The organism is Enterococcus moraviensis ATCC BAA-383 (genome assembly GCF_000407445.1).
GTDB lineage: Bacteria > Bacillota > Bacilli > Lactobacillales > Enterococcaceae > Enterococcus_L > Enterococcus_L moraviensis.
The window spans coordinates 57672-115342 of the sequence record NZ_ASWB01000001.1; the positions used below are offsets into that span (position 1 = coordinate 57672).

At 35.4% G+C, this 57671-nt stretch carries 64 protein-coding genes and 1 other annotated feature (2 of these 65 cut by a window edge); of the genes, 56 read left to right on the forward strand and 8 right to left on the reverse strand.

The window, feature by feature from the left end; genetic code table 11:
• The 14 genes from I586_RS00255 to I586_RS17335 form a co-directional block, all read left to right on the forward strand.
• Positions 1 to 243 carry the 3' portion of a hypothetical protein gene (locus I586_RS00255; protein ID WP_010765193.1) on the forward strand. It extends 186 nt beyond the left edge of the window, so only the last 243 of its 429 coding nucleotides appear in the window; its start codon lies beyond the left edge, outside the window; its stop codon occupies positions 241 to 243.
• Positions 236 to 427, forward strand: a complete 192-nt coding sequence (locus I586_RS00260) for a hypothetical protein (RefSeq protein WP_010765192.1) — start codon at positions 236 to 238, stop codon at positions 425 to 427. The genes I586_RS00255 and I586_RS00260 overlap by 8 nt, the downstream gene beginning before the upstream one ends.
• Positions 428 to 429: 2 nt before the next feature.
• Positions 430 to 1212: a helix-turn-helix domain-containing protein gene (locus I586_RS00265; RefSeq protein ID WP_010765191.1), complete on the forward strand. Its 783-nt coding sequence runs from the start codon at positions 430 to 432 to the stop codon at positions 1210 to 1212.
• Positions 1213 to 1572, forward strand: coding sequence for a hypothetical protein (locus tag I586_RS00270; RefSeq protein ID WP_010765190.1), 360 nt, complete (start codon positions 1213 to 1215; stop codon positions 1570 to 1572).
• 43 nt (positions 1573 to 1615) lie between these two features.
• Positions 1616 to 1912: a VRR-NUC domain-containing protein gene (locus tag I586_RS00275; RefSeq protein ID WP_010765189.1), complete on the forward strand. Its 297-nt coding sequence runs from the start codon at positions 1616 to 1618 to the stop codon at positions 1910 to 1912.
• On the forward strand, positions 1902 to 3089 hold the full coding sequence (locus I586_RS00280; protein WP_034701615.1) for an SNF2-related protein: 1188 nt from the start codon (positions 1902 to 1904) through the stop codon (positions 3087 to 3089). Before I586_RS00275 ends, I586_RS00280 begins: the two co-directional genes overlap by 11 nt.
• 270 nt (positions 3090 to 3359) lie before the next feature.
• Positions 3360 to 4265 (forward strand): lambda-exonuclease family protein, encoded by a 906-nt coding sequence (locus tag I586_RS00290; protein WP_010765186.1) that lies wholly within the window; start codon positions 3360 to 3362, stop codon positions 4263 to 4265.
• Position 4266: 1 nt separating this feature from the next.
• Positions 4267 to 4722 (forward strand): hypothetical protein, encoded by a 456-nt coding sequence (locus I586_RS00295; RefSeq protein WP_010765185.1) that lies wholly within the window; start codon positions 4267 to 4269, stop codon positions 4720 to 4722.
• Positions 4715 to 4927 carry a hypothetical protein gene (locus I586_RS00300; RefSeq protein WP_010765184.1) on the forward strand — a complete coding sequence of 71 codons (213 nt, stop codon included), beginning with the start codon at positions 4715 to 4717 and terminating at the stop codon, positions 4925 to 4927. Before I586_RS00295 ends, I586_RS00300 begins: the two co-directional genes overlap by 8 nt.
• A 4-nt stretch (positions 4928 to 4931) precedes the next feature.
• Positions 4932 to 5855, forward strand: coding sequence for an AAA family ATPase (locus I586_RS00305; protein WP_010765183.1), 924 nt, complete (start codon positions 4932 to 4934; stop codon positions 5853 to 5855).
• A 35-nt stretch (positions 5856 to 5890) separates the two neighbouring features.
• Positions 5891 to 6412, forward strand: a complete 522-nt coding sequence (locus I586_RS00310) for a DUF669 domain-containing protein (protein WP_010765182.1) — start codon at positions 5891 to 5893, stop codon at positions 6410 to 6412.
• Between the two features lie 207 nt (positions 6413 to 6619).
• Entirely contained in the window at positions 6620 to 8182 is a 1563-nt protein-coding gene (locus I586_RS00315) for a hypothetical protein (protein WP_010765180.1), read from the forward strand.
• A gap of 15 nt (positions 8183 to 8197) precedes the next feature.
• A complete protein-coding gene (locus I586_RS00320; RefSeq protein ID WP_010765179.1) occupies positions 8198 to 8746 on the forward strand; it encodes a DUF1642 domain-containing protein in 549 nt (182 codons plus the stop codon).
• On the forward strand, positions 8743 to 8907 hold the full coding sequence (locus I586_RS17335) for a hypothetical protein (protein WP_010765178.1): 165 nt from the start codon (positions 8743 to 8745) through the stop codon (positions 8905 to 8907). The genes I586_RS00320 and I586_RS17335 overlap by 4 nt, the downstream gene beginning before the upstream one ends.
• Here I586_RS17335 and I586_RS00325 read toward each other — a convergent pair.
• Positions 8901 to 9587, reverse strand: coding sequence for a DUF4145 domain-containing protein (locus I586_RS00325; protein ID WP_010765177.1), 687 nt, complete (start codon positions 9585 to 9587; stop codon positions 8901 to 8903). The genes I586_RS17335 and I586_RS00325 overlap by 7 nt on opposite strands.
• A 104-nt stretch (positions 9588 to 9691) precedes the next feature.
• Between I586_RS00325 and I586_RS00330 the strand changes: the two genes are divergently transcribed.
• Both I586_RS00330 and I586_RS00335 read left to right on the forward strand, forming a co-directional pair.
• Positions 9692 to 11548: a phage/plasmid primase, P4 family gene (locus tag I586_RS00330; protein ID WP_010765176.1), complete on the forward strand. Its 1857-nt coding sequence runs from the start codon at positions 9692 to 9694 to the stop codon at positions 11546 to 11548.
• 350 nt (positions 11549 to 11898) lie between these two features.
• Complete coding sequence (locus tag I586_RS00335) at positions 11899 to 12288, forward strand: sigma-70 RNA polymerase sigma factor region 4 domain-containing protein (protein WP_244147863.1); 390 nt, start codon at positions 11899 to 11901, stop codon at positions 12286 to 12288.
• Between the two features lie 26 nt (positions 12289 to 12314).
• Here the strand turns inward: I586_RS00335 and I586_RS00340 are convergent, their stop codons facing one another.
• Positions 12315 to 13169, reverse strand: a complete 855-nt coding sequence (locus I586_RS00340) for a hypothetical protein (RefSeq protein WP_010765174.1) — start codon at positions 13167 to 13169, stop codon at positions 12315 to 12317.
• Between the two features lie 286 nt (positions 13170 to 13455).
• Between I586_RS00340 and I586_RS00345 the strand changes: the two genes are divergently transcribed.
• The 27 genes from I586_RS00345 (at position 13456) to I586_RS00475 (ending at position 35925) form a co-directional block, all read left to right on the forward strand.
• Positions 13456 to 13653, forward strand: a complete 198-nt coding sequence (locus I586_RS00345) for a hypothetical protein (protein WP_010765173.1) — start codon at positions 13456 to 13458, stop codon at positions 13651 to 13653.
• A 327-nt stretch (positions 13654 to 13980) separates the two neighbouring features.
• Entirely contained in the window at positions 13981 to 15252 is a 1272-nt protein-coding gene (locus I586_RS00350; protein ID WP_010765172.1) for a site-specific DNA-methyltransferase, read from the forward strand.
• Between the two features lie 200 nt (positions 15253 to 15452).
• A complete protein-coding gene (locus I586_RS00355) occupies positions 15453 to 15662 on the forward strand; it encodes a hypothetical protein (RefSeq protein WP_010765171.1) in 210 nt (69 codons plus the stop codon).
• A gap of 47 nt (positions 15663 to 15709) precedes the next feature.
• Positions 15710 to 16585, forward strand: a complete 876-nt coding sequence (gene terS / locus I586_RS00360; protein ID WP_010765170.1) for a phage terminase small subunit — start codon at positions 15710 to 15712, stop codon at positions 16583 to 16585.
• Entirely contained in the window at positions 16578 to 18056 is a 1479-nt protein-coding gene (gene terL / locus I586_RS00365) for a phage terminase large subunit (RefSeq protein WP_010765169.1), read from the forward strand. The genes terS and terL overlap by 8 nt, the downstream gene beginning before the upstream one ends.
• A gap of 65 nt (positions 18057 to 18121) precedes the next feature.
• Positions 18122 to 19639, forward strand: a complete 1518-nt coding sequence (locus I586_RS00370; protein WP_034701632.1) for a phage portal protein — start codon at positions 18122 to 18124, stop codon at positions 19637 to 19639.
• Between the two features lie 5 nt (positions 19640 to 19644).
• A complete protein-coding gene (locus I586_RS00375; protein ID WP_010765167.1) occupies positions 19645 to 20586 on the forward strand; it encodes a minor capsid protein in 942 nt (313 codons plus the stop codon).
• A 1-nt stretch (position 20587) separates the two neighbouring features.
• Complete coding sequence (locus tag I586_RS00380) at positions 20588 to 20866, forward strand: hypothetical protein (protein ID WP_010765166.1); 279 nt, start codon at positions 20588 to 20590, stop codon at positions 20864 to 20866.
• A 1-nt stretch (position 20867) separates the two neighbouring features.
• Complete coding sequence (locus I586_RS00385; RefSeq protein WP_010765165.1) at positions 20868 to 21080, forward strand: Thoeris anti-defense Tad2 family protein; 213 nt, start codon at positions 20868 to 20870, stop codon at positions 21078 to 21080.
• Between the two features lie 139 nt (positions 21081 to 21219).
• The gene (locus I586_RS00390) at positions 21220 to 21834 is read left to right on the forward strand and encodes a DUF4355 domain-containing protein (protein ID WP_010765164.1); all 615 of its coding nucleotides are present in this window, start codon (positions 21220 to 21222) and stop codon (positions 21832 to 21834) included.
• Between the two features lie 12 nt (positions 21835 to 21846).
• Positions 21847 to 22782, forward strand: coding sequence for a phage major capsid protein (locus tag I586_RS00395; protein WP_010765163.1), 936 nt, complete (start codon positions 21847 to 21849; stop codon positions 22780 to 22782).
• 10 nt (positions 22783 to 22792) lie between these two features.
• On the forward strand, positions 22793 to 23047 hold the full coding sequence (locus I586_RS00400; protein ID WP_010765162.1) for a hypothetical protein: 255 nt from the start codon (positions 22793 to 22795) through the stop codon (positions 23045 to 23047).
• Between the two features lie 10 nt (positions 23048 to 23057).
• Entirely contained in the window at positions 23058 to 23405 is a 348-nt protein-coding gene (locus I586_RS00405) for a phage head-tail connector protein (protein WP_010765161.1), read from the forward strand.
• Positions 23402 to 23719: a hypothetical protein gene (locus tag I586_RS00410; protein WP_010765160.1), complete on the forward strand. Its 318-nt coding sequence runs from the start codon at positions 23402 to 23404 to the stop codon at positions 23717 to 23719. The genes I586_RS00405 and I586_RS00410 overlap by 4 nt, the downstream gene beginning before the upstream one ends.
• Complete coding sequence (locus I586_RS00415) at positions 23712 to 24092, forward strand: HK97-gp10 family putative phage morphogenesis protein (RefSeq protein ID WP_010765159.1); 381 nt, start codon at positions 23712 to 23714, stop codon at positions 24090 to 24092. The genes I586_RS00410 and I586_RS00415 overlap by 8 nt, the downstream gene beginning before the upstream one ends.
• Positions 24092 to 24481, forward strand: coding sequence for a hypothetical protein (locus I586_RS00420; RefSeq protein ID WP_010765158.1), 390 nt, complete (start codon positions 24092 to 24094; stop codon positions 24479 to 24481). Before I586_RS00415 ends, I586_RS00420 begins: the two co-directional genes overlap by 1 nt.
• Positions 24482 to 24498: 17 nt before the next feature.
• Positions 24499 to 25017 (forward strand): phage major tail protein, TP901-1 family, encoded by a 519-nt coding sequence (locus tag I586_RS00425; protein WP_010765157.1) that lies wholly within the window; start codon positions 24499 to 24501, stop codon positions 25015 to 25017.
• Between the two features lie 61 nt (positions 25018 to 25078).
• Complete coding sequence (locus I586_RS00430) at positions 25079 to 25438, forward strand: tail assembly chaperone (RefSeq protein ID WP_010765156.1); 360 nt, start codon at positions 25079 to 25081, stop codon at positions 25436 to 25438.
• Positions 25439 to 25518: 80 nt separating this feature from the next.
• Complete coding sequence (locus I586_RS00435) at positions 25519 to 25776, forward strand: hypothetical protein (RefSeq protein WP_071868114.1); 258 nt, start codon at positions 25519 to 25521, stop codon at positions 25774 to 25776.
• Positions 25777 to 25793: 17 nt separating this feature from the next.
• Complete coding sequence (locus I586_RS00440; protein WP_010765154.1) at positions 25794 to 29117, forward strand: tape measure protein; 3324 nt, start codon at positions 25794 to 25796, stop codon at positions 29115 to 29117.
• The gene (locus tag I586_RS00445) at positions 29118 to 30047 is read left to right on the forward strand and encodes a distal tail protein Dit (protein WP_010765153.1); all 930 of its coding nucleotides are present in this window, start codon (positions 29118 to 29120) and stop codon (positions 30045 to 30047) included.
• Between the two features lie 11 nt (positions 30048 to 30058).
• Positions 30059 to 32035, forward strand: a complete 1977-nt coding sequence (locus tag I586_RS00450) for a phage tail protein (protein ID WP_010765152.1) — start codon at positions 30059 to 30061, stop codon at positions 32033 to 32035.
• Positions 32035 to 32202 carry a hypothetical protein gene (locus I586_RS00455; protein ID WP_010765151.1) on the forward strand — a complete coding sequence of 56 codons (168 nt, stop codon included), beginning with the start codon at positions 32035 to 32037 and terminating at the stop codon, positions 32200 to 32202. The genes I586_RS00450 and I586_RS00455 overlap by 1 nt, the downstream gene beginning before the upstream one ends.
• A gap of 12 nt (positions 32203 to 32214) precedes the next feature.
• Positions 32215 to 34614, forward strand: a complete 2400-nt coding sequence (locus I586_RS00460; RefSeq protein ID WP_010765150.1) for a glycerophosphodiester phosphodiesterase family protein — start codon at positions 32215 to 32217, stop codon at positions 34612 to 34614.
• 46 nt (positions 34615 to 34660) lie between these two features.
• Positions 34661 to 34948, forward strand: a complete 288-nt coding sequence (locus I586_RS00465; protein WP_010765149.1) for a hypothetical protein — start codon at positions 34661 to 34663, stop codon at positions 34946 to 34948.
• 4 nt (positions 34949 to 34952) lie between these two features.
• Positions 34953 to 35177 (forward strand): phage holin, encoded by a 225-nt coding sequence (locus tag I586_RS00470; RefSeq protein WP_010765148.1) that lies wholly within the window; start codon positions 34953 to 34955, stop codon positions 35175 to 35177.
• Complete coding sequence (locus I586_RS00475; RefSeq protein WP_010765147.1) at positions 35164 to 35925, forward strand: peptidoglycan amidohydrolase family protein; 762 nt, start codon at positions 35164 to 35166, stop codon at positions 35923 to 35925. The genes I586_RS00470 and I586_RS00475 overlap by 14 nt, the downstream gene beginning before the upstream one ends.
• An 83-nt stretch (positions 35926 to 36008) precedes the next feature.
• Here I586_RS00475 and I586_RS00480 read toward each other — a convergent pair whose 3' ends face one another.
• Entirely contained in the window at positions 36009 to 37052 is a 1044-nt protein-coding gene (locus I586_RS00480) for a hypothetical protein (protein ID WP_010765146.1), read from the reverse strand.
• Positions 37053 to 37655: 603 nt separating this feature from the next.
• On the reverse strand, positions 37656 to 38534 hold the full coding sequence (locus tag I586_RS00485; RefSeq protein WP_010765145.1) for a LysR family transcriptional regulator: 879 nt from the start codon (positions 38532 to 38534) through the stop codon (positions 37656 to 37658).
• A 122-nt stretch (positions 38535 to 38656) separates the two neighbouring features.
• Between I586_RS00485 and I586_RS00490 the strand changes: the two genes are divergently transcribed.
• The gene (locus I586_RS00490; protein WP_010765144.1) at positions 38657 to 39235 is read left to right on the forward strand and encodes a sugar O-acetyltransferase; all 579 of its coding nucleotides are present in this window, start codon (positions 38657 to 38659) and stop codon (positions 39233 to 39235) included.
• A 119-nt stretch (positions 39236 to 39354) separates the two neighbouring features.
• Here I586_RS00490 and I586_RS00495 read toward each other — a convergent pair whose 3' ends face one another.
• Both I586_RS00495 and I586_RS00500 read right to left on the reverse strand, forming a co-directional pair.
• Positions 39355 to 41001 carry a glycosyltransferase family protein gene (locus tag I586_RS00495; protein WP_010765143.1) on the reverse strand — a complete coding sequence of 549 codons (1647 nt, stop codon included), beginning with the start codon at positions 40999 to 41001 and terminating at the stop codon, positions 39355 to 39357.
• Between the two features lie 344 nt (positions 41002 to 41345).
• Entirely contained in the window at positions 41346 to 42260 is a 915-nt protein-coding gene (locus I586_RS00500) for a helix-turn-helix domain-containing protein (RefSeq protein ID WP_010765142.1), read from the reverse strand.
• Positions 42261 to 42928: 668 nt separating this feature from the next.
• Between I586_RS00500 and I586_RS00505 the strand changes: the two genes are divergently transcribed.
• From I586_RS00505 to I586_RS00550, 10 genes are all read left to right on the forward strand, one after another.
• Positions 42929 to 43246, forward strand: coding sequence for a hypothetical protein (locus I586_RS00505; protein ID WP_010765141.1), 318 nt, complete (start codon positions 42929 to 42931; stop codon positions 43244 to 43246).
• A 75-nt stretch (positions 43247 to 43321) separates the two neighbouring features.
• Positions 43322 to 43369: a sequence feature (sodium ion sensor (DUF1646 type); this cis-regulatory element may regulate processes involved in with the transportation of sodium ions), on the forward strand.
• 171 nt (positions 43370 to 43540) lie between these two features.
• On the forward strand, positions 43541 to 43867 hold the full coding sequence (locus I586_RS00510) for a hypothetical protein (RefSeq protein WP_010765140.1): 327 nt from the start codon (positions 43541 to 43543) through the stop codon (positions 43865 to 43867).
• Entirely contained in the window at positions 43854 to 45857 is a 2004-nt protein-coding gene (locus I586_RS00515; RefSeq protein WP_010765139.1) for a V-type ATP synthase subunit I, read from the forward strand. The genes I586_RS00510 and I586_RS00515 overlap by 14 nt, the downstream gene beginning before the upstream one ends.
• Before the next feature lie 14 nt (positions 45858 to 45871).
• The gene (locus I586_RS00520; RefSeq protein ID WP_010765138.1) at positions 45872 to 46345 is read left to right on the forward strand and encodes a V-type ATP synthase subunit K; all 474 of its coding nucleotides are present in this window, start codon (positions 45872 to 45874) and stop codon (positions 46343 to 46345) included.
• A gap of 13 nt (positions 46346 to 46358) precedes the next feature.
• Positions 46359 to 46940, forward strand: coding sequence for a hypothetical protein (locus tag I586_RS00525; RefSeq protein ID WP_010765137.1), 582 nt, complete (start codon positions 46359 to 46361; stop codon positions 46938 to 46940).
• Between the two features lie 100 nt (positions 46941 to 47040).
• Entirely contained in the window at positions 47041 to 48042 is a 1002-nt protein-coding gene (locus I586_RS00530; protein WP_010765136.1) for a V-type ATPase subunit, read from the forward strand.
• Positions 48032 to 48343: a V-type ATP synthase subunit F gene (locus tag I586_RS00535; protein WP_010765135.1), complete on the forward strand. Its 312-nt coding sequence runs from the start codon at positions 48032 to 48034 to the stop codon at positions 48341 to 48343. The genes I586_RS00530 and I586_RS00535 overlap by 11 nt, the downstream gene beginning before the upstream one ends.
• Before the next feature lie 50 nt (positions 48344 to 48393).
• On the forward strand, positions 48394 to 50175 hold the full coding sequence (locus I586_RS00540) for a V-type ATP synthase subunit A (protein WP_010765134.1): 1782 nt from the start codon (positions 48394 to 48396) through the stop codon (positions 50173 to 50175).
• Positions 50168 to 51544 carry a V-type ATP synthase subunit B gene (locus I586_RS00545; protein WP_010765133.1) on the forward strand — a complete coding sequence of 459 codons (1377 nt, stop codon included), beginning with the start codon at positions 50168 to 50170 and terminating at the stop codon, positions 51542 to 51544. Before I586_RS00540 ends, I586_RS00545 begins: the two co-directional genes overlap by 8 nt.
• A gap of 6 nt (positions 51545 to 51550) precedes the next feature.
• Positions 51551 to 52186, forward strand: coding sequence for a V-type ATP synthase subunit D (locus tag I586_RS00550; protein WP_010765132.1), 636 nt, complete (start codon positions 51551 to 51553; stop codon positions 52184 to 52186).
• Between the two features lie 40 nt (positions 52187 to 52226).
• Here I586_RS00550 and I586_RS00555 read toward each other — a convergent pair whose 3' ends face one another.
• Positions 52227 to 53183 carry a serine hydrolase gene (locus tag I586_RS00555; protein WP_162139051.1) on the reverse strand — a complete coding sequence of 319 codons (957 nt, stop codon included), beginning with the start codon at positions 53181 to 53183 and terminating at the stop codon, positions 52227 to 52229.
• 272 nt (positions 53184 to 53455) lie between these two features.
• On the opposite strand from I586_RS00555, the gene I586_RS00560 reads away from it, so the two are divergent.
• Both I586_RS00560 and I586_RS00565 read left to right on the forward strand, forming a co-directional pair.
• Positions 53456 to 54991: an ABC transporter permease gene (locus tag I586_RS00560; RefSeq protein ID WP_010765130.1), complete on the forward strand. Its 1536-nt coding sequence runs from the start codon at positions 53456 to 53458 to the stop codon at positions 54989 to 54991.
• A 15-nt stretch (positions 54992 to 55006) separates the two neighbouring features.
• Positions 55007 to 55666: an ABC transporter ATP-binding protein gene (locus I586_RS00565; protein WP_010765129.1), complete on the forward strand. Its 660-nt coding sequence runs from the start codon at positions 55007 to 55009 to the stop codon at positions 55664 to 55666.
• A gap of 178 nt (positions 55667 to 55844) precedes the next feature.
• On the opposite strand, the gene I586_RS00570 is transcribed toward I586_RS00565, so the two are convergent.
• On the reverse strand, positions 55845 to 57671 hold the 3' portion of the coding sequence (locus I586_RS00570; protein ID WP_010765128.1) for a fructose-bisphosphatase class III. 87 nt of this gene lie beyond the right edge of the window; only the last 1827 of its 1914 coding nucleotides appear in the window; its start codon lies beyond the right edge, outside the window; its stop codon occupies positions 55845 to 55847.

Below are 57671 nucleotides of genomic sequence, written 5' to 3' on the forward strand. Positions count from 1 at the left end.
TTCTATAATTATGAATTACCTGCTCATTATGGATTAACTTTTTCAGGAGAAGTTGAAGGGATCCAATGGATTGGCTTTGATTGTGCTCACTCAGGAGATTTATGCCCTATGTATGCAGAAGGTTTTGAAAAATTTCGCAATGAAACTGATACGTATAAAGACATGGATTACGTTGAAAAGAATATTAAGGAAGTTGTTGATTTTATTTTTGCTCATTCTAAGGAAGGTGAAACCAATGCTTAACCAAATGCAAATTGATTTAGTGATCGGTGCAATCAAAGACAAAGTTGATAACTATGCTGAATTACTCAGACATGAAAATGCTAAACCATTAGTTGATCAAGATACTAAATTGATTAACCAACTTACTAAAATGTACCACGAATACGACGAAATTTTGAGCGAAGTTCAAAGAGTGGGTGTTTAGATGTGGCTGCTAAAAATTGGACAACCAAAGAAATCGAGTACATCAGGAAAAATGCTCTACTTGCTGAAACGAATGCCGTTCTTAATGTTGATCAATTGGCAAAGAAACTTTCACGTCCATCAAAATCAGTTGAAATGAAAATATACAAAATGCGAAAAGATGGCCAATTACCTAAAACGGATTATACGAAGTCGTTTGATGCTAAAGGCAGAAAATTTTCTGCTGAGGAAGATAAACGAATCATAGCAATGTATAAGCAAGAGGAAACTTATCGAGATATAGGTGAGAGTCTTGGAAGATCCGAACAATCAATCCACGGAAGAATTGTAAGGCTAAAAGAAAGTGGAAAAATCAAACCAAGTGTTACTCAGAAAAATTGGTCAGAGAAGGAAATCCAACTAATTATTGAAAATATTCAATTTGATGAAAATGGATTCGTTTTGAATTACCCAGAGTTAGCTCGATTAACAAATAAGAAATATAGCCAAGTTACCAACAGGGTTTGCCGCCTTAGAAAAAAAGGGTTAATCACAGTTCAGGCTGATAGAAGCAAGACCAGTATTAAGTCTAAAAAAGCAATGGATCGTTTCAATTGTGCCAGATTTGGAAAAAGAATGGAGGAACAACCTGTGAAAGATAATTCTGTTCAAACGAATGTAAATATTACAACGCAATCCAAAATGATTCAAATGATCATGACTATTGTAGAAATTGGAAATGAGCGAACGACAAATTTCTTTACCACTGAAGGTGAGCTACTAGCAGTCAAGAAAGAGGCGATATAGATGAAAGTAACATTTATGAACTACGAAAGTGAAGTTGTCTTTTCAAGTTATGCTGACAACGGGAATACAGCAATTCAATTGATTGGTGCTAAAGGTACAGATTATGAAGGCGAATTGATTGCTACGGCAAGTGTAAATACAGATGTTTCGTTGGCATCAAATGTAGTCGCAATTAAAGGTTGGTCAGAAAACGAAGGTATGGAAGCAGCACTAATCAAGTCCAATGTGATTGATTCTAAAGCTACTGGATTAATTACATGCGGTTTCGTAGAAGCAAAAATTTACCAATTAACATCTGAAGCTATTCAAGAACAAATAAAACAAGAGCCTGCATCGTCTGCAAACGATACAAGCCATTAAATAAATTATTCTTATAAAAATTATAACACAGAAAGGGGAAATAATGGCTGGGCCAGAAAAGAAAATAGAAGACAAAATAAAAAAATATCTTGATTCATTAGGTGCGTATTATTTAAAAGTACACGGTTCTATGTATCAGCCATCTGGTACTCCGGATATTTTGGCTTGTGTAAATGGTCGATTTATTGGGATCGAAGTAAAACGACCAGACGGCAAAGGACGTGAGTCAGCTTTGCAGAAAAGTAAAATAAAAAAAATTAGATCTGCAGGAGGTGTGGCATTCTTTGCAAAATCAGTGGAAGAAGTATCCGCAATGCTCAAACATGAAAATGTTATATAACTTTCAAAAACAAAGCATTGATACAGCTGACAGTAATTTTCTTTTCGCTTTAGATACTGGTACAGGTAAAACAATCACTTCTATTCATCAATATCTAAAGTGGTCAAATGGGGAACCGCTGCTAATAGTAATGCCAGCTCAAAAATTAAAAGAACAAGGTTGGCGAAGAGATATTCAAGCTGTTTGTAATTTTTATAAGATTGAAATCACGTTTGCAGAACTTAGCTATGGAAAATTAGCAGATAGTTACATGCTCTATAAAGGTTGGTTTGTGATTTTTGATGAAGCTCATTATATTAAGAATCCGACAAGTAAAAGAGGAAAAGCTGCAGTAAAACTAACTAGGCAGTCTACCCACTTTGAATTGTTGACAGCTACGCCAGCATCTAACGGCTGGGAAGATACCTACAATTATTTCATCATGTTTGGTTATTTCAAGAATAAAAAAGAGATGAATGATCGTCACGCAATATGGGGAACAATGTATTTAGGTACCAGACGTATTCCTAAAATTGAGGGCTGGAAAAATGAAGACAATCTTCAAGAAATGTACAACAGTTTTACTATTTCGATAAGTAAGGATGATGCGCTGGATCTGCCGCCATTAGTCATCAAAGATGTTCCATTTTCCAAAACAAGTGAATACAAGAAAATTTCTAAGGATCGTGTGTATGATGATGTCGATTATGACACACCGTCTAAACTGGCTCATGGATTGAGGTTCTACGCCAATCAAAAAGACAAGCTTGAATATATAAAGATGCTGTTTGAAGGGACATCCAACAATATTGTGATCTTTTACTATTATCAAAAAGAGTTAGAAGAATTGAAGAAACTGGCCAAAGATAAAACTATTTATGAAGTAAATGGCCAAGCTTCCAAACTGCCAAAAAAAGAAACGTGGCCAAGTATAAAAAATTCAGTGACATTCGTCCAGTACATGGCAGGTAGTGCAGGTATCGAACTTCAGTATGCTAATTTAGTTGTCTTTTATACACCGACTTATTCATACCAGGACTACAGTCAAGCTTTAGGTCGTGCCTATAGAAATGGCCAGACTAAAAAAGTTACTGTGCTTCGGTTTATCACACAAGCAACGATTGAACAGGCGGTGTATGAAGCCTTAGAGCAAAAACAAGATTTTTCAGAAGAACTGTATATGAGAACTAAATTGTGAGGTGAAAAAAATGTCAGATGAAAAAAAGATTGGATAAGCATTACTTTAACGTATTTCAAGTCTACAGGTAAGTATTATTCAGAGGATGAAGTTTTAGTGCCTAATGATATTTCATTTTATGATCGTAGAATCTTCTTGGAAAACTATATTGAATCTATCGACGGGAATGAACCATTCACATTTGTATCTATTGATTCTAATGTTCTAGGATTCCCGTTTATGAGAGTAGCAAAAAGGGACTGGTATAAAAATTAGTAAGGAGGCCTTTAAATGTTCGGATTAGAAAAAACAGATACTAATGTAACGAATAATCGGAGTTCTTTTGTCGGTGGTTCAGATGTTCCGGTCATTCTAGGACTATCAAAATACAAGACACAGTTTCAGTTGGCACAGGAAAAAGCTGGAATTGTTAAACCAGAAAATATCAGTAATCCATATATTCAATTTGGAAATAAAATGGAACCATCTATTCGGGAATATATCAACACAAAGAATAGTTTGCATTTTCATCCGGATACTTTTATTGATAAGGACGACATGATCCGATCAAACGTCGATGGTATTGATGATGAAAATAAAATCCTTTTGGAAATTAAAACACACGGAGCTAAACCAACTCTGAAAGTTTATGAAGCTCAAATGCAGCTCTATTTTCATCAAACTGGTTGTGATTATGGATGGTTGGCGATGTATCAACGCCCTGCCGATTTTGATCTTGAGTTTGATGCATCAAACCTTAAGATAAAAGAAATTGAACGGGATCAGCATGCGATTGAAAAAATACTTGATGCGATCGAAACATTCTGGATCCGTCTTGAGTATTTGAAAGAAAAGCCTGATATGACCGAAACAGAATATTATACGATCGGTAATGATGTCGATAAGCTGGTTGCTCGTGTAGAACGCTTTGAACTGCAGATGATCGAATTCAAAGAAAAAGCCAAAATTCTTGAAACGCAACAAAAAGAGTTCAGAGAGCGGCTGTATAAAAAAATGGAAGAAAACGACATCAAGAAAATTGATACAGGTGATTTAGTCATTACTAGAGTTCTTCCTACAGTCCGCAAAGCAATTGATAGCACCAGATTAAAAAAAGAGCAACCTGATATTTATGAAAATTACTCGAAAGAATCTCAGGTTAAAGGCTCGATCAGAATCAAGGCAAAGACTGACTAATATGAAATCTACTACTAAAGATATTCGTCATGCTACCAGTTTCATCGAATCTAAATTGCTGGAAGAAGGTGTGGTCATTCAAAAATACGAGGCTTATTCAACAAATAGTGTCTATCTTAAATTTGATTGTGGGCTATCCAATTCTTTAAGAATTGGTGATCATGCTGGTAAACAACATCTTAGCTATATGTTTATGGTAGATGTGACTCATTCAGGAAGACGGATTGTAAAACAAGAAAGATTTACTCAATACACGTATGCTGCAACAAAAAAACAATTAAGAAAAGTTGTAAAGCATATTCTTGATCATCGAGATCGAAGGATTGATCAGTATGGAGGGTACGCAAATTACAGGGAACAAATGAAACACCAGTATATAAAAAGCAAAGACCAGAAAGGATTTTGGTCACAAGCTGAATTTATAAATAAAAAGAGAGAAGGAATAAAAAATGATTAGACCATTAAAAACAACTACAAAATATTATGCAACTACTGAAGCAGAGGCAAAAAGTAAAGTTGATGAAATCAAAGAGAAATCAACTGGTTTAGTTACAAGTACTAAAATCGATCAAAAATCTCATAAAGAAGCTGGTGATTATTTTGAATTGACAGTTGTTCAAACTTTTACTTCTAGTAAAGACATTATCGAAAGTGGGGTGTAATTAAATGTCGATTTTACCACCGAACAAACCACAGGTACCAAAAGATACACCAAGAAATTTCTTCATCTGGGGCCCAACTATGGGCGGGAAATCATTTCTAGCAACACAGTTTCCAAACCCTCTTGTTTTTAATACTGATGGAAATGCAGAAGCCAATACTGTTCCTTCAGTTCAGCTTCGGAATATTAAAGACGAAAAAGGAAAAATTAAGCGGTCAGTGATTGATCAACTTGATAAACTGATCACTGCGCTGCAGACAGAAAAGCATACCTATCAAACAGTCGTTCTTGATGTAATTGACGACATTATCGTAATGATCGAACAATACATCTGTGATAAGGAAGATGTTGAAACATTAGGAGATATTCCTTATGGGAAAGGCTATGCAGCTTTCACCAATATTTTTCAGCAGCTGGTTATTGAATTGAAATCTCTACCAATGAATGTCATCTACATTTCTAGAAATGCTTCTAAGATGGAAGGATTGACAGAAATTGAAATTCCTTCTTTAAAAGAAAAGCATCAAAATATCGTAAACGGAAACTGTGATCTATCTATCCAATGTAAGAAGGTCGGGAAAAATTATATCCGTGTGGCCAAAGCTAGACGGAAAGATTATATGAGAGACCAGGTGGATGATCCAGCTATTCTAAAAATCTTAGATTCAATCACAGGCGTTTTCGGGAAATCTCCAAAAACTACAAAAAAACAACAAGAAGCGATCGTCAAAGAAATCGAGAAAAAAGAAGACGTTCTTCTAGCTGCTGAATCTGGAGAAGATACTCCCAGTGATGAATCAGCTGAAAAAACTGAAACAAAAGAAGAAACTAAGCCAGCAAGAAAGCAGACAGCTCCAGTTAATCAACAGGCATCAAAAGTGGCAGCAAATACCGCTGCTACAGGCAAACGAGTTCGACCACAAATCTAAAACACTACTACAGAAAATGAAAGAGGTAATGAAACATGGGACTTAAAGATTTAGCAAATGAAGTATTATCAAAATTTGATCCAAAGAATGACGATCCGAATGCTGGAGGCTTCGACAATTTACCGGATGGTGAATATGATGTGACCTTAGCAAAAGCAGAACATAAAATTTTTGAAAAAAGCGGCTGGGAATGCTTGTCGTTTGAAAATGAAGTAACTGTTGGTGAAATGTCTGGAAGAAAAGAATTTATCAACATGAGCTTCGATCAATCTAGTACACCAGAGTTTGTCTTAAATAAAAATATTAAGTTAGTGGCCAAACTCGCTGCGGTAATTGGTTTGACGCTTACGGACGAGGATTGGGAAGACGAAACGACAATGGCACAAGCATTTCAGGATGGCATCGGTAGTCAATATGTACTGAAAGTAACATCCTCACCAAACAAAAAAGATCCAACGAAGCCATACAGAAATTTTGATTTTATTGCCTATGACGATGAAGCAGACAATCCTAATGAACAGTATCCAGATATTAGTGATGAAGATCTTCCATATTAGAGGTGAGTAAATAATGTTCGTATTGTCAGGCATTGATACCGGAAAGAAGTACCTTGAAGAATCAACAAAAGAAGAGCTTCTTCGAAAAGCTTATGATAAGTATCCGACATCAAAACCAGCTTGAAAAGATGTCTTAAATTCACGAGAAAGTCTTAATGATCCGATTTATCCGGAACCCATGAGAATTATAGAAATTAGGTGAGATCCATGTTTACTTTCTATTGGTTACTACAAAATGAAAGTTCATTCACTGCAGTTCTAAAAACTGAAAATGAAGTACAAGTTATTACTGACAGAGAGAGTCTGAAAAAGGCTCTCGACTCTGTCAGCTATCTAGTGAGCTTTGGTAATTATTCAACTATGGATAAGCAGTTTGCTTTACTTCTTTCAAATAATAAAAGCAAGTATTTACAGAAAAATATATCAATTGATTTATCCCAGGAGCTTGGGAACAAAACAATTGAAGAAATTGGTTTTCGTCTAGGCCATGATTTGAAGGCAAAAACGGCAAAAGATTTTTGCCAGAAGCGAATTGAAATTTGTGAGTACATTTTTTCAAAAAGGGAAGAGTATTTGGAAAGTAAGTTTCAGATTGTGAAGGAATTCGATCTAGATCCGAGATTTGTTATGAAGACTCGTGCTGGTTTAGCTGCAGAAGTTTTGAAAGCAAAAAAACAGCCAAAGACACCCAATGTTTTGATGTATGACTATGATAAAAGGATCTACCTCAATGAGCTCCCTGAAAAATTAATCAATTTCTACAACAACATAAAAAAGCAGTACATCATCGATAAAGATGAAAAAATTAAATCTGAAAAGATAAAAATGACTCTTTGTGGTTTGACTCATACGTTTGGCTTTGGCGGTGTTCATGCAGCAAAGGAAAAATATAAAGGATCAGGAGATTTCTTGCTTATTGATGTACGTCAGTTTTTTCCTTCATTGATACTTAACAATAATTTTTTGAGCCATGCCGTGAAAGAGAAACAACTTTACAAAAAATTGTATGACAAAAAAGTTGATACTGGGCAAGAAACGTACAAGGTTTTGATTGCTGCAGTCAATGGAGCGATGAATAATTCATATTCAAACTTATATGATCCTCAGAAATTTTATGCAGTTACTGTTAATGGCCAGCTGATCATCACTCATCTTATTATGCTTTTGGAAAACTTCATTGAAGAATTAATTCAAACTAATACAGATGGCATACTAGTAAAAATAAATCCTGCTTTCGAATCACTGATAAACGATTTGCTTAGTAGATGGTCAGAGCACTATGAGCTGGATCTGAAAGTAACAAAGATAAAAAATGTTTGGCAGCGTGATGTAAATAACTACATTTTAGAGAAAACAGCTGGAGAGTTTATCAAGAAGGGTATTTATTCAGATGTTGATTACCTGAGCAGTGCTATTCCGGTTATACCTGCAGCTCTAAATGCTTATATGTTGAAAGGAATCAAACCTCAAACGTTTTTGATTGATGTGTTCAAAAGTGAAGCGATTGGACAGTTTTACTATATCGGAAAAATTGCCAGAGGATATGATGCGATTGAGCAACAGGTAGGTAGAAGTTATAAAAAGTTGAACAATACTGTTTGTGGTATTGCGACAAGTAATAAAAAACTAGGCGGTATCTATCAGACGAAGAACGATCTACATTCTAAGCTTCCAGGTTCTCCAGTACATTTCCTGCCGTATGATCGAGCAACTAAAAAAGATATTGATATGAGCTGGTATGTAGAAGAAGTTGAAAAATTTATATTTTAGATAGGAGGCATGAGGATGGAAAAATTTATTGATGAACTGATAAAAGAATATGAACAAAAAAAAGAAAATTATAGTATTTCTAATTTACACTACACAGGTTTAGGTATGGCAACGCTGTGCAAAGGTTTTACTAGAGATTTGGAAAAAGTCAAATCATCACTACCCAAACCTGTTGAGGTTCCGGAGTTTGTGGCTGAGTATTTGGAAATGCGAAAAGACCAAGCTCCAGTTGGTGGATTAGGTGCTGCACTCTTATGTGTATTTGATGGTAGAGAAACTCCAAAATTGTTTAACTGGATGAATAATAATGTCGAAGTGTTTGCTCGTGCATGGCTTGAAGGTTGGAAACTGACAGAAGCTCCATTGTATTATGTCGATTTTATAAACGATAGCGATGTGCATAAAAGACTAGTTTTAGATCACGAAAACGACAAATATAATATTGTGGACTGGTCAGACAATTTAATTGAATTAGTTCAAGATATGTTTACAGAATCGGAAATAAGAAAAGTAAACCCTGATTTTATGGCGTTTGCTTTACCAGTTAAGGAGGATGCAGAATGAATCCTAAAATCGAAATGAAAACACCTCAACTTGTCGAACAAGTCGAGGTGATACATGTTGAAGCTGTAAGAGGTAATGGCACAGAAGAGAATCCAGTCAGAATTGTTCATCAATATTGGAGTAAAGAAGGAATGTTATTAGCAGAAAATGACGATTATTGATTTCTTCTTTCTGCCTGTTTTTCTGAGTTAATGCTTTTGATTTTCTCTAACATCAGTTGGCGATCATGTCTTTTTATATACCAATCTTCTGTTAAGAATTCAATAAACATTATCAATTGTCGAGCTTCATCGGGTTCTATATCGACCATTAAGTTAATATCGTTTTCTGGATGAGCACCAATATTACCTAATTGTCGTAAAGCATGAAGGACTTCTTTTGTTTCCAAATTAACTTCCTTTTCAATAGCTTTTATCTCGTTAAGTAAAGAGGTATTTTTTGGTAAATCTGGCCAAAAATCACGAATCATTCCTTGTAAACAGCGTCGAGATAAGGTTGCAGAAGCTTTAGGGCTTAAATCAACGATTAAACAAGCTTCTTCGTAATCTTTTCTGATTGATTCAGGAATATAATCTGGTAATGGTTTTGCAGATGTTCTAGGGCGAATAGGAAAATTTTTATTGCCATGCATACTTCCTATACCTACCACAACAATTGAAATCTCTTGGCATTTTGGGCATTTTGAAAAACTGACCATAATTTTATCTTCTTTTTTATTTATACTAGTGGTAATAACCCCTTTTAAATCATTAAAAGACAATTCAGAAGTTTGATGTGTTTCATTTGTTGCAACGAAATAATTATTACAAAAAGGACATAGTTCTGTAAAACCTGTACTCATAGTTCCACCTACCCATTTTTTTAAATTATTATATCAGGAAAAATAGAGATAAACCATAATGAACAGTAAATAAATTTATACATCAAGGCAGGTGATAAGACAGTGTGCTTAATTTTATAAAACTTGAACCAGGGAAAAAGAAACCTGATCAACACAATTTAGACGATTTTTATACAGACATTACCAAGTTGAGCGATGCTGCAGTACGGTTGGATGACAGCACAGTCGTGATCGATTTCGATGAATATCCTGAAATCGGTAAAGCTTTGGTAAAAAAATATCCAACGTTTTGGGTTGAAACAAAGCGTGGAATACATCTTTACTACAAACGGCCGATCCAAATTAATGGCCACAAAATTCTTTTAAGAAACTGGACCAAGAAAAATACTGTCATCGGTGCGCTTGTTGATTTTAAGACAGGAAACAAATCCACTGTCACAATTAAACAAAATGGAAAACTTAGAAAAATACACGGTTCTTTTGAAATGTGGAATGATCTTCCGCCGCTACCGATCGAACTATTCCCTGTTAAATTAAAGTCAGCTTTGACTGGCATGGGTGAAGGAAGTCGGAACAGTTCTCTTTATAGTCAACTTTTAACAACGAGAGAAATGTACGAGCTTGATTATGATACTTTGATCAAAATGGGTGAAACAATCAACGAATTAGTTTTCGCTGAACCGATCCCGACTGCAGATATTACTTCAGTAGTAAACTCAGTAAATGAGAAAGAGATTTTACAAAGTTTAGTTCTAAATCCTAGTGACATGATTGCAACTAGCGAAGCGCTGGCCAAAGAATTAGAAATAAAATTTTTTAACGGTTCTCTTTTCCATCGTGAAAAAAACTATTGGATCAATGATAAAAATAAACTATTAAGAAAAATTGATCAGCGAATAAAGCTTTTACCTAATAAGTGGAAGCAGCTGGTTGATCTATTCCCTGTTAAAGGAGAATTAATAGAAGTGTATGATTTCCCGATTCAATTTAAAAACGATTTTATGTTAGATGGTGCTGATGTTATTCCAATGGCCACAAAAGAATTTACTCCATATTTTTTAGATGTTGAGTATAATCCTGATGCGTACGATGAGCATGTTGATAAGTTTCTAGATTTTTTAAGCAGTGAGAAAAAGGATCTTAGAAATGTGATTGAAGATATGCTGGGTCATATTCTGATGACTCAAGGCTTTCCTCATAAGGTTTTCTTTTTGGTAGGTTCATCTGGTGCAAATGGTAAGTCAACGTTTTTAGAAATGCTGAATGCCTTTATTGGTGATTTAGGTTTGAACCTTGCGTTAGAACAGTTTAACGATCAGACATCCGTCATGGAACTCGAAGGAAAGCTGGTTAATGTCGGTGACGATATTGATGCTGGTTATATGGAAAAATCTATGAACTTTAAAACCTTAGCTTCAGGTAATACGATCATGGTTCGACCAATTTACTCAAAACCATACAAATTAAAAAATAAAGCAACGCTTGTTTTTACAGCAAATGAAATGCCGACATTCAAGGATAAGTCTGGAGGGATTGCAAGACGGATCGTCATCATCCCTTGTGAAAATAAAGTAAAAAAAGCAGATCCTAAAATTGATGATAAGCTTTCTACTGATAACGCGAAGTCATATCTTTTAAATATCGCTTTGTCAGCTATGCAGCGAATCATAAATAACGGCGGCCGCCTCTCCACTTCCGAAACAGTCGACAAGATCACAGATGAATACTTTGTTGAAAGTGATTCTATTCTTGGATTTCTGCACCAAAATGGCATTGATGAAAACATGACGACTAAAGGTGTCTATGATGATTACTTAAAATATTGTGAAGAAGCTGGCACAAAACCTTATTCTCAAACTAAATTTACTCAGCGGCTTAAAACTGCTGGTTACGAAAAGGCACAACGTAGAATGATGGGGAAAAAATACTACTACTACAAGCAGCAGGTTGAAACAGAATAATAAAAAAGCCCCACTTTTAACAAAAAGCCCTACTTTGTCCCTACTTTTTTTAGCAAAGTGGGGACTGGTAAAACCCTTGTTACAATTGAGTTTATACTATAGTGTCCCCACTATCCCTACTTTTTTTTATTACTTAAAGAAAAAAAGAGGGGAATATATATAGTATTAATAAATATATATAAGGGGCTGAAAAAGTGGGGCTTCTGTGGCTTATTCGCTAAAACCCTTGTGGCTGTAAGCATTAAGTAAGCCCTACTTTAATTTTAAAAGTGGGGACAAAGTAGGGACAGCCCTACTTTTTATAAAAACTTAAAAGAAGGTGATTCATCATTTACGAGTGGGTTAATTCAATAGTTCATATTGATAATGAGTTATATGAGTTAAAAATATCTTTAGAATTAAATAGAAGAGAGTTCTCACGATGGCAGAATTATTTAGATGGTGATGATGGAGACCTAGCAAAGCATCAAACATTTTTGACAGCTTTGCATAAACAAAAACAACTAAAAGGAGTGATTAAAGAATTGGATCAACGGGTTGAAAAATTAGAAAAAGAACGTAAGGAGATTATTCAACTCATTGATAAGTTCAATGGATTGAATCAACGAATTTTAAAATTGAAATATGTTGAAGGGTTAACATTAGAATCAATTGCAGAAGAGACAGGGTATAGCTACTCATATATTAAAAGCAAACATGCGGAGCTTATGAGAATCATTAACTTCACTAAAAAAGTATAAAGAGAGATACTGAATAGTATCTCTCTTTATTGAATAGAATTTCTCGAGGCATTCAAAAGTTCTTGAACTTCATAAATAGAAAAACCTCGACTTTTAATATCACTTGAGTATTTGGAAAACAATTCTTTAAAATCTTGCCGATTTATTATTTCTTCTGGAGAAATATATATAGGTATTTTACCTTGAACCATTAGTTCAGCAACATCCTGAACCATTCCGGTATCTGCAAAATATTTAATCGGTGAAGGATTTTTTTCTTTATATGAATACATATTATTAATCTGTTTACTCATCATGTCTAATTTTCCGTCAATTCGGGACAAGGCTTGATCCTGATCTATTGTTTCTTCACCAATGCTTTGAACTTTAATATGTTTGAAGTTTTTAAGAAAAGGTGAATAGTCCTTGTCTTGTAAAGATTTTTCATATGTTTTAACAATCTTCAATTGTAATTTTTCTTGAAACTCTAAGATTTGTGTGTGTCTCAAATCTGCTGGATATGAGACATGTTCAATCATAGAAATATCAAACATATAATCAGTTCTATCATCCTTAATGATTACTACCGGTTTATCAAAAGCCAATCTCAAACCTAATTCCAACATAACATTACCATTTCTTCCACTAATATCTACTACAACAATTGGATCATCATAGATATTATTGACAATACTATTATGGATTATGTCTATTTCTCCTGGAGAATCGCTAACCATTCTAGGCTTAAAATCATATTGACTAATATTACTGATGGTTTCACTTAAAATTGAACGCACATCAAAAAACTGTGTATCAGGATAACCTGGCATAGGAGCAAGAGGCATAATCAGACCACACTTAATTTGATTATTAGTTTTTTGTATTTTCTTATCTTTTGTCATAAATACACATCCTTTTACACTAATGATAACATAATAGTATAGTACGTACAGTACCAAGATAGTACCGACATATTGATTTTTTAGTGATATTCTATTAGTGTAGAAAATTTTGATAAGGCACTTCACTTTTTGTGAGGTGTCTTTTTACTTTTAATATAACGTATAAAATTTCCTTGTATCGTTTAATGTATCATGTAACAGGTTGATAAAATAACGTGAAACGAGTTGTATTACATCTCCACCCAAGTTAATATACATACAACAAATAGATAAGGGGATGTAAACAATGGAAAAAATTACAGAAATGAATGGCTACATTTTATTTGAGGATAGAGAAGGCTTTGACATCATGGTTGAATCTCCAAATAAAGATTTCTTCCCGTTCATGCACATTCTTGATCCAAGTTTCCACACAAAAAATAATGGAAAATATGATATTCAAATAAATACTGTTTCAAATGCCCGCAAAATATTGAAGGCTTAAAACATACTTTAGAACAATACGAAAAAGCAATTGAAGCTGCTGAGTATTTCAAAACGGTTTTAATTGATAATAAAGAAATTGAGTTCTTATAAGGAGGTCAAATCAAATGAATGCTTTACAAGTAGCTGAAAAAATAAAAAATAACTAAGCTTGGAAAAGAGCCTACAATAAAATTATCAAAGCAAAAAATCATGACGATAGAATGCTTGCCTATCAAGAGTTTGAAAATAAATTCGGTATTAATCTAAACGATAGAATTGGAATTTATGTTAAAGGATTTTTATAAATTATAGCCCTTTAGGGGCTTTTTATTTTGGAGGTAAATGAATGTTAATAGAAAAAATGAATCTATCTGATCTGAAGCCAGCTGATTACAATCCGAGAGTTGATTTGTCCCCAGGTATGCCAGAATATGAAAAGTTGAAAAAATCAATTGAGGAATTTGGGTTTATTGATCCACCAATCTTCAATAAACAAACAGGCAATCTTGTTGGTGGTCACCAGCGTGTGTCAGTGGCTAAAGATTTAGGTATCACAGCTATCGAAGTATCTGTCATCGATATACCTTTGGAAAAAGAAAAACAGCTAAATATCGCTTTAAACAAAATTTCTGGACAATGGGATGAAAACAAACTAGCTTTGCTGCTAAAAGAATTTAATAGTTTTGAAGTAGAGTTATCCGGATTTGATTCACCTGAAGCATCCGATATCGTAAGTCGTTTTGACTATAATGTGGAAATTGAAAAAACTATTGAAGAAGATGGTTTTGATGTTGATCAAGCGGTCAAAGAAGTTAAAGACAATGGACCTGTAGCTCAATATGGTGATGTCTGGCAACTTGGGACACATCGCTTAATGTGTGGGGACGCAACGCTTAAAAGCGACATCGACAAACTAATGAATGGCGAAGCAGCTGATTTAGTTGTCACTGACCCGCCGTATAATGTTGCGGTTGTTTCCGAAAGTGAAGAGTTGTCTGATTCTGGCCGAGAAAAGATTTTAAATGATGATATGAGTGATGAAGAATTTCAATCTTTCCTTCATTCTGTATTTGCTAGTTATAATCATTTGATGGCTGATCATTCTGCAATTTATGTTTTTCATGCTTCTAGTACCCAACGGGATTTTGAAGATGCTATGAATGCTAATGATATTCTTGTACGATCCCAATGTATTTGGGTAAAGAACTCATCCTCTAACGGATGGAGTCAATATCGTTGGCAACATGAGCCTGTATTTTACGCTCACAAGAAAAAGTGTGCGCCATTTTGGCAAGGGAACCGTAAACAATCCACAGTTTGGCGGGATGATTTGCTGGATGATCTTCCAAGTACCATTTGGGAGTGTAGCCGTGGGAATGTCAACGCGTATGTTCATCCGACTCAAAAGCCGTTATCTTTGCTGGCCATTCCGATTCGAAACAGTTCAAAGAAAGATCACTTGATTGTGGATCTATTTGGCGGTTCTGGTTCAACGCTGATGTGCGCTCATGAATTGGATCGTCGCTGCTATACTCTTGAGCTGGATCCTGTTTTCTGTGATGTGATCATCAAGCGTTTTGAAGAATCAACTGGTATTAAGGCAGTAAAAATTAAGTAGTTTGTTACATCATCATCTTTCGGGAACTTGTAACGATTTATTTTGAAAGATGGTGATTAATAATAAAAAAAGCCGAGTGCGCAAACACTCGACTAATTCTACGAGGATATCTCCCCGAAGACACTGAGAAAAGACCGACGTCGGTTTTAGAGCACTCAGTGTCTTTCACTATTATAGACATAGCGGGGGGATTTTCGCAAATGGAAATTGATGAAAACATAAATTTAGAGTACGAACTAGAAAAAGCATTAGAACGTGCTGAATCCGTTGAGGAGTATAAAAAAATCATTCGTGTGGCTTTAGGTCAATGGTTACAAAATTTGAAAGGTGGCCAGATCAAACTTAATTCTGTTAGTGATTTGAAAGTATTAATTGAAGCGGATTTGATGCTTAAAGATATAGAGAATTAGTAAAAACGAAACTCAACTTATAAAGTTAGTGAGGTGGTGTGGTATGGATGGCAAGAAAGCGTGATCCAAATCGGGATAAAGCTCTGGAAATATTTTTAGAACACAACGGAGAAGTGGCCAATAGAAAAGTCGCTTCTCTTTTAAGTGTTCCTGAAAAAACTATTTCTGCATGGAAATCTCGTGATAAATGGAATGAGGTACTACAAAAAAATAATTGTAGTACTACAGAAGAAAAATGCAGTACTACGAATAAAGGTGGAGCACCTCCAAGGAATCAAAATGCAAAAGGAAACAAAGGGAACAAGCATGCAGCACCTCCGTCTGGTAATAAAAATGCCGTAAAAACTGGAGAGTTTGAAACGATTTTTGTCGATACCTTAACAGAAGAAGAAAGAGACATCTATTCTAATCTGAGTGAGGATCCATCATTCATACTACTGGAAGAAATCCGACTGCTTAAAATTCGGCAGCATCGAATGATGAAACGAATTAAAGAAGCTGAAGAAGGCCTGAACCAAAAAGAAATTGCTGAACTCTATGAATTACGTGGCAGGAAGCAATTTGTTGATTCTGAAAAGAATGGGAAAAAAATTGCTGTAGAGGTTCCGGTCATTACTATGACTGAGAAAAAAGAAAAAACGTTTCGGAAAATAGAAGATATTCTTTCTATTGAAGATGCCCTCACTAGGGTCAGCAATCAATTGGCAAGAGCTGTGAAGCAGTTTGGCGAATTAGAACTGAATAAAAAGAGAAAGAAACTTATTGAAGCTCAAGCGAAAATTGCATCATTAAAAGCTGAGGAACTAGAGCTGGAAATCGTTCCGCCGTCCAATCCTAATAATGATAATGATGAAGTGCCAGATGATATCGACAGTGAAATAATCAAATTAGAGCAAGAATTAGGGATTGATCGTAATGGATAAAGTTCAATATTATTTGAAGTTGAAAAGGCTGCAGGAGTTAAAAAGACTAGCGGATAATGAACAGAAAATTGAACGGGCTAGAGAAGATTTCTTTTCATACTGCCAGTTGATGATTCCGGAAGTTTATAAAGAAGAACGTGAGTATTTAGTTGAATTGTGTGATGAATTTCAAGAGTTTCTTGTAAGTGATGATGATCTTCTATTATTAAATCTACCACCAAGGCATTGTAAGTCGCTTACTGCTGGTCGATGTGTCGAATGGTCATTAGGTCGTGATCCTTCTCTGAGGATTGCAACTGGATCGTATAACGAAGATCTGGCCACTGACTTTTCAAAAGAAGTAAGAGACACGATTTCTGAAATAAAAGTAGATGATAATATCGTCTACTCTGACATCTTTCCTAATGCAAAAATCAAACGAGGATCATCAGCTGCTAAGCGTTGGGCGTTGAGAGGTTCTAAGTTATCATATCTCGCAACTTCTCCAGGAGGTTCAGCTACTGGTAAAGGATTTGATTTGTTATTCGTGGATGATGTTATCAAAGGGATTGCAGATGCAACGAATGAATTTGCACTGGAAAAGCATTGGGACTGGTTTACAAAGCAAATGATCTCTCGTGTTGAAAAAGGTGGGAAAATTATTGTAATTATGACTCGTTGGCACTCTAAAGATTTAGCCGGAAGGATTGAATCTGAAATGCCAGCAATGGGTTACAAGCTGCGCATCATTAAAAAGAAAGCACTCATTGATGAAAAAAAGGAAGAGATGTTATGTTCAGACATCTTATCTTTTGAAGATTATAAAAAGAAACGTGCTGCGATTGGTGTGGATATAGCATCTGCCAACTATCAACAAGAACCGATCGATATCAAAGGTAGACTCTATTTGGATGGTTTCAATGAGTATGAACAGTCAGAATTACCAGAAATAATTCATACTTATGCTTATACAGATACCGCAGATGAAGGTGACGATAAACATGCAATGTATATCTTCGGTCAAACTCTGGATAATCGAGCTTATATTTTGGACATTCTTTATACAGTAGAAGATCAAGGAGTTACCAGGGATAAGACAGTTGAAAAACTTTATAAAAATGAAGTGAATACAGCTTGGTTTGAATCTAACAATGGTGGTACTGGATATGCTAGAAGCGTTAGGGATAAGCTCAAAGAAAAATATCGATCAAATCAAACTGTAATTAAATGGTTCCACCAATCCAAAAATAAAAAAGCTAGAATAATTACGAATGCACCTTGGATCATGGAAAATGTATTTTTCCCTAAAGGTTGGAAGCATCGCTGGCCAGAACTCTATGAAGATTTAATGTCTTATCAAAAACAAGGTAAAAACACACATGATGATGCTCCAGATGGACTAACTGGAATTGCAGAAATTTGTGCCAATAAATTGAGATCGTCTAATCAATCGAAAAAACAAAAATACAAACAAATTAAACGGATGTTTTAAAGGAGTGTGAAAAAATGGAGAATCAAGAAATATCAGATGAAACATATGAAGAATCAACTGATAAGATCTTAAAAGTAAACGAGTTTGAACATGCTTCAGACGTTCGATATTCTAGTGATGTGACTGTGAATTACGTTAGTTTTGGTGTAGAATCGAATATTCATTACAGATACAGCTCAGCTAAAGAACTTCTGGAAAACCCTGATATTTTGGCAAAGATGATTTATCATCACTATGAGCATCAAGTTCCTCGTTTGCATGTATTGGATGAATACTACAAGGCAAAAAATACGAATATCATTAAAAATCGTAGACGAAAAGAACCAGAGAAAGCTGATCATCGTTCAGCTCACAACTTTGGCAAAGTTCTTGCCACATTTGATGTAGGTTATAACACTGGGAACCCAATCAAGGTACAAATTAAACCTAAAAAGAGACAGACAGTCATTGATGATTTTAATCTGGATAATGACATTGATGGTTTGAATGGTGAACTTTGGTTAGATATGGATAAATATGGGCGTGCTTATGAAGTGATCTATCGTGATGAAGATGACGTTGACTATGTTGATCTATGCAATGTCTTTGAGACGTTTGTTATTTATGATACATCGGTGAAGCGTAGACCGATCGCAGCTGTTCGATATCCTAAAACTAAGTTTACAGTAGATGCTGATAAACAATACATCCAGCCTGTAATTTATACTGAAGATAAGATCATAACTTATGAAGAAACTATTCTCTCTGCAATCCAACTTAAAAATCCTGATGAAGCAGCTCATGATTATAAAGAAGTTCAGATTACTGAATTTTCTCCGAATCGTTTCAGAATGGGCTTGTATGAAGATGTTCTTTCATTAATAGATTTATATGATGCTGGTCAATCAGATACGGCAAACTACATGACGGATCTCAATGATGCTTTGCTGGTTATTAGCGGTGACATTGACGCAGCTGGTATGACATCCGAAGATGCTGCCAAACAAAAAGAAGCCAATATGCTTTTGCTTGAATCAGGTACAGATATCAACGGCAATAAAACATCGATTAACGCAGGATATATTTATAAGCAATATGATGTTAATGGGGTTGAAGCGTATAAAGAAAGAGTTAGAAAAGGGATCCATGAAATTTCTATGGTTCCGGATTTGACAGATACGAACTTTTCCGGCGTTCAGTCCGGTGAAGCTATGAAATATAAGATGTTTGGATTTAACCAAATGACGGCAGTGAAGCAGAGACTATTCAAAAAAAGTCTTGTGCGACGCTATCGTCTTTTATTTAACCTAAAATCTAGTGTTTCTGAGATTGATAACTCCGATTTAAAGGGGTTACGGATTGTATTTACTCCAAATCTACCAAAAGCAATTCTTGAAGAGTTAAAAACATTGGTTGATTCTGGTGCTGAACTTAGTCAAGAAACTATTTTAGGTCTAGCTTCATTTATTGATGATGTTCAAGCCGAAATGGATCGGGTAAAGAAAGAATCTGAAACAACTCCAAGGACTGATCAAGAAAAAGCACAGTTAAAAAAAGAACAGGCAGAATTTTTAGCCAAACAGGGTCAACCGAAGGAGGACTGATCTAAATGTCCTATTTAAAAGATCGGGAAGATGCTTGGATTAAAGAACAAATCAAACTCGATAAAGTCCGTGAAAAGGAAATAATGAAACAACTGCAGCATGCTATTGATTCTATTCAAACCGAAATAGATGCAAACTGGGATAGATTTTCTAATGGTCAACAGATCACGATCAGTGAAGCTCGAAAGCGTGCAGCTAAAATGGACGTGGAACGATTCCAGCGTAAAGCGAAAGAATATGTTGAGAACAAAGATTTTAGTCCACAAGCAAACAAAGAGCTTAAAATCTACAATCTTGTTATGAGAGTTTCACGTTTAGAACTGGTCAAGGCTCAAATTGGACTGGAATTAGTTACTCTATTTGATGGCTTGGATAAATGGGGATATAGTCAACTGTCATCTGCTGCCAAAGCAGAATATCTTCGTCAAGCTGGTATCTTGGGTAGTACTTTGGATAAAGACTATGCAAAAAAGGTTTCTTCTATCGTAAATGCTTCTTTTAAGTCCAGAGAATATGCTTCGTTTAGCGATAACATCTGGCAAAATTTCACTGAGATGAAAGCTGATTTAGAAAAATTGCTGACAAAAGCAATTACTCAAGGTAAAAATCCTAAAACTGTCGCTAGTGAACTTGCAAAGTTCCTAAAGCCTAATCAAGAAAACATCCGTTACAAACTCAATCGATTAATGATCACTGAAATGACGGCGATCCAAACTGACATTCAAAAGCAAAGCTATTTGGATGCTGAAATAGAAGATTATGATTATATCGCTGAGCCTTCTGCTTGTGAGATATGCAAGAATGTTGCGAAAGGTGGTCCTTATAAGGTAGCCAAAATGCAAAAAGGTGTAAATGCTCCATATATGCACGCTCACTGTCATTGCTCAACAGCACCACGCATCAATCGTGAGTCTCTTGAAAAAGCATTAAAGAAACGAGGATTATAAAATGACTAAAGAAAAATATGTATGTAATAAATGCGGCAAGCATACTCCGTTTGTTCAAGAAGTAGAAAATTTGCCAGATGGTGTGGAACGTCATTACGCTGAATGCCAGTCATGTGGTTATCAGTCAACAATATTCTATATCGATTCTGAGATTAAATCTCTAATGTACCAGCAAAAGAACACTGCTTTTGGAACGAAAAAGAAAGAAAGGTTAACGAAACAGATTAAAGGACTTATGGGACATCTGAAACAAAAAATAGAATTAGAAGGAGAGAAATAAAATGAATTTTGGACGAGCTTTTGAAAAGGTAAAAGAAGGTAAAGGAATGAGATTACCTAAATGGAGTAGTGATGTTGTAATTAGAGCGCAGTTCCCAGATAAGCACAGTAAAATGACAGCACCGTATTTGTTTGTGGAAAGTCGATATGGTTGTGTTCCTTGGAAAGAAACTAACATTGAGCTATTTAGTAATGATTGGGAAGTTGTGGAATAAATTTTAAAGTCTAGTTAATCACTAGGCTTTTTATTATGCCTTTTCTTGCTGAAGGCGTTAAAGAACAGCTTGTTTCGGCTGACTAGCGTAACTAGTCAAATTTATCGGGTAGCGGCGTAACCGTGGAGGAGAAATGATCATGAAAAAACGTTTATTAATGCCATTACATTTACAATTCTTTGCTGATCCAGATGGAGGTAGCGGTGAACCAGGAGGAACAGGAACTCCGCCGGCAGGTGATCCCAATCCGAATGATCCAGCGAATCCTGATGATCCAAACGGAGCTGGTAATGGCGACAAAACATTTACTCGTGATGAAGTAGCAAAAATGATTGCTGCTGAGACCAGTAAGAAGCAAAAAGCTTGGGAAAAAGAGCAACAAGAGAAGCAGGCCGAAGCTGCAAAGCTGGCTAAGATGAACGCTCAGGAAAAGTCTGAACATGAAAAGAAACAATTAGAAGCGAAAATTGCAGAATTGGAACGTGGTCAGACTTTAGCAGCTATGACAACAGAAGCATCTAAAATGCTGTCAGAAGCTAGTTTGCCACATGACGATGATTTACTCAGCTTGATTGTTTCAGATGATGCAGAAGCTACTAAGGGAGCTGTCGCGATCATTACAAACTTTGTATCTAAGATCAAAAAAGAAAATGCTCGGCAACAAACTCCAGCTGCTGGCGGTCAGTTCGATACAAACGGAAATAAAAAGATGTCGACCGCTGAGTTAGCAAAACAAACACGAATTATAAAATAGGAGGATTCACACATGAAAAAGAACTTAATGAAGATGGACTTACAAACTTTTGCAGTACCAAAATTTACACCTGATCACGCTAAATTGTATGAACAAATGGATGGAACAATTCCTGATAAGTACAATGAATTGATCTTAAAAGAAGTTATGGAAAACTCTAAAATGATGCAGCTTGCAAAATATGAAGAAATGGACGGAAAAGAAAAAGAGTTCCAATATTTTGCTGAAGGACCAGGAGCTTACTGGGTAGGTGAGGCAGAAAAGATCAAGACATCTACTGCTAAATGGTTAACAGTAAAAATGGTAGCGAAAAAAGCGGGTGTCATTGTTTTAGCTTCTCGCGAATATTTACAATATGAACGTTCAACATTCTTTGATGAAATGCGACCAAAAATTGCAGAAGCTATTTATAAGAAGATTGATGCTGCAACTATCCTGAATCAAGAAAATCCATTTCCACAATCGATCGATCAATCTGCGGTTGCGGCGGGACATGTTCTTGAAGATGATTTGACTTATGACACTGTTATTGAATTGCAAGATCTTTTAGAAGAAGAAGACTTTGAACCAAATGCTTTCATTTCTACACGAAAAAATCGTAAAACATTGCGTGAAGCTTCTAAGGTGATTGGAAATCAAACAGAATTAATTTATGATCGGAATAACAATACGCTTGATGGCTTACCAGTTGTCGATCTAAAAGCACAGGAAAAAGGAACATTATATACTGGCGACTTTGATCATATGTTTTATGGTATTCCGTATAACTTGTCTTATAAAATCTCTGAAGAAGCGCAACTTTCAACAATTGTTGATGAAAATGGAGATCCAATCAACCTGTTCGAGCGTGAAATGATGGCTATGCGTGTAACAATGGATATTGGTTTCATGTTAGTAAAAGATGGTGCATTCGCAAAAATCAAAACTAAAGAAATTCCAGAAGGGTAGGTAAATAAAGATGAAAGTAACTGTAAATCAAGTCTTTCGTGATATTCATACTAAGGATGTCTATGAAGTTGGCCAAATTATTGAAATGACTGATGAGCGATATGATGAGATTATTGAAAATTTAGGTGAGGGCTTTATTCAAGTTGTTGAAGAAGGATTTCCTAAAATGATCAAACGTGGTCATTATGAATTATCTAACGGTGAACAAATTGAAGCGAATAAACAAGAAGCTGTTCAAGCAGAAGCAGCGCTTTCGGCTAAGTAGGTGACTATTTATGGCAGATGAAACTAATTCAATTGCTACAGATGTCAAGACGTTGTTAGAAGGTAAAGTTGACGATAAACTCGCAGTAATCGAACGCAGGACGAAAGAACGGCTGCGTTCTTTACTTGGGGATCCGGAAAGTATTCCCTCGCAATTTGAATATATTTCTTATGAGGTAACTCTTAAACGATTCAATAGAATCGGTAATGAAGGGATGCAGTCGTATTCTCAAGAAGGTTTGTCTATGGCGTTTCCTGACTCTGACTTTTCAGAATACCAAGACACAATCGACGAATATCGCCGGAAAGATGAGGAAGCCTTTTACAAACCTAAAAAAGGAGTGTTCCGATTCAAATGAGATACGATAAATCAATTGTGTTCGTAGCGGAATCATCTGAATCTCATTATGATGCAGATCTTGGTGAGTGGGTAGAATCTGAACCGAAGCGAACAGATACCACTGCAAATGTCACAGATTTGGGAACTGATCGATCGGTTGCCATCTTTGGAACAATTAATGAAGGGGCTAAGGTCATCCGGACACAGCCTCTTTTTTCTGTTCCAAAATGGGATTATATCGAATATCGAGGTAAAACCTATCAATTGGTAACAGAACGAGTTCCCCAAGAGCGTCACAGTTTAATTGTTCAGGAAGTGATCAAAGATGGGTAAGGGATCATTTAAAATTAACGGACTTGCTGGTCTTTCAAAGAAACTTAAAAAGAATGCTACTTTGGATGATGTGAAAACTATTGTGAAAACAAATACTGCTGAATTAACTGAGGGAATGCAGAACGAAGCTCAAGTGCTGTTAACTGGACACTGGGAAGGTAAGAAATTTGTAAAACCAACTGGAACAACTAAGCGTAGTATTACGATGCAAATATCAAACAATGGTTTTTCTGGTCATACTGGACCCAAAACAGAATACGCTCCATATTTGATCCGTGGTACCAGGTACATGGTTAAACGAGATTTCTTCTTTCCGCCACTTCGAAAACAAAAACAGAAATTTAAATCTGATTTAGAAAGGTTGATGCAATAGTGATCAAAACACGTGACCAATCAATCTTTGATGCAATATTTAAAAAGTCAAACGAGTTGGGTTATCAGACTTATGACTATAAGCCTATGGATGATGTGCCATATCCGTTTGTGGAGTTCGAAGATACCCTAACAAAACATCAACCTAATAAAACGGATATCAAAGGTTCGGTTGTTTTAGTCCTATCTATTTGGGGCTTACAGAAAAAAAGAAAGCAGGTGTCTGATATGGCATCTGCTATTTTTAATGAAGCTTTGCAAATGGATCGCACTGATGGATATGTGTGGGCTTTAAATATCGTTAACAGCGGAATAAATATCATTGACGACACATCGACAAATACACCGCTCAAACGAGCAATTATTACACTTGAATTTAGAATTTTATAGAAAGAAGGAAATTAATTATGAAACAAGCAGCAAAAGGCATTGACATTATTTTGCTATTTAGATTGTTAAAAGAATCAACAAAAGAAGCAGCATGGAAACTGGCTTTTCAAACTGAACATGAAAATACAAAATCAAAAGATAGCGATTCTACACCAACAAAAGATGGCCCAATTCGTACTCCAGGAGCATTAGAAATTGATTTTTCAGCTACTTCTATTTTGTCTATCAATGATCCGTATGTAGATAAATTAGAAACCGCCTTGGATGATGACGAAATTATTGAAATTTGGGAAATCAACAAAGCTGAAAAAGGAACTGGAGAAGATGCTGAAAAATACAAGGCAACTTATTATCAGGGCTACGTTACTTCTTTTGGTAAAAATCCAAGTGCTGAAGATTCAGTTGAATTATCTCTTGAGTTTGGTATCAACGGAAAAGGTGCTAAAGGATTCGCCACCTTAAACGAGGAACAAGAGGAAGTTGTTCAATATGTATTTAAAGACACAATCAAAGAAGAAACTGTTCCAGAAGGTTAAATAAATAATTTGCGAGGAGGCTAGTATTTGCTAGTCTTCTTTTATTTTAGGAGGAAAAATTATGCAAATTGAAATTAATAAAAAGAAATATACATGTAAGTTTGGCGTGAAGTTCGTCAGAGAGTTAGACAAAAAATTTGCTGTAGTCCAAGATGGCGTGATTTTTGGTTTATCACTAAGTACCAAATTACCTGAACTAGCTAGTGGAAATGCTGCAACACTATCTGAGTTTTTATATGCTGCAACAATTACTGAATCACCACGCCCAAGCCAAGATGAAATTGATGATTTTGTAGATAGTGCAGAAGATATTGAATCCGTTTTTGATGATGTTTTGAAAGAACTAGAAGAAAGCAATGCGGGGAAGTTAGCGGTCAGAGAACTCAAGAAGAATCTAGCGAATCAGATGGAAAACAATTAAGTTCCGCAGAAACATATGAGCGCATTTTAATTAACGCATTTCGCTTTCTTGGAATGGTCAATATAAATGAAGTTGAAAGTATGACCCCATATGAATATGAATTGCGAATGTTTGCTTGCCAATTAAGGCGTTTAGATCAGGAATTTAATGCTCATATGCAAGCTTGGACCACTCGACAAATCAAAGCAACTAAAGGTAAGAGACAGGAACCTTATTACAAAGATTTTAAACAATTTTTTGACTACGAAAAGAGAGAAAAAGAACTTCTAGGATTGTCTCTAATTGATGAACGAATTGACGATACCACCATAGACCTTTTGAGAAACGTAAATAAATGAGGAAAGGAGGAACATAAATGGAAACTTATTCAGTCGAAGCGATATTGGCTGCTACCGATAAAAGCTTTTCAAGAACCATGAATGATGCTGAAAAATCAATGGTTGGTATCGGAAAACAATCTGGTGAATTAGGTGATCAGCTTTCATCTAGTACAAAAAAAGGCGGAGAACTTACTAAATCAATTATAGGAACAGCCGCTGGAGTTGGGGCAGTTAAATTAGTTTCAACTGCAATGGGAATGGTTAAAGATTCAGTATCGGGTGCAATCAGTCGTTTTGACACACTAAATAAATATCCTGTAGTTATGAAATCACTTGGTTATTCTACAGAAGATGTTGATAAATCAATGACTAAATTGGGTGATGGAATTGATGGTTTACCTACATCACTCGATGAAATTGTTTCTAGTACTCAACAATTGTCGATTGCAACGGGTAGTTTAAGAACGGGGACTGATACAGCAGTAGCTCTAAATAATGCATTTCTAGCTTCAGGAGCATCTACAGCAGATGCTTCACGAGGAATGGAGCAATATATCCAAATGTTAGGTAAAGGCGAAGTAGACATGCAATCATGGCGCTCATTACAAGAAACAATGCCAGTTGCTATGGATAAGGTTGCTAAATCGTTTAAAGATCAAGGTGTTACTTCTGTAAATGAGTTGTATGATGCCCTAAAAGATGGTGACATTACTTTTAAAGAATTTAATGGTCGTTTGGTGGAATTGAATGAAGGTGTTGGAGGTTTTGCTGACTTGGCTAGAAAAAACTCTGAAGGGGTAGCCACGTCTTGGCAAAACATCAAGACAGCTACAGTTAAAGGTGTTACTACAGTCATCCAAGCCTTTAATGACATGATCAAGGCTGTGACTGGAAAATCCATAGCGGAAAATCTTAATAGTTTAAAAAGCATAGTCAATAGTACGTTTAATGCGATTAAGGTAGTAATTCAAGGATCTACGCCGATTGTCAAAATATTTGCCACCGCTCTTAGTGGAGTTATTTCTGTTGCAAAACCTTTGGAACCAGTACTTATGGGATTGGCGGCTTCATTTGCTGCTCTTAAAGTAATCCAAGGAATTAATACACTGATTGCTACTACAGATAAACTTTTTATTGCTGCTGGGCTTTCTGGCAAAACTTTAACCATTGTAACTAAAGGTCAAGCTTTGGCTCAAGCTGCTGGAACGGCAGCAACTAAAGCTGATATTTTAGCTAGAGCAGCACAAAATGGACAAATAACAATTGGAACTGCCTTGATCGGTATAATGACAGGAGGCATCCAGCTTTCTACAGTTGCTACTACATTGATGACCGCAGCGACAACAGCTTTTGGTGTTGCTATGAAAGTGTTAATGGGACCAATAGGTTGGGTTATAGGCGCAGTCGGGGTTCTGACGACAGCTGGAGTTGCGCTCTGGAAGTGGCTAAACAAAGAATCTGAGGCCTCGAAAAAACTAAATGCTGAACAAGAAAAGCTTGCAGGATCGACCAAAACGCTGACTGATGCTGTTGATCAAAATTCCAATTCTAGGAAAGATAGCTTGCAAGACATTTCTAGTAATGCTAGTGCATATAAAAAATTAGGTGATACAGTTACTGATTTAGCCAGCAAAGAGAAGTTATCGAAGGTTGAAAAGAAACTGATGAAATCTAATGTTGAAGAATTAAATAAATCAGTTACAGGTTTAAATTTGGCATACGATGAGGAATCAAATAAGCTATCAATGTCTACTGAACAAATGCAAGCTAGAATTGCCGCCCTTCAACAACAAGAAACAGCTAATACTTCTCAACAAGCATTGACTGACATTCTGAAAGAACAAGCAGATGTTGAATCGAAATTGAAAGAATCTTCCACTTTGAGGCAAGAATGGAATGATAAATTAGAATCTGGTTCAGTAAGAGCCAAGGAACATAGAGAAGCAATCAAAGGATTAGACGAGCAAGAAAAGACACTTAAATCAACTCAAACTGAACTTCAGGAAGAATATAAAAATACCCAAAGTGTGTTAGAAAATTCTTTGAATTCTGTAGCTCAAGCGACGGAAGCTGGAGTATTTAAGCAAGTTATTTCATATCAATCTCTAAGTGATTCTCAAAAAACTGCAGTGGATAATATGAAGACTAAGTGGCAAGAGTATTCAGATGCAGCTACTAATATGTTTGATACTCTGACAGATAAACAAACTATGTCTGTTCAACAAATGCAGACGAATATGGAAGAGAATCAACGTGTTATTGGTACCTGGGCTGATAATATCGCTTCTTTAGCTGATCGAGGTCTTGATGAAGGTTTGCTAAACAAATTGAGAGAGGCTGGTCCAGAATCAGCAGGCTATGTTGCGGCATTGGTAACAGCTTCTGATGAAGAATTATCCAAGATGAGTGAGACTTTCCGAAATGGTGGAGAAGTTGCAACGAATTCATTTAAAACAGCATTTAAAACAGGAGATATTCCAGCAGAAGTTACTGCTATGGTAACTTCGACGAAAGACACTTTAGCCACTCAGATTCAAATGGCGAACTTCGGAGAACTTGGCAAAAATGTTGCACAAGGAGCTGCTAAAGGTATTACTGATGGGGCACCTCAAGCTGAACAGGCTAGTAAAGATATGGCGAATGACGTGTCAGAAAAGTTTGCAGGTGAGTTGGGTATTCATTCTCCATCACGAGTCTTTAAAGAATATGGTGGTTTTATTGCAGATGGAGTAGTTGCTGGTGTGAAAGATGGTAGTGGTAAGGTCAAGGCAGCCATCGATTCTTTGGCAAATATATTTTCTGCTAACGGAACGAAGATGGAACAAGAAGCAACTAATATCGCTAATGCGATTCCGAGAGCATTTGATAACTTGGACAACGAAATGCAATCAGTCGGAATCAATATAATGGCAGGACTGGCAAATGGAATCAATCAAGGAGCTGGGGCAGCGCTGTTAGCAGCTCAAAATATTGCTAATCAAATTGTAAGTACGGTAAAAGGTGCGTTAGATATTCATTCACCATCACGTGTTATGAGAGATGAAGTTGGAAAGATGATACCAGCTGGTATAGCAGTTGGTATTCAAAAAAATCTTAGTATAGTAAAAAAGCCCATGGAAAAATTAAACAAAGAACTTGTTTCAACATCATCAATCGTTGATAAGAATCAACCTAAATTAGGAATCAATGATTCTTCTTCCTCTTGGGCTTTCTCTGGAAACATTGCAACGGGAATCACTATTGAGGTACCAGTTAACTTAGATGGTAAACAAATTGCTAAAGTAACAGCAAAACCAATGAGTAAAGAATTAAAACAAATGACTAACAAACAGAATACAGCATTAGGGAGGAGAGGTTAGATGTACGATTTTACTGATACAAATAACAATGGTTCATCTAAAACTATTCTTCCTTCCGAAGCTATGAGCTTTAACGGCGTTTTCTTAGAAAATATCATTCCAGGATATCGAACCTTAAATGTAGTCGGTCGAGAATTAGCTGCTACTGAAATTCAAAGTTATCAACTGGGGATTCGTGACGGTATGAGGCAAGTTTATTCTCGTATTCCTGAACGAGAGTTAATCGTCAAATATAAAATAGACGCTCCGACAAATGAAGATTTTCGTGATCGATTTAATCGTTTGAACGTTGCACTATTCAGTGAAAAAGATGTAGAGATCTGGTTTAATGATGAACCTGAAATGTTATGGAGTGGTAGTAAATCGGATGTTGATAATGTTCCAGAAGGTGTCAACCATGCTGTGGGAACTTTTACAGTATCTCTAAGTGATCCTTATAAATATACTCGATCTGATGCAACCAGTGTTACTTGGGGCTCTAAAGTAATCACCTTTCAATCCAATTATTTGATGGGAAATACAGGTTCCGGTGCTGCCAACATGCCAATATTAATTGAGGGCGGTGCTTATTGGGGATCAACAATGATTACTTTCCAGAACCGATCATACTTAATGGGGGATGATGGGAAAGAATCAAAACCTATTGAGATTTATCCGACCGTTGAAGGTTTGAAAGTTAAACCAGAGATATTTCTGAAAGGAACTGGTCGAGGTGTATGGATTAAAACAAGGAATGACACAATCGATTTAGGAGATTTTGACAATGCTGAAATTCTCATCGATACTCAAAAGTTCTATATTACTAAAAATGGTCAACCAATGATCCGACCAATGAACGACTTTTATATTTACCCAAATGAGCCACTTTACATTCAAGCTAAGGATAGTGATTTTGCATTAACAATTCGTTATCCAAATAGATTCTTATAGGGGGTGATAGCTTGTTAATGGCAATGAACCTCAAACGTGATTATACTGCGATTTTGGAAAATGCTCATAATGTCAGTTATGAAAAAATTGAGAACCAGATCGGAAACATAGAATTTACGATGCCCTTAGATGATCCGAAAAATTCATTTTTACAGGAAATGCTTTGGGTTGAGCTTACAGATAATGAAAATGAATATATCGGATTGTATCGGGTAATGCTCTCTACAATACGTAAAGATGCTGGAAACAACACAATTACTTATACTGCAGCTCATGCTTTAAGCACACTTTTAGATAGTGTGCTTTTTGGTTATCATGAGTTAGTCAATCGTAAAACGGTTGATGTGATCAATTATATCCTTAATAAGCAAACCACTAAAAATTGGGTGTTAAAAAAATGCGATTTCACTCGATATTTCAGTTATGCTTGGGAGAATGAAAACGGGCTTGCGGATGCACTATTTTCTATTCCAGCAGCCTTTGATGAAGACTATGTTTGGGAATGGAATACTCAAGTCTATCCTTTTGAATTATCTTTAGTGAGACCTCAAACAGAAGTTGTTGCTCGGATACAAGAAGGGTATAACATGCAGGGGTTTGAGATCGAACGAGATCCTAATAATCTAGTCAATCGTATTTATCCGTTAGGAGCTGGTGAAGGAATTAATCAAGTAAACATCAAGTCTGTAAATAATAATTTGACTTATGTTGAAGATAAAAAAGCTATAGAAAAATATGGACTAGTTGAGTATGTATGGGTAGATCAACGTTTTACTATCCCTCAGGCATTGAAAGACAATGCGGTCAGTATGCTTAAAAAATGGTCAATTCCTAAAATAAGTTGGTCCATTACTGCAGCAGATTTAACCAAGCTTACGGATGATCCTCTGATCATTGATAAACTTCGTAAGGGCGGAGTTGCTATGATTAATACGAATGATTATGGCAGCATAAATTTAAGAATAAAACGAGAAGCGAAACGAGATGTATTTGGAGCACCACAGGATCTTGATCTTGATTTGGGTAACCTGAAAGATGATATTTCAACGACCATGTCTGATCTTGGCAGGAAACAAGAAATCAACGAAACATATTCTCAAGGCGCGACAAATATTCTAAATTATAGCTACCAAGATAATTGTGAAGCAGCTTATCCAGCTAATATTGAATTTTATCTTGATGATGATGTATTTCATGTGAATACAGTTGAATTGACGTTCAAAACTAAACGTTATCGAGGATACACTAAAGCTGTCAAAGGTGGAGGTGCAAGAGTACAGTCAACATCTTCTGGAGGTGCTTCTACGCAAACAAGTTCTTCTGGTGGTGGTTATTCATCAGGATCCACAACAGCTGGCGGTGGTGGAAGTAGCCAAACTAGTAGTGTAAATGGTCAAAGTACACAGACTAGCAGTGCTGGTGGTAATCATAACCACAAAACTTTTAGATACGGATTTGATGTAAATGATCCAGATCAATTGGGTTTAAAAAGAAGATTATATTGGGGAGAAAATGAAACTAATGGTGTAATGCTATGGACTATCCAGCCTAGAGATATAACTACGGCATCTACTAGTGGGAATCATTCCCATTCTGTTTCAACTCCAGCGCATTCTCATAGTGTAAATATTCCAAACCACTCTCACAGTTTTAGTGTAAACATTCCAAATCATACACACAATGTCAATATTCCAAGTCACACTCATCAAGTTAATTTGCCTGATCATACACATCCTCTTGAGTGGGGTATTTACGAGGCTTCAGATAGTGCAAGTAAGGTAGATATTATAGTAGATGGTACAACTATTCCTTTACACGAGACAAGTCAGAACAGACTTGATCTTGTTAAATATTTACGAAAAACTAGCACTGGAAAAATTGCTAGAGGTAACCATACAATCCAAATAAAACCTAACAAACTTGCACGTATTGAAGCGCAAGTTATTTGTCGTGTTTTCATTCAATCTCAATTAGGAGGACAATTCTAATGAATATTAAAGTAAAAAAAATAAATGGTGAAGAATTTTCAGCAAAAGTAACTAAAAATCTACAAGAAATTTTCGAAGAGCTAGCTGATATATCAGGTAGTAACTTCATTTTACTTGGTGATCATATCGAACAAAAAATAACGATTGAATCGATCGTAGAAGAATAGAGGTGATAATAAATGGCAGTTGAAAAAATTTTAGAAACTGACACGCTCAATCAGGGTCGTGTAAAAATTAATGCCATTATGGATCAGTCAAATTCATCTGTTGAGACTGTAAATGGTTATAAATCGGAACTCACTGAAGGAATTAAGCAAGCAAAGGAAATCGCTAGAACTGCAGGTGATGAAGCTAAAGAAATTGCTGAAGAAGCAGGGGAATTAGCCAATCAGAAAGCAGATCAGGCTATTGCTGATTCTAAGACTGCTGTTGATACAGCGAATCGAGCTGTTAGTACAGCTAACCAAAATAAACAAGAATTTGATGCGTTAAGAAATGAGTTCGGGGATTTAGTTGCAGAATCAGGTGATAGTAACCCAGAAATCGTTCAAGCAAGAACTGATACGGAAGGGATTAAGCAATCCACGTTACAAGCACGTTTAACAAGTGACTTTAACAGTCGATTAACTACTACTGATGCAATGAAAATGTTCTCTGGCTCTGTTAATACTCCCAAAATGATGGATTTTAAAGGTAAAACAGCTGGAAATAAAAAAGGCAATCCACACCAAGCTTTTTCTGATTATACGGCAAATACGCTCAAGAAACCATCAGCAAACTGGAATGAATTTACACAAGATAATTATAATAAAGTGGTGTCACGTGACGATACAGGAGTTTCAACGGGTTCGTCACAGAGTGGTGTAATTCCACAACAATTCTTTCTATTTGATGTGAAAGCAGCCATTGAATCTATTGCTGAGGATATTTTTGAAGGAATGACAATGGTTCAGGTTGTTAAATATATCAAAGATAATTTTGTATCGATCAAGATCCCAATTCGTGGAAAAGCTTCTTCTCCAGGAAATAAAAATTTGAAAGTAGCGACTTTCTTAGAGTCAGCTGATAGCTATTCGGTTCAGATGCAGAATTCAGCACCAGACTATACTGATTTTGCTACTGAGATCAATGATAGTAACTTTATTGACTCGGAAGGCAAAATCAACGTATTGGTATTTTCTGATAGTTCCAATGGTGTCACACCAGCATCCATTGATGTTGACTATATTGGAGTACAAATCACAATTTCACTAAGTGCATTAGATGTTCTGAATAAAAGTGGTTTTTTGAAGGATGAACAATTGAAAGCTCACGTGGATGACACAAACAACCCACATCAAGTAACTAAAGCGCAAGTCGGTTTAGGAAGTGTCCCGAACTATTCTATTGCATCAAAAGCGGAAGCGGAAAATGCAACTAGTGATAGTAAATTTATGAGCCCATTACAGACAAAAAACTTCCATCAAAAAGCTACTGAAACGGTTAGGCAAAAGTGGAGAGAGGGATTAAATTGGATCGCTCACAGAGGTAACAATACGGAATACCCAGAAAATTCTATACCAGCTTATAAAAATGCTAATCGTCACTGGGGAATTGAAACAGATATTCAAGTTACTTCTGACGGACAATGGGTAGTTATGCACGATGATACAGTTGATCGCACTACAAACGGTACTGGGACAGTTAAATCTATGACTTTAGCACAATTTAGAGCACTGAGAATTGATACAGGTGCAAATTTGAATACTTTATCTGATGCAGAAAAAGTACCACCTACTTTTGAAGAATTTCTTGGTATCTGTCGAAATAAGTGTAAGGTTCCAGTTATAGAAATAAAAACAGATTCTTACACAATTGCCAATTACGACTTATTAAAAGAAATACTAACGAAGTATGGGTATAATGAAACAAATTGCGTAATCATCTCTTTCGATTATGGTGTTTTGACAAATATTAGACAGATGTATCCTAATATGGAGCTTCATATGGTCTCTAGTACCATCACTCAAAGCGTAATTGATCAGGCAGTAGCTTTAGGATATCCAGCAACACTTGGTGTAAACTATAGCAATGCAGGTGTTACAGCTGATTTAGTCGATCAATTACATGCATTGGGCTTAAAAATTAATGTTTGGACAGTTCCTGATTCAAAATTTGAGGATATGAAAAAGCTTAAAGTAGATTACATATCTACAAATAGTTTATCAGGAAATTTAAAATATCAAAATCTCACATTAAAAAATGGATTTACAGTTTATTCTGATAATGGAATGATAAAAAATGCATATGTAGAAGAATTAGAAGGTGGGGTTGCACACGTATGTTTTACTGTTGAAAATGGGGAAAATGGGGGTAATGCAATTATTGCAGATCTTCCAGATTGGGCTGTTCCGATGGAACGCCAATACGGTCAATGTACTGTAAGAACCTCAGCAGCTAATGGGAATTTAAATTTAGGCACATTTGGTGTAAATGGAAAAAATTCAACAGGTGCTGCACCTAAAGGTACAATATCAGTCGGCCTTAACTGGAATAATAGAACGTCATGGGCTGCTGGTTCAGCAACATATAAAATTTAAAGAAGTCCTTTCGTGGGCTTCTTTTTTTTCGAAAGAAGGTGAACGAATGACAATTGAAGAGTTGGGGCTATTGGCCGGTGCTATTATGTCCATTGCAGGTTTAATAGCCTTTTTCGCAAAGCCAGTACTTAATAGTTCAAAAGAATTGAACAAGACTATCACTGAATTAAATTTAACTTTAAATCTATTATCTAAAGATTTAGAAGCAAGTAAGGAAGATCGAAAAGAGATTCATGAGCAACTAAAACGGCAAGATGAGCGCCTTGATTCTCATGAATTGAAATTAGCGGAGCATGGTCAACAAATTAAAACATTATTTGTAAAGGAGAAATGAATTAATGAAATTCTCAAATGAAACATACAACGTTATTAAATGGTTTGTATCCGTAGTTTTGCCAGCTTGTGGTGTATTAGTCGGTTCTCTAGGCAAAGCCTATAATTGGGATGGTACTGATTTAGCAGTAACAACGATAGCGGCAGTCACAACTTTCTTAGGTTCTGTGATGCTTTATAGCACAGCGCAGTACAATAAAAATGGAGATGATGATGATGGCCAACATTAATGGGATGCTTGATTGGATGAGACAGCGTTTAGGCGTAGTTCGATATAGCATGACTAATCGTTTAGGACCTAGTAGCTATGATTGTTCTAGTGCTGTTTATAACGCTTTGATTGCTGGTGGATTTTTAAAAGCCGGAAGTATGGGGAATACAGAAACCTTGTTTAACGACCTAGAAAATAGTGGATGGGAGCAAGTAAAACCAATTAATGGCAATTATCCAGCTAAGAAAGGTGATATCTTTATTTGGGGTAAACGAGGTTTTACATTAGGAGCAGCTGGTCATACAGGTATTTTTATTGATGACAACGACAACATCATCCATTGTAATTTTGGCTTTGATGGGATATCTATCAACGATCATGACTATATTTGGATGTATAATGGACAACCTGAAATCACTATCTACCGCTATACTGGAAAAAGTAATGGTGGTACTGATCCTAAACCGAGTACTCCAAAACCTATTGATCCAGTACCGCAAGATCCTACCAAGCGTGTACAGATGTTGGGAACATTTTATCCTGATAGAAAGCTTGCGGTCAGTGCTGATACGAACCCAGATGATGTGAAAAGTTCAGCATTGGATTACTACACTAAAGGAATGGCGATTAGATATGATAGTTATGTTATGTCTAATGGTTACGCATGGATCAGCTATATTGGCGCTTCAGGAAATCGCCGATATGTTGCAGTTGGCCCTGATGATGGACGTATTGACACAACATGGGGTAGAGGGTTCTTTAATTAAAAAAAATAGCCTTCCACAATTGGAAGGCTTAATCATCTAATAGCAATTGTAATAAAACGAATCGAAATAATTAAATGAATTTTCTATTTTAAATAGAATTTTTTTTCAAAAAGTATATTCTGTGTTGGTTCTTCAAGCCCATTTTCATTATCAACTACCCAACCTGAAAATGAATTTTTTTTCTTTCTTTTTAAAAATTCTTGAATTACAGTTGTCGTAAACAATAGGATAAAAAATATAATAGCAGAAGCTAAAATTCTATCTTCAGTTTTTTTTGGTTCAATTATATAAATGGAAATCGACCATGAAAAAATAAATTCATAATAAATGAATTTTATTCTATCAAACTTTATAAGGATATCTTCTGAAATTTGTTTAGACTCTATATCTTTCACACTAGAAAACAGCCGAAGAATTGTTTTAGGTGTGAGAAGGAAAGAAAGTAGCGTGGTAAGTATAGATATAGAGCCAAAATTATTTTTGTCAATTATAGAAAATACATATGAGAAAAAAAATATCAAAGATAAAACAAATAATTTTCTTAACAGACGCATTAATTTTTCTTTTACCGAAACATCTTTCTTTTGTAGGGATTCAGGTAAAAAAGAATTAAGCAATAATGAAGTGGCAATAGGTAATAAAAATATCATCATAAGTGATACTATTACTGCTAAAGAATTTGTTACAGGTGCTACTGCTTCGTAAGGAAAAATACCGGGAAGATTCAAATTAAAAGTATAAACTAGAAGATTATGAATATCTGCAATTATGGCATTAAGCCAAAATAAAGTGGTTAGAAAAAGTAATATTACTGTTGGAAAAATTAAAAAAGCTAATAACAAGTATCTGCGTTTAAATGCTGAACACATATTTTTGATATAGACAACAAATAGGAAGATATTTAGTAATAAAAAAATACTACTAAAAAATAATTCCAAAATAACAGATAACGAGGACGTAACAAAACTCAGAATTAATTTTATTATAGATAGCTCTAATATGCCGAATAGTAAAAGTAAGAATACAGGTGACAAACAATAAAAAATTTTTTGATAATGATGGCTGTCCATGCTGCCATCTGAAAGTTTAGTAGTCAATTTGGTATATAATAATTTTATTTTATGCAATATCATCATCTCCTTGAATATAATAATAAACTAACTACCAGTGCTTATGCAATATTTTATTTATATCCATGTTTACCATAAGTCATTAATTTTAAACAACGTTTTATTAAAAAAAACTCTCCTGAACATTACAGAAGAGCAGACTTATTTGTATCAATTACTTACCCAAGATTTGATGTAGTTTTTGATGTAGTTCTGAATCCGTTGAGGGATTTCATAGAACCATTTTTGTAAAAATAAGATTGCTATTAAAATTATCAAGTAGCTATTTTGTCCAGTTAGCACGCAATGGCACTAGTTATTTTGTACTCCCGCCGTCTCCATTTATTTTATGGAGACAGACAGTAGAAACGTTGATGTACAGAGGTTTGTACAGCGTTTCTACTGTCTATTTTTTTGCATTGAAGTAGCTAGTGAAGTTGTTTTAACTTATTGACCAACATTGTTCACAAAAGTACTCTATTGATAGTGTGTTAAGGAGCTCAATCACACGCTCACAGCCTTAAACATAGCTCAATCCAACAACCTTTTTTCAACCAAAAATGAACTTCCAAAAGAATGAAGGCTGTGAATCATGTTGTTTTTCTGTTAGCGCGGTAAATTCTACCTTGTATTGTTTTGATTTTTTAGTCTACGTAAAAATTCTTTTGCAGCGCTGGAAAACACTTGATTTTTTTTCCAAACAATATTGATATTCGCGGTTAATGCTGGTGAAAAGGGGATAAATGTTAGAGTTGTATTTGTTGTATTTACGATATTATCAATACAAAGAACACTTGCGACACCTTTTTTTGCCAACAAAGAGGCATTATAGAGTAGATTGTACGTGCCGATGATGTTAAAGTAATCTAAATTTTTTCCCAACCATTCAGATAATTGAGTATCAACCAATGACTGATTTGAAATGAGCAAAGGGGTATCTTCAAGATCTTTTGCCGTAACTGTTTTCTTATTAGAGAGTGGATGAGTTTTATTCACTAAAATTCCCCAATGATCAATTTGTGGTAAGCGAATATAATCATATTTTTGTTTTTCTACAGGATCGATAACTAATCCAAAATCTAAAAGCCCTTTATCCACTTTGTCTAAGATGTCATCAGCGTTTCCACTAAAAATGTGTATATCAATTTCTGGATAGGTCTCTCTTAACTCGTGTAAAATCTGCCCAATGAACTCGAAAGCTTGCGTTTCACCTCCACCAATCGCAATCTGGCCATTGATTCGTTCATTTTTAGTGAGGTTCGTTGTAGTCAATTCGACTAATGAAAGGATTTCTTTGCCTCTATTCATCAAATAGACACCATCTTCGGTTAATGTGATGGATCGGTTTCCTCTAATAAACAGGGTCACACCTAACTCGTCTTCTAATTCTTTTAATTGTTTTGATAACGTTGGTTGAGAAAGGTTTAACACTTCAGCGGCTTTGCTAATCGTCTTTTCTCTTGCAACGGTTAAAAAATAGGTTAAGACACGAAATTCCATTGTATTACTCCTTCCTATAGATAAAAAGAATGGTTGGATATGCTTTATTGGTATTAGTTAAGTATAAATGATTCATGTATACTTTGGATAGTGAAAAGTAAGAGCTATGAGGAGGAAAATAAATGGAAGATATGAATTTGCAAAAAAAGTTGATTGGAAAAGAGATTTTGAAAGATGCTAGCTTATTTGAGGAAATTCATTCTATTAAGAGGAAGAATGAAGAATGGCTCATGAAATTGAATGCGCAATATTATCCAAATCAAGAGAGACTTGAGCTACTGGAGAAAATTACGCAACACTCAATTGACTCATCAGTTGAAATTTCACAGCCATTTTATAGCGATTTTGGCCAACATATCAGATTTGGCAAGAATATTTTTATTAATCAAAATGTGACATTTGTAGATTTAGGCGGCATTACGATTGAGGATCACGTTTTGATTGGTCCTGGAACGAGTTTAATAACGGTAAACCATTTAATTTCACCTGAAAATAGACGTGGTATCAAGGCGGAACCCATCCATATCAAAAAAAATGCATGGCTTGGGGCAAATGTAACGGTTTTACCTGGGGTTACAATTGGAGAAAATTCAATCGTTGGTGCAGATTCAACTGTGACAAAAGATATTCCAGAGAACGTTATTGTACTTGGGAGCCCAGCTAAAGAAGTTCGAAAGATTAACGAACGTAATAATTTTTAGAACGTAATTTCCACTGAATACATGGCATTATAACATGTGGTAGACGATAGAAAAAACGTTAAAGCGAGTTAAAATAGGCTCGCTTTAACGTTTTTTCTCAAAGGAAGAACTAGTGCAAATTACCTAAAGAAAGATTTTTTTCGAATGATAGTGAAAAAAAGTAAGGCAATGGTGAACAGGACAGAAAAAATGACAGACACTTTCTGAATGGGTGTTTTTTTGTAGGTTATACGAATATCATTAATACCTTGACTAAGTTTGACTGTGACCAAACCGTTTTTGTTGTAATTTTCAACGACCTTCTGATTTACTTTTACTTCGTAACCTTTGTAATAAAATTTGGGTAGTTGAACTTCTTGGTTACCATTGATTCGTACCGAATATTCACTGTGATTGTACTTGTTTATCGTCTTTTGAGATGGATTGACATAAGGAATCCCATCAATAATTAAATTAGGAGAAGAAAAATACGTTTTAAAGTCAGTATCTTTTACGAGATATTCTTTACCATGACCAATTTCTGAAGCATAAAAATCAGTGAAATTATCATTCGTTACGGTAATATTATTTTGTACTTTACTTTGAATCAAATTATTGACATTAAAACCAAGTGTTAAAAAGCTTGTTAAAACAATGAATAAAAGAACATCTTTTTTTGAAAGTAGCCGAAATTGCTCGATTAAAGAAACAGCCAATAAACTAGCGAAAAAGGAAACGAACAATAATAATCGCCAAGGAAACTGAATCGTTGCTAAAATTGAATCGTTGAAAAGTCCCCAAGGAAAAAGGTTTGTAGCAAAAACGATCATTGCAAGCGTAATAAAAAATAGCTTTTTGTTTGTGGAGGATAATTTTCGATAGTTCACTGCAGCAACAATCAGACTAACGAGAAGAAATAGTCCGATATTAGGTTTTAATTCTGTAAAAGGTGCACTTAAATTGGCCAAACTATTTACAAATAGATTGCCCAGGCTAAAATTTAAGCCACTAGCCCATAATGTAATAGTACTAAAATTAAACGTCAAATGGTTTATTTGCTCTAAATAGGGAAATAAAAACCAAGCAGATAGTCCAACGGCTAAAAGAGTCGCTTGAAGAATACTCTTGATTTGAGCAACTCTGCATTTTTTCCAGTGGATCAAAAAAAAGATGAGCAGTAAGATGACTGAATAGAAAGCAGTGATCAAGTGACTAGCAATCAATAAACTCATACCGACTCCGAGTAACTGCCAACGATGTTTATCACTATAAAAAATCGAGTAGACCCCTAATGCAACTAGAGGAATAAAAGCAAAGGCTAGCGTTTCGCCCAATGCCGCTCGAACAGATTGATCGATCAACCGATAGGTCGAAAGTGTGTAAAAGGAAGCGAATAACAAAGCTTGTTTGCGAGAATTCTTAATCGTGAATAAAAAATAATAAGAAGAAACTGCGGTAATAAAACTGATCAATAACTGATATAAATAATAAGAGGGGACATATGAAAGCCCCAATATTCTAAATACTGCAAATGGCAATAACAAAATAGAGGGATAAAATAGATCAGCCCCGTAACCAAAATTTAAGCCCATATTAGAGAATATACGAGGAAAAAAATCCCAATGCCGTATGGCCAGAGTATAACTTTCCAATCTTGTTCGATGAAATATAAGATCATCTTGACTGAAAATATAGTTATTAAAAAAATAAGGGAAAATAGAAATGACACTAATCAAAAATAAAGCGGATAGAATGATGATTTTCGTCTTTTTTTCTTTTATATCCAATTAAATACGCCTACTTTATAATATTATTTACTCTATTTTAACAGAAAATATGCAATTGTTTAAAATATTTATTATAAGTCAGGAAGGTTGATTGAAATATTTATGAAATTGTAAAAAGCCCACTAAATAAATGATTAGTGAGCGAAATTTAGGTGAAAAAGCTGGCTATCTAAAGTAGTTTACAGCCAAATATACAAAAAAACGACAAATATTAACTAAGAGGTTGAAATTAATAACTTTATGTAGTATTATGAATATACCCTAACAGTATTTTCATTTTACTCAATCCGAGTAATACTCCTTATCCCACCTTGAAAAAGGTGGGATATTCTGTTCTCGTATAGTCAACTATCTTTTAAAATACCAACAGAATAACTACTTAGCATTTTTTTGCTATCTCTCTCATGAGTGAGCATTTTTACTTCTTTTTTTACTTCTTGAGCTTGCATAATATCTCCTGCATTTTCTAATAGATGAATAAAGTCATAAACACGCTCCATGTAATGTGGTTCACCTTCAAGAAGATAATTTAGGAGATTGTTTAAATACTGTAAATTTAGTTTGAAACTATAATTTTCATTTTGTTTGTCTTGCTTTTTTGCTAATTTAATATATTTTTCTGCACTTGCATAATCTTTTGCATAAAGTCTCAGTGAAATAAGGTTAATCAAAATATTATGAGCAAACTTTTTGGTAGTAAAGTCACGTTGTTCTTCATAATTAATTGGGAATAGTTTTGATATAAGCAAATCTTGCTGTTTTGTATTTATAAATCTAATAAGGTTATTGGTAATTACATAATCATACTGAAGATAAAATGATTTGTCCAAAAGATGTTTAAAAGTTTTGCTGATTTCTTCAGACGTTAGAGATTCAACTTCCTCCCAATTACCATGAAAAAAATTTTTAATTGCAATATAGTTGGATAGTTCTCGTAAAGTTTTTTTTTCTTTATCCTTTAAAGAGAAATAGTAAGTAAGTAATTTTTGTTTAGTTGTTTTATTTTCTAAATGAGTTGCACAGTAATAATAGTATTTTCTAAAATGCTGTTGCTCTTTATCAAAAGTAGCAAAAGTAAAGAATTCTTCAGAGTTAATTGAGATATGACCAAGTATTTCTTCGAGCTCACTGACTTTTAACGAACGCGTGTTACTCTCGATTTTTGAGTATGTAGAAGGATCGGTATAGTCAGGCATCATTTCACGTTGCGTAAGCTTTAATTTTAATCTGAAAAAACGCAGAGTTTCATTGATATTCATAGGTATTTCTCCTTTCTTATGCGATTATAGCACATAAAAAGCAGTAAAACTTTATTTTTTTTTAAAAAATCCAAATAATTAAAGATTTTCTTGCTAATTTCGCATTTTGTTGCTTTTTTACTTTTCAATCTCGGTGTTGTTTGTTATTCTTTACTTAAGGAAAATTATTTGTTTGCAAACACTGATTTTTTTATTATAAGTTGGAGGTGTTATGATGGTTTCTTTTTTTATAGTAATAAGTAGTGCTATTGCTGTGTTTACTGTTTCCGCAGGAGGCTAAAACAATCTTTTTATAATCAAAAAAATTTTGTAAACAAAAAATTTAACTAAAAAATACTAAAATGTATAAGTAAAAAGTGCGCAACACAAAAGTTTAAAATAATAGCTTCTGATTTACTTTTCCTGTTGAATGAAGTAAATCAGAGGCTGTTATTTGTTTTGGTTTTAATTAGTTAAAAGGATAGGGTGAACCCTAGTAAATTATGACTATATACAAAAATAAGTGAAAAAGAATTTCTTGTTTAAGATTGTTTAACTTTTAATCTTTTGCTATGATAATGGACGTTGAAGAAAACGAAATTGCGTAAAAAACCAAAACTTGGGAGAAACCTAAGTTAAACAGCTTTCCTAAATCTATTTTTTTGTTTGACGTAGAGGAGAAAATATATATGAAGAAAATCACTGCTAAAATGGTTAATATGTTAGTAGAAAATAAAAAAGAACGATTTGTAATCATTGTTAATCACTGTTTTTATTACATAGAAAAAGGACATATTTATCGATTCCAACAACACAATAATACAAAAATGCTTACGGTACTGGGTTCATTTTATGACGGAGAAATAGAGAATGAACAGATGATCACTGCGTTGCAAAAAAGTATTATCGATCAAATGCAATATGATTGGTTTACAGATGTGTGGAAAGAAACGTTCTTTGAGCGAATCAATCGTTCTTCATCCGATTTTGACGCATTCTTTTTTTAGTTAGGAAAAGTGGATACACAAAGCAGTTGTAATTTAGATTTTTTTTTGCTAAGATTAGTTTATATGAATAAAAATGGTTGGGCGCAAGCTTCAAGGATCATGTTCTTCAAGGGGTGAGAAGAACGGTTTTTTGAACTTATGCCCTTTTTTTATTTTTTCAATCAAAAATGAAGGGAATAGGCTGTGTTTCTAGTATATAGAGGCACATGTTATTCCCTTTTTGATTGTATAAAAAAGAGATTCATACAATAATAAAAGTAAATACTTAGTAATCAATTGATTGGGGTGAATAAAATGGTTTTAGAAGCATTAGATAAGATTCGTGAAGCAGAAGAAGCAGTCGAAAAGAAAAGGCAAGCGATCAAAAAAGAAATCGATAGCTATGAACAAGAAAAGAACGCAGTATTTCAAAAAAGACAACAAGAAAGCCAAGTAAAAATAGCTCATTTACTTCATGAAATCGAGGAACAAAAAACAGAACAGCTTCAAAAAGAAAAAAGTCTCCTAATAAGTGATGCACAAAAGCAAAATCAAGATTTTAGAGAAAAGTATGAAAAGAACAAAGAGGTAGTTATTGATCACGTAATAGAAAGGGTGAAAAATATCTATGGCAGTCAATAAAATGGAAAAAATAACGATCATCGCTGAGTCCGAAAAAGAAGAGATGATTCTTCAAGCAATTCAAGGAATGCAGGCAATAGAGATCAAAGATTTTTTTCATTCAAATGTAGATAGTTCTTATATAAAAAAACATTTTGCCTCAACATTGTTAGAACTAGATGGAAGCCAAAAGAAACGATTTCAAGAGATGCAAACTGAAATTCAGGAAGCATTGACGTTCATCGAACGCTATTCAGAAAAGACAGCAAAAAAGAAACGAGTAAAAAGACAGACCTGCACGCTAAGTTCATTGGAAAAAGGATTTGATGCGGTAAAAATCACTGGCTATCTAAAAGAAATTGCTACATTAAAAAAGAAATTGGCATTGATTGAGACAACAAGAAAAGACTTGCTTGCAAAAGAAAAGTGGTTAGCTCATTGGCAGTATTTAGATATTGTTCCAAATAAGAATTCACTTGAGAGCACTGAACTGTTATTAGGATCAATCAGTTCAGCCAATCAGTCAGAGTTTTTATTAGAGATAGAAAAAATTTCTTCTGTTTATATAGAAGAAATTTATCATAGCCAAAATCATGTTTATTATAGCTTGATCTATCTGAAAAATATGGAATCTGATTTGGATGGCGTGCTTAATCAATATAGTTTTCATCCATTTGAGTATCCATATGATATATTGCCTAAAGAGGCCTATCTTGAAAACAAAGAGGCACTTACGGCCCTTGTTAAAGAAGAAAAACAAGTGAAAATCAACTTATCAGCGTATCGTGAGCATTTAGAAGAATTATATTTAGCTGAAGAGATGACCTATGCACTGATCCATCGTGAAGAGGCTAAAAAGCATTTGCTGAATACTTCTTATTTTTTTATTATGCAAGGTTGGATTCCAGTAGATGAGAAACAGGAATTATCGTCAGTCTTAAAAGAGGTTTTACCTTCTGATGAGGTGTATATGGCGTTTGATCAGCCAACTAAAGATGAGATCCAGTCAGATATTCCAGTTAAACTAAAAAATAACGGTTTAGTAGCTCCCTTTGAGATGCTGACGGAGATGTATAGTTTACCTAAATATGATGAAATCGATCCAACCCCAATCATGACACCTTTTTATATGGTCTTTTTCGGTATGATGGTAGCGGATATCGGGTATGGGTTAATCATGTTACTGGGTGCCTTGATTGCCTTGAAAACACTTGTGTTACCTAGAGGAATGAAACGCTTTGCTGATTTTTTCCTAATATTGTCATTTCCAACAATTGTTTGGGGGTTTATTTACGGCTCATTTTTCGGAGGTGCATTGCCAAAAATACTATTTGGTATAAACCTGCCGTTTCCTATTTTGTCCACGACCGAAGATGTGAATACAATTTTGATTTTATCGGTGATTTTTGGATTTATCCAACTGTTGACCGGATTGATGGTTAATGGGATCGAATTAACGAAACGAAAACGATATCTGGATAGTATTAGTGAAAGTTTTGCGTGGCAAGGGTTGCTTATAGGGATTTTGATTGTTGTATTAGGGATGATGTTATTTGATAACGATGGTTTGATGACTGCCGGAATAATCGTAGCGGTTATTTCAGCATTATCAATTGTAATCGTACCGATCATCCAAACAAAATCTAAAATCAAAGGTGTGGCAAAAGGTCTCTATAATTTATATGGGGTAACGGGTTATATTGGAGATTTAGTAAGTTACACTCGATTGATGGCTTTAGGCATTTCGGGCGGAAGCATCGCCGCGGCGTTTAATATGTTAGTGGCATTTATGCCACCTGTTGCCCGATTTACAGTAGGGATCTTACTAATCATTGCGCTACATGCGTTAAATCTCTTTTTAAGTTTATTGAGTGCCTATGTTCATGGTGCGCGCTTACAGTATGTAGAGTTTTTTGGAAAATTTTATATGGGTGGCGGTCGTGCATTTAATCCCTTGAAAACAGAAGAGAAGTATATGAACATTGAAAAAAAATCTAAAGTAAAAGAATAGTGGAGGAATAGAAGATGATTGATTACTTAATTAACAACAATGGTGGAATTTTGTTCGCAGTTTTAGGAATGGCAATGGCAACGATTTTAGCTGGTATTGGATCAGCTAAAGGTGTTGGGTTTACTGGGGAAGCAGCTGCTGCTTTAACAACAGAACAACCTGAAAAATTTGGGCAAGCGCTGATTTTACAATTATTGCCTGGTACACAAGGCTTATATGGATTTGTTATCGCCTTTTTGATTTTTATCAATTTAAACAATGATATGTCAATGGTCCAAGGATTGGATTATTTTGTTGCATCATTACCGATTGCATTTGCTGGTTTATTCTCTGGAATCGCGCAAGGCCGAGTTGCTGCTGCGGGTATTCAAATATTAGCAAAAAAACCTGAACATGCAACAAAAGGGATCATTTACGCTGCCATGGTAGAAACGTATGCCATTCTTGGGTTTGTTATCTCATTCTTACTTGTCCTAAATGTGAAGTAATAGGAGGAAAAAAATGGATGCAATCGAAAAAATTGTAGAGCAAATTCTGGAAAAAGGTCAAAAAGAAGTGTCTGACTTAAAGAAAATTGAACTTGAGCGAATCGATCAAGAGTATCAGGAACAAGTAGAAGCGTTACTCTTACAAGAAAGTAAACTGATCGAAAAAAATAAAGAGCAAACAATGAAAGCTTTTAAACAAAGGTCGAACCGCCAACAATTAGAAATCAAACAGGCAACATTAAATCAAAAACAAGCATATTTAGAACAACTTTTTTCAGAAGCTATTGAGCGAATGAATCATTGGACAGAGTCTGAGTTTCAAACGTTCGCCAAACAAATTATTGCACAGTTGACCATTGAAGGGGAAGCGCAATTGACATTAGGTGCGTTTTCTAAAGGGAAATTATCGGATAAATGGGTGTTAGATCACTCTAGTGAAAAATTGAAATTGACTTTGGATGAAGAGGTTATTCCAAATGAAGGTGGATTTATCATTGCAAAAGAAGGAATTGAGTATAATTTCTTATTTGCAAGCTTAGCACAAGAAATCCAAAAAATGGAAAGTTTTAAACTGGCGAAAATGCTGTTTCAATAAGATAGTAGAGAGAATGGAACAAACATCGCTTAGTTATACTTTTTTATGTCTATTCAGAAGGGAACGAGAGCGTTCCGTTTTGAAATTTAGGAGGATCATGATGAAAGAAACTGCGTATAATCAAATCAATCCTTTGATTCGTCTTAAAGAAACAGAGTTGTTGAGCTCTACTCAATACGAACAATTATTACATGCAAAAGATATGAATGAATTGAAAGATATCTTAAAAAATACAGTTTATGGAAGTTACATGACAGATGATTTTGCTGAAAGATTCGAATATATCTATTCAAAAGAAAAAGGCAAACTCTATGAATGGTTATATGAAATGGCACCAGAACCAGAAGTGATTACGATTTATACATCCAGAGCTACATTTCATAATTTAAAGGTTCTAACGAAAGCGGAACTAACCAAACAAGAGCTAGATTATTTGTTTATAGAGGATGGGTGTTATTCGATTGAAACGATAAAAAGTGCAATTCGTACACGCGTTTCCACTGAGCTGCCGCAAGCATTGATGAGTGCGATTTTAGAAGTATTAGATTATTTTCAAGAATCAAATACACTTCAAGCAATCGATATCATATATGATCGTAATTTCTTGACCTTTCAGCGACAATTGGCAGAAACGATAGGAGACAAGGACATTTTAGCAGAGGTTCTAGCGTTTATCGATTTAACCAATATTTCGATTATGGCTAGAGGAATTGTACAAGGACAGAGTGAAAATTTCTTATCAACTGTCCTATCTAGTTCAGGCAGCATTTCTAAGAAAACATATTTAGACTATACAGAACAAACCTTAGCAGACTATACGGAATTTGTTCTTAATACGAAGTATGGCGACCTTTTTACCCCAATTGTTTCTACTGAAACAAAAACAATCGATTTGGTGGCTTTTGAAAAAGTAAAAGATGATTATCTAACGAGTTTATATGAGAAAGCGAAAATCATGGCTTTTGGTCCATTACCGCTACTTGCGTTTTTAAATGCCAAGGAGATCGAATGGAAAAATTTACGGTTGATTTTGGTTAGTAAAAGGAGTCATTTTCCTATTGATGTCGTAAGAGAAAGGATGCGTGTGACAGATGGCTTATAAAATTGGCGTGGTCGGTGACAGAGATTCTGTTATGCCCTTTAAATTATTTGGCTTTGACGTTCGTTATGCAAATACATCAAAACAAGTAAGAGAGACAATCGAATCAATGGCAAAACAGCATTTTGGCGTTATTTTCATCACAGAAGATGCTTCTGAATTAGCAGTTGAAACGATTGAACGTTATAAAAGTGAAGTCACACCAGCGATTATCTTGATTCCAAGTCATAATGGAACGAAAGGCATTGGCTTAAAAGCGATTCAAGACAATGTGGAAAGAGCGGTTGGACAGAATATATTGTAAAAAGTTGAAAGCATATTCAGCTTTAGCTTTTCTGAATAGGAGGAATGATTTTGCAAACTGGTAAAATTATTAAAGTATCTGGCCCTTTGGTGATGGCAGAAAATATGTCTGATGCAAGTATTCAGGATATTTGTTATGTAGGAGCATTGGGTGTTATAGGAGAAATTATAGAGATGCGAGGAGATGTCGCATCGATTCAAGTATATGAAGAAACGACTGGGATTGGACCAGGAGAACCTGTAGTAACTACAGGAGAAGCCCTATCGGTCGAATTGGCACCAGGATTGATTTCAGAGATGTTTGATGGGATTCAACGACCGTTAGATACGTTCGCTGAGATAACTAAAAGCAATTTCCTAAGCAGAGGTGTTCAAATTCCAGCCTTAGATAGAACAAAAAAATGGTTGTTTGAACCAACGGTATCCATAGGCGATGAAGTATCTGCAGGTGATATCATAGGATTTGTTCAAGAAACAAAAGTCATTCCACATAAAATCATGGTTCCGTTTGGGAATAGTGGAATAGTGAAAGAAGTCAAAAAAGGTGAGTTTACGATTGAAGAGACGATCTATATCATCGAAACGAAAACAGGGGAAAAAGAATTTAGTATGATGCAAAAGTGGCCAGTCCGCCGCAGTCGTCCAATTTTAGAAAAATTAAATCCGGCTGTGCCTTTACTTACTGGTCAACGTGTGATCGATACCTTTTTCCCTGTGACTAAAGGAGGAGCTGCCGCTGTTCCAGGTCCTTTCGGGGCAGGAAAAACAGTCGTACAGCACCAAATTGCTAAATGGGCAGATGTTGATTTAGTTGTTTATGTTGGCTGTGGTGAACGTGGAAACGAAATGACCGATGTGTTAAATGAGTTTCCAGAACTGATCGACCCAAGTACAGGGGAGTCTGTGATGGAACGAACTGTCTTAATTGCAAACACCTCTAATATGCCAGTAGCAGCACGTGAAGCGTCGATCTATACTGGAATCACAATTGCAGAATACTTCCGCGATATGGGCTATTCTGTAGCGATCATGGCAGATTCAACGTCTCGATGGGCTGAGGCACTACGAGAAATGAGTGGACGTTTAGAAGAAATGCCTGGAGATGAAGGGTATCCTGCTTATTTAGGGAGTCGTTTGGCTGAATATTATGAACGTGCTGGACAAGTCGTAGCGTTAGGGAAAGATCATCGGGAAGGTAGCATTACAGCAATTAGTGCTGTTTCACCATCTGGCGGAGATATCTCTGAGCCTGTGACGCAAAATACATTACGAGTCGTAAAAGTATTTTGGGGTTTAGATGCCACTTTAGCGCAAAAACGTCATTTCCCTTCAATCAATTGGCTGCAAAGTTATTCATTGTATGATACAGAAGTGGGCAAATATTTGGATCAACAATTGCAACTGGAATGGTCTGATATGGTTGTAGAGGGTATGAGAATTTTACAAGAAGAATCTCAATTAGAAGAAATCGTCCGCTTAGTCGGAATTGATTCATTATCAGATAAAGATCGCTTAACGTTAGAAGTTGCGAAGTCTATTCGTGAAGATTATCTACAGCAAAATGCATTTGATGAGGTCGATACATTTACATCACGAGAAAAGCAATATAAAATGTTACACTTGATTTTGACTTTTTACAAAGAAGGTCAAATGGCCTTGGATTTGGGTGCGTATTTATCTGAAATTATGGCTGGTACAGTGGAAATAAGAGATCAAATTGCTAGAAGTAAATATGTACCAGAAGAAGAAATTACGCGCTTAGACGATTTAGTTGGTGAAATGAAACAAACGATAAAACAAATTATTGCAGATGGAGGGATGACAAATGATTAAAGAATATCGCACAATCAATGAAGTTGTCGGTCCCTTGATGATTGTTGAAAAAGTTGAAGGCGTTAAATATGAAGAATTGATCGAAGTACGAATGCAAAATGGTGAAATTCGTCGTGGACAGGTGCTGGAAATCAACGGAGACAAAGCAATGGTTCAAATTTTTGAAGGAACGAGTGGTATCAATCTTCGCGATTCAAAAGTCCGATTCTTAGGTCATCCTTTAGAATTGGGTGTATCTGAAGATATGGTCGGGCGAATTTTTGATGGATTGGGCCGACCTAAAGATAACGGACCAGAAATTTTACCTGAAAAAAACCTTGATATTAATGGTGAAGTAATCAATCCAGTTGCGAGAGATTATCCAGATGAATTTATTCAAACGGGTATTTCTGCAATCGATCATTTGAATACTTTAGTTCGTGGTCAAAAATTACCTGTTTTTTCAGGTTCTGGTTTGCCTCATAAAGAATTAGCAGCTCAAATTGCCCGTCAGGCGAATGTTTTGAATAGTGATGAGGAGTTTGCCGTTGTTTTTGCAGCAATTGGGATTACATTTGAAGAAGCTGAATTTTTTATGGAAGATTTCCGTCAAACAGGTGCAATCGATCGTTCTGTAATGTTTATGAATCTAGCTAATGATCCTGCAATCGAACGAATTGCAACGCCAAGAATGGCCCTGACTGCTGCTGAATATTTAGCCTATGAAAAGGGAATGCACGTACTCGTGATCATGACCGACATGACGAACTACTGCGAAGCATTAAGAGAAATTTCCGCTGCTCGTCGTGAAGTTCCTGGCCGTCGTGGTTATCCTGGTTATCTTTATACCAATTTGGCTACATTGTATGAACGCGCTGGTCGAATTCGTGGGTTGAAAGGTTCTGTGACGCAGATTCCTATTTTGACAATGCCAGAAGATGATAAAACTCATCCGATCCCTGATTTAACTGGTTACATTACAGAAGGACAAATTATTTTATCTAGAGAGCTTTATAAGAGTGGTATTCAACCACCGATTGATGTTTTACCTTCTCTCTCTCGTTTAAAAGACAAAGGAACTGGTGAAGGTAAAACAAGAATTGATCATGCACCGACTATGAACCAGCTGTTTGCTGCCTATGCGCAAGGAAAACAAGCGAAAGAGTTAGCAGTTGTTCTTGGAGAATCGGCGTTGTCAGACGTAGACAAAATCTATGCAAAGTTTGCCGATCGCTTTGAAAAAGAATATGTGAATCAAGGGTTTTACACAAATCGGTCCATCGATGAAACCTTAGACTTAGGTTGGGAATTGTTATCTATGCTGCCAAGGACTGAATTAAAACGGATCAAAGATGATATGCTGGATGAATACTTGACCGAAGGAGAGTGATCGCTTATGGCCCGTTTAAATGTAAATCCTACTCGAATGGAGCTCTCTCGATTAAAGAAACAACTTGGAACAGCAAGTCGTGGACATAAATTATTAAAAGACAAACAAGATGAATTGATGCGTCGCTTTATTTTACTTGTAAAAAAGAACAATCAGTTACGAATCGATGTAGAGCAAGAATTGACTGGTGCATTATCAAGTTTTGTATTAGCCAATGCAACGTTGAATGAAGCCTTTATCGAAGAATTAGTGGCTATTCCAGCAGAGGACATTACGCTTGATGTCATCGAAAAAAATATTATGAGTGTCACAGTACCTATCATGAATTTTCATTATGATGAGAAAGTGGCAGAGACACCATTGCATTATGGTTATTTAAATTCTAATGCTGAACTGGACGATGCTTTTGGTAAACTTTCCAGTATCTTACCAAAATTATTGGAGTTAGCAGAAGTTGAAAAAACATGTCAATTAATGTCAGAAGAGATTGAAAAGACTCGACGACGTGTGAATGCGTTGGAATATATGACGATTCCTCAATTAGAGGAGACAATTTATTATATTCAAATGAAATTAGAAGAAAACGAGCGAAGTGAAATCACACGCTTGATCAAAATTAAAAATATGGGTAGCAATACTTAAAAAAATAGATAGAAAGTACCGTTTTTTCGGTATTTTCTATCTATTTTTTTGGATACTCGTTCGTTTGTGCAGTCCATAATTGATCAGTCACTGCGGAAATAAAAGAAATACCTGCATCTGTCGGTCCATTGGTAAAGACTGTCAAAATAAAAGGATGTTCCGTTTCTAAAATACCAATATCATGCAAGAATCCAGCGTAAGAACCAATTTTGTGTGCAACTTTTCCAGAAGTCGTAGGTGTGTCCATTCGTTCGTGAAAAACTGTATGTTTCATATAATCATAAATCGTCTGATATTCTTGATTTTTCGCCTTTTCTTCATACAAAATCTTCAGGATTTTTGCAGCATCTTCAGAAGTCAGTTTTGCATCATCCCATTCTGTTTCCTTTTGCAAGAAATGGGCATAGAGAGCTTTCTTAGCTTCAACGTCGCCACCAAATGTGTCATATAGCATGTTTTTAGCAATGTTATCAGAGTAGGTAATGTTGTATTCCTGTAGGGTTCTTACTGAATACGTTGGCTGAATATTATTGATGATAATTCCGGTGCCATCCTCATAATCTTCTTTTTCGTTATAAGTAAGTTGATCCTCCCATTTTAAAGTGCCAGACGCAACTTTATCAGCAACCATCATAGCTAAAGGAACCTTGATGGTACTGGCACTATAAAATTCCTTTGTTCCATCAATAGAAATCTGTTTGCCTGTTGCTAAATCAACATAGGTCATACCGACGTCGCCATTAAAAGATTTGGCATTATCGGATAAGATTTGTTCAATTTTAGTGTAAAACGCAGTAAGTTCAGGACGTTCCTCGTCCTGTTTTAGTTTATTTTCAACATCTTTAGCGACTGTTTTTTTTAGTGGAACGTCAATTTTTTCACTCGTTTCCGTTTCGTTTGCGTAGTCTACTGTATGAGTAGAAAAAAAGAACGATACGATTAAAAAGAAACAAATAGAGAAAACCATCCCATATAGAGTCATTTTCTTTTTTTCCAAATCTATTTCGTTCCTTTCGAAAATTTAGAATTACGTCAATCATAACACTGTTCGATTAAAGGCGAGTTAAAGTCGTTAATCGATTCCGTTAAAAATATGACCATTCCCATTTAATCATTTTTCTTGTTGTTTTGCAAGGTTCTCTAAAAGGAACAATGAAGTGAAACGCAATAATAGTTGATTTAAGGTTTGTTTAAGTTAAGTGGATTAAAGTAATAGATGTTCACAAGGAATAGTAGTTAAGAGATGAGTTAATCTCGAGGAGGAATCATATGAATTTTATCAAACGAGCATTATTAAGTATGAAATCAAAGAAAGGCCGAACATTATTATTATGTGCTGTTTTTTCAGCTATTCTAATTTTTGTTTTGGCAGGACTCACGATCCAAAGCGCTGCACTTAGTGCAACGGAAAATGCTAAAAAAAATGTAGGGGCTACGGTTACGTTATCAGCAAATCGAGAAGCTGCGATGAAAAAAAGTCAAAATGATGATTCTGGGGAAAGACCAGATCCAGGGAGCTTTAGTTTAACACCTGTTTCATTATCCGATGCACAGAAGATTGCAGAGCTAGATAATGTGAAATCATATTCATTTTTATCCTCATCATCAGCTGGAGCGGGTGATGGAATCACGCCAATTTCGAATGAATCAGAAAGCGATACTACAACATCATCTGATGTAAAAGAGACTCAAGCAAATGGCGGAGAAGATGCTCAGACACAAGGGAATGGTCGAATGGGTGGTGGCCCAATGGCTTCTATGAAGCAAAGCGATTTTCAAGTAAGCGGTGTGATGAACTTATCAATGTCAAGCGATTTTTCAGAAGGCATTGCTGAAATCACAAGCGGTGAAGCTATCAGTGAATCAGATAAAGACACGAATAATGTCGTCATCGAGCAAACTTTAGCAGATGCAAATAATCTTAAAGTTGGCGACACATTCAAGGTAACGAACCCAGAAGATGATACCAAAACCTACGAACTCAAAGTAAAAGGAATTTATACAACCTCTGAAAATGGAGACAGTATGGGTATGATGTTTAATTTCTTGAACCCAGCTAATACACTGTATACATCATACACATTTGCAAATACATTAAAAGGGGAGGACGCGAAAGGAACAATCGATTCTGCGTCTTACACGCTAGATGATCCAAAAGAAATGGACTCTTTTGTTAAAGCTGCTGAGAAATTGATCGATACAGAAAGTTTCAGTTTACAAACAAATGATCAAGCATACCAACAAATGTTACAACCACTGAACAACGTTGCAAGTTTCGCCAAAAATATTGTTATTTTAGTAGCTGTTGCTGGCGTGATCATATTGACACTGATTGTAATGATGACAATTAGAGAAAGACGTTATGAGATTGGGGTGTTATTATCCCTTGGAGAATCACGTTTTAAAGTAGTATTACAATTTTTTAGTGAAATCATTATTTGTATGTTTATAGCATTGGTCATTGCGACCTTTAGCGGAAATATAGTCGGAAATGTAGTGGGAGAACAACTAATCAATCAGCAGACTGAGGCAACTCAACAAACAGGAAATAATCAAGGTCAGCCAGGTGGAATGGGTGATAGAGGTGGAGAACAACGACAAGGTGGACCTGGCGGAGGCAGCATGAGCAGACTAGGTGCAAGTTCCCAAGAAGCAGCTGAAGCAATCAAAGAATTGAATATCTCTGTTCAACCAAAGGAAATCGCATTATTAGCAGGGCTTGGTTTATTGATCAGTTTCTTTTCTATCCTATTATCTTCCGTTGGTATTTTAAGACTGCAGCCAAAAAAAATCTTGACAACATAGAAAAGAGGAAATCCAATGTTACAAACACAAGAAGTAGGGTACTGGTATAAAAATGAACAAGAATTTCTGTATAAGAATGTGAATCTAGAATTTCAGAGAGGGAAGATGTATGCTATTTTAGGTGCAAGTGGATCTGGTAAGACAACATTTCTTTCACTGATTGCAGGATTAGATGTGCCCAAAGCTGGAACGATTCTTTATAAAGGGGATTCGCTATCAAAAATTGGCCTTAGGAATTATCGGAAAAATGATGTTTCAATTATTTTTCAGGCATACAACCTTTTACCGTACATGTCAGCTTTGGATAATGTGTTGACTGCAATGGCAATATCAAATTCAAAACAAGCGGATAAAAAAGCCTATGCATTAGAAAACTTAGCGAATGTGGGAATAGATGAAACACTAGCTAAGAAAAACGTTGGACAACTTTCAGGCGGACAACAACAGAGAGTTGCAATTGTTCGAGCACTTTGTTGTGACCACGAACTGATTGTAGCAGACGAACCTACAGGAAATTTAGATGAAAAGACTTCAAAAGATATTGTTCAATTATTCCAAAAAGTTGCACACGACCAACAAAAATGCATTATTATCGTAACACACGAGCAAGAAGTAGCAAAAGCGTGTGATAAGGTTTATGAATTGAAAAATCAAGAGTTTGAAGTAATCGAATAAAAGTAAAATGAAGCGGGTATTGTCCAGTTAACGTTAGAAAGAAATGAGTTTCATTGCATAAAAAATAGAGTGGTTTTGTACCGCCCCCCAAAAGTTAGACCTAAAAATCTAACTTTTGGGGGTCACTACATTTTTCCACTCTATTTTTTTGCGCCCTACAGAAAACAGATTTTCCATCTTAGTTCTTTTTAGTTTGTTTTGTGGATGAAAAGTGAGTAGGATTTTCTAATTGGCATTTTAATAGTTCGGTGTCTTTGATCAAAGAAGCTCCAATGGTTGTATCTTTTACCTTTAAACGCTTAATCTGTCGGTCAACGATTTGACGGGTAGAAATAATATCATCATTATTTTCTATGGTAGTTTCTTTGTTAGAGAAAGGTTTATGTGCAGCAAGCTGCATGCCAAATGAATTATAGAGTAAGGTGTAACCACCTATTCCAGTCACTTTTTGATAAGTACGTGAAAATCCACCATCGATGACAATCATTTTACCACAAGCTTTGATTGGTGATTCTCCTTTGATTTGTTTTACAGGAGTATGGCCATTGATAATATGAGCATCCTCTCCTTGGAGATTAAAAGCATTCAATATGTGCTGGCAAATATCAACGTTATTTCTTAATTTGTAATAAGCATTTTTTTCCTCTATATGGGTTTCACTTTCTTGAATAAAGTAGCGTTCAAATGTTTTCATTGCTTTTTTGCCAAAAAGTGAAGAACATTCACCACACCATAGGTACCAAATGAGATCTGTGGCAAAGTCGTCTGTTTGCCACGGTCTCTGAAACGCTTCTTTGATTTTGATTTCAAATAAATCTAATAACTTTTTACCTGCATAGTTTCTCCCATTAAAGGCAATTGATTGGAAAGATCCGTCTTCATTAAGAGGGATACAGCCATGGATCAACAGATTATGATTATAAGCAAGATAAAGCGAACCTTTTTCTACTAGAAATGCCATGTGTTGATTCAACTTTTGAGAATGTTGAATCTGCTCTAGCAAATCATTTATGATGTGCTCTTCTTCCGTTGACAATTGGTAAGGATTACACCAATTAATTGTTTGAAAACAAGTGTTGACTAAGTTATAAGAGTGGTTCTCAATTGTTAGTTGGTCGTTTTTGATTTTATCTAATAGTAAACGATGATCCATTTCAAACTCAGGACGTCGTTGAATCAGTTGTCCTTCTAATTTTTCTTGAATGATCGAAAGAGCTTGTTGGATTTTCATTGAATCCGTTATTTCAGTTGTCGTAAGTTTTCTATAAGGATTCTTTTTAGGTTTAAAATGTAGATTGTCCTGATAGGTTTCACGACTATACGTTTTTAAATGAGTAAGATCAATACCATATGCATCTTCCAAAAGGTCAAGATTCCCGTAACGAGCACAAATCCTCAAAACATTCGCTAAACAAGCTTTTGAGCCACTCACAGCTCCTAACCAGATAATATCGTGATTTCCCCATTGAATGTCAAGCGAATGATACGTCATCAAAGAATCCATGATTTTATCAGGATGGGGCCCTCGGTCGTAAATATCACCAATCACATGAAGATGATCAATCACAAAGCGTTGTACCAAATGAGCCAAGTCACTTATAAAGCGTTCTGCTTCTCCAAGTTCGATGATTTTTTCAATGATTTGACGATAATATGCCTTTTTGTCAGTTGTTTCATCATATTGATAAATCAACTCTTCTAAAATGTAAGCATATGTTTTGGGTAATGCTTTACGAACTTTGGAACGAGTATACTTACTTGATGAAAAACGGACAATGATCAACAAATGTTCTATTGCTTCATACCACCAATTTTGCGTTAACTCTTGCCGCAGTTTTAAAGAATGGATTTTTTCTTCTGGATAATAAATCAAAAAACAGAGGTCGTCCATTTGTTCAACAGAAAGTTTTTGACTAAAAAGTGTATAAACTTTATCCCGAATACTGCCAGAACCATTTCTTAAGATATGATTAAACGAATCAAATTCTCCGTGAAGATCACTGAT

Excerpts from the sequence above, each read along its gene's own strand:
- I586_RS00260 (WP_010765192.1), top strand. The coding sequence starts at position 236 with ATGCTTAACCAAATGCAAATTGATTTAGTGATCGGTGCAATCAAAGAC.
- I586_RS00270 (WP_010765190.1), top strand. The coding sequence starts at position 1,213 with ATGAAAGTAACATTTATGAACTACGAAAGTGAAGTTGTCTTTTCAAGT.
- I586_RS00275 (WP_010765189.1), top strand. The coding sequence starts at position 1,616 with ATGGCTGGGCCAGAAAAGAAAATAGAAGACAAAATAAAAAAATATCTT.
- I586_RS00280 (WP_034701615.1), top strand. The coding sequence starts at position 1,902 with ATGTTATATAACTTTCAAAAACAAAGCATTGATACAGCTGACAGTAAT.
- I586_RS00290 (WP_010765186.1), top strand. The coding sequence starts at position 3,360 with ATGTTCGGATTAGAAAAAACAGATACTAATGTAACGAATAATCGGAGT.
- I586_RS00295 (WP_010765185.1), top strand. The coding sequence starts at position 4,267 with ATGAAATCTACTACTAAAGATATTCGTCATGCTACCAGTTTCATCGAA.
- I586_RS00300 (WP_010765184.1), top strand. The coding sequence starts at position 4,715 with ATGATTAGACCATTAAAAACAACTACAAAATATTATGCAACTACTGAA.
- I586_RS00305 (WP_010765183.1), top strand. The coding sequence starts at position 4,932 with ATGTCGATTTTACCACCGAACAAACCACAGGTACCAAAAGATACACCA.
- I586_RS00310 (WP_010765182.1), top strand. The coding sequence starts at position 5,891 with ATGGGACTTAAAGATTTAGCAAATGAAGTATTATCAAAATTTGATCCA.
- I586_RS00315 (WP_010765180.1), top strand. The coding sequence starts at position 6,620 with ATGTTTACTTTCTATTGGTTACTACAAAATGAAAGTTCATTCACTGCA.
- I586_RS00320 (WP_010765179.1), top strand. The coding sequence starts at position 8,198 with ATGGAAAAATTTATTGATGAACTGATAAAAGAATATGAACAAAAAAAA.
- I586_RS17335 (WP_010765178.1), top strand. The coding sequence starts at position 8,743 with ATGAATCCTAAAATCGAAATGAAAACACCTCAACTTGTCGAACAAGTC.
- I586_RS00325 (WP_010765177.1), bottom strand. The coding sequence starts at position 9,587 with ATGAGTACAGGTTTTACAGAACTATGTCCTTTTTGTAATAATTATTTC.
- I586_RS00340 (WP_010765174.1), bottom strand. The coding sequence starts at position 13,169 with ATGACAAAAGATAAGAAAATACAAAAAACTAATAATCAAATTAAGTGT.
- I586_RS00345 (WP_010765173.1), top strand. The coding sequence starts at position 13,456 with ATGGAAAAAATTACAGAAATGAATGGCTACATTTTATTTGAGGATAGA.
- I586_RS00350 (WP_010765172.1), top strand. The coding sequence starts at position 13,981 with ATGTTAATAGAAAAAATGAATCTATCTGATCTGAAGCCAGCTGATTAC.
- I586_RS00355 (WP_010765171.1), top strand. The coding sequence starts at position 15,453 with ATGGAAATTGATGAAAACATAAATTTAGAGTACGAACTAGAAAAAGCA.
- terS (WP_010765170.1), top strand. The coding sequence starts at position 15,710 with ATGGCAAGAAAGCGTGATCCAAATCGGGATAAAGCTCTGGAAATATTT.
- terL (WP_010765169.1), top strand. The coding sequence starts at position 16,578 with ATGGATAAAGTTCAATATTATTTGAAGTTGAAAAGGCTGCAGGAGTTA.
- I586_RS00375 (WP_010765167.1), top strand. The coding sequence starts at position 19,645 with ATGTCCTATTTAAAAGATCGGGAAGATGCTTGGATTAAAGAACAAATC.
- I586_RS00380 (WP_010765166.1), top strand. The coding sequence starts at position 20,588 with ATGACTAAAGAAAAATATGTATGTAATAAATGCGGCAAGCATACTCCG.
- I586_RS00385 (WP_010765165.1), top strand. The coding sequence starts at position 20,868 with ATGAATTTTGGACGAGCTTTTGAAAAGGTAAAAGAAGGTAAAGGAATG.
- I586_RS00390 (WP_010765164.1), top strand. The coding sequence starts at position 21,220 with ATGAAAAAACGTTTATTAATGCCATTACATTTACAATTCTTTGCTGAT.
- I586_RS00395 (WP_010765163.1), top strand. The coding sequence starts at position 21,847 with ATGAAAAAGAACTTAATGAAGATGGACTTACAAACTTTTGCAGTACCA.
- I586_RS00400 (WP_010765162.1), top strand. The coding sequence starts at position 22,793 with ATGAAAGTAACTGTAAATCAAGTCTTTCGTGATATTCATACTAAGGAT.
- I586_RS00405 (WP_010765161.1), top strand. The coding sequence starts at position 23,058 with ATGGCAGATGAAACTAATTCAATTGCTACAGATGTCAAGACGTTGTTA.
- I586_RS00410 (WP_010765160.1), top strand. The coding sequence starts at position 23,402 with ATGAGATACGATAAATCAATTGTGTTCGTAGCGGAATCATCTGAATCT.
- I586_RS00415 (WP_010765159.1), top strand. The coding sequence starts at position 23,712 with ATGGGTAAGGGATCATTTAAAATTAACGGACTTGCTGGTCTTTCAAAG.
- I586_RS00425 (WP_010765157.1), top strand. The coding sequence starts at position 24,499 with ATGAAACAAGCAGCAAAAGGCATTGACATTATTTTGCTATTTAGATTG.
- I586_RS00430 (WP_010765156.1), top strand. The coding sequence starts at position 25,079 with ATGCAAATTGAAATTAATAAAAAGAAATATACATGTAAGTTTGGCGTG.
- I586_RS00435 (WP_071868114.1), top strand. The coding sequence starts at position 25,519 with ATGACCCCATATGAATATGAATTGCGAATGTTTGCTTGCCAATTAAGG.
- I586_RS00440 (WP_010765154.1), top strand. The coding sequence starts at position 25,794 with ATGGAAACTTATTCAGTCGAAGCGATATTGGCTGCTACCGATAAAAGC.
- I586_RS00445 (WP_010765153.1), top strand. The coding sequence starts at position 29,118 with ATGTACGATTTTACTGATACAAATAACAATGGTTCATCTAAAACTATT.
- I586_RS00455 (WP_010765151.1), top strand. The coding sequence starts at position 32,035 with ATGAATATTAAAGTAAAAAAAATAAATGGTGAAGAATTTTCAGCAAAA.
- I586_RS00460 (WP_010765150.1), top strand. The coding sequence starts at position 32,215 with ATGGCAGTTGAAAAAATTTTAGAAACTGACACGCTCAATCAGGGTCGT.
- I586_RS00465 (WP_010765149.1), top strand. The coding sequence starts at position 34,661 with ATGACAATTGAAGAGTTGGGGCTATTGGCCGGTGCTATTATGTCCATT.
- I586_RS00470 (WP_010765148.1), top strand. The coding sequence starts at position 34,953 with ATGAAATTCTCAAATGAAACATACAACGTTATTAAATGGTTTGTATCC.
- I586_RS00475 (WP_010765147.1), top strand. The coding sequence starts at position 35,164 with ATGGCCAACATTAATGGGATGCTTGATTGGATGAGACAGCGTTTAGGC.
- I586_RS00485 (WP_010765145.1), bottom strand. The coding sequence starts at position 38,534 with ATGGAATTTCGTGTCTTAACCTATTTTTTAACCGTTGCAAGAGAAAAG.
- I586_RS00490 (WP_010765144.1), top strand. The coding sequence starts at position 38,657 with ATGGAAGATATGAATTTGCAAAAAAAGTTGATTGGAAAAGAGATTTTG.
- I586_RS00500 (WP_010765142.1), bottom strand. The coding sequence starts at position 42,260 with ATGAATATCAATGAAACTCTGCGTTTTTTCAGATTAAAATTAAAGCTT.
- I586_RS00505 (WP_010765141.1), top strand. The coding sequence starts at position 42,929 with ATGAAGAAAATCACTGCTAAAATGGTTAATATGTTAGTAGAAAATAAA.
- I586_RS00510 (WP_010765140.1), top strand. The coding sequence starts at position 43,541 with ATGGTTTTAGAAGCATTAGATAAGATTCGTGAAGCAGAAGAAGCAGTC.
- I586_RS00515 (WP_010765139.1), top strand. The coding sequence starts at position 43,854 with ATGGCAGTCAATAAAATGGAAAAAATAACGATCATCGCTGAGTCCGAA.
- I586_RS00520 (WP_010765138.1), top strand. The coding sequence starts at position 45,872 with ATGATTGATTACTTAATTAACAACAATGGTGGAATTTTGTTCGCAGTT.
- I586_RS00525 (WP_010765137.1), top strand. The coding sequence starts at position 46,359 with ATGGATGCAATCGAAAAAATTGTAGAGCAAATTCTGGAAAAAGGTCAA.
- I586_RS00530 (WP_010765136.1), top strand. The coding sequence starts at position 47,041 with ATGAAAGAAACTGCGTATAATCAAATCAATCCTTTGATTCGTCTTAAA.
- I586_RS00535 (WP_010765135.1), top strand. The coding sequence starts at position 48,032 with ATGGCTTATAAAATTGGCGTGGTCGGTGACAGAGATTCTGTTATGCCC.
- I586_RS00545 (WP_010765133.1), top strand. The coding sequence starts at position 50,168 with ATGATTAAAGAATATCGCACAATCAATGAAGTTGTCGGTCCCTTGATG.
- I586_RS00550 (WP_010765132.1), top strand. The coding sequence starts at position 51,551 with ATGGCCCGTTTAAATGTAAATCCTACTCGAATGGAGCTCTCTCGATTA.
- I586_RS00560 (WP_010765130.1), top strand. The coding sequence starts at position 53,456 with ATGAATTTTATCAAACGAGCATTATTAAGTATGAAATCAAAGAAAGGC.
- I586_RS00565 (WP_010765129.1), top strand. The coding sequence starts at position 55,007 with ATGTTACAAACACAAGAAGTAGGGTACTGGTATAAAAATGAACAAGAA.